This window comes from Rheinheimera nanhaiensis E407-8 (assembly GCF_000296695.1).
GTDB classification, from domain to species: domain Bacteria; phylum Pseudomonadota; class Gammaproteobacteria; order Enterobacterales; family Alteromonadaceae; genus Alishewanella; species Alishewanella nanhaiensis.
On sequence record NZ_BAFK01000013.1, the window covers coordinates 57,672 to 115,342 of the forward strand.

Below are 57,671 nucleotides of genomic sequence, written 5' to 3' on the forward strand. Positions count from 1 at the left end.
GCTATGAAAATACTACACAAGGTTATCTTGTTTGCCACTGTTGCCCTGCTGCTTGGCTGCACCGGCACGCCTGAGGGCGTGAAACCCGTTAGCCCATTTGAGCTTGAACGTTACTTAGGCCAGTGGCATGAAATTGCCCGGCTGGATCACCGCTTTGAGCGCGGTTTAACGCAAGTAACCGCTAACTACAGTATGCGTGAGGATGGCGGCGTAAAAGTGATTAACCGTGGTTTTAATGCTGAACAAAATGCATGGCGCGAGGCTGAAGGCAAAGCCTACTTTGTTGGCGACAGCAACACCGGTGCGCTTAAAGTGTCGTTTTTTGGCCCTTTTTACGGCAGCTATAATGTGGCGCGCTTAAGTGATGACTACAGTATGGCACTGGTAGTGGGCCCATCGCTGGATTACGCCTGGCTGCTGGCACGCAGTAAAACGCCGGCCAAAGCGCAGTGCGAGGCTTTTGCCCAAACCGCTACCGAGCTGGGTATTGACCCGGCAGACTGGATTTGGCTTGAACAGTGCAGCGGCTAAAAAGGTAATGTTTGCTGCAAAAGCACACTTATGCAGCTACACTGATAGCCTGATGCTAAGCCCAATCCAATCAATATGTTAGATTAAACATGATGAGCGACAAGATAATGCTGCTGTGGCAGCAATTGGTAAGTTTTTTACAACAACCGGCAATGTGGTACCAAATGGTTGCCGTAGTTGCCGCTTTAACTCTGGCCTGGGGGCTTAACCGGGTATTAGCTAAACGGTTGAATGACAGTGGCGGCAAGGGCTTGCGCCATGTGGCGCTGCACAGCTCGCAGCGTATTGTATTGCCCTTTAGCCTGGCCGCCTTGCTGGCACTGACGGCTGAAGCCTTTGCCAGCTCCCAGTTGCCGGCACAGTTATTACAGTTTTTAGTGCCTATTGCGCTGGCGCTGGGTGTTATACGGCTGCTGGTGTATATCCTGCGTAAAGCCTTTTTATCCAGCCCGATAGTAAAATCGGCCGAGCCGGTGATAGCCACTACTGTGTGGTTGCTGGTGGTATTGCATTTAGCCGGCTGGCTACAACCGCTGCTGCAGATGATGGATGCGCTGGCCTTTACCCTGGGCGACAGCAGGCTGTCGCTACTGAGTGTGGTTAAATTACTGCTGGTGATTATTCTGGCCTTTACGCTGGCGCTGTGGCTGGCCGAGCTGTTAAACCAACAACTGAGAAAAGCCAAACATATCAGCCCCAGTATGCAGGTAGGCTTTAGCAAAGTGGCCAAGGTGGCGCTTATCACCCTGGCATTTCTGGTGGCACTTAACGCTGTGGGCATTAACTTAAGCTCGCTGGCAGTTTTTGGCGGCGCTTTGGGGGTTGGCCTGGGGTTTGGTTTACAGCGTATAGCGTCAAATTTTATCAGCGGCTTTATTTTAGTGCTTGATCGCAGCGTCAAGCCCGGTGATGTTATTTCGGTAGGCGATAATTTTGGCTGGGTACATGAGTTAAAAGCCCGTTATGTGGTGGTACGTAACCGCGAAGGCGTTGACACGCTGATCCCGAGCGAAAACCTGATCACCTCAGAAGTGATTAACTGGAGTTATGAGGACCGCAATGTGCGGGTAAAAATTCTGGTGCAGGTAAGCTACGATGACGACCCGGAGCAGGCGATGGCATTGATGCTGCAAAGCGCTAACAGCTCTAAAAGGGTATTGAGCGAGCCTGCACCGACGGTAATGCTGAAGAGTTTTGCCGACAGCGGTATTGAGCTGGAACTGAGAGTATGGATAGCAGACCCGGAATACGGTGCAGACACCGTGCGCTCAGACATTAACGTGGCTATCTGGCGCGCCTTTAAACAGGCGGGTATTACCATTCCTTACCCGCAGCGTGATTTGCATATTAAATCTGGCTTACCGACACTGCCATCCTGACTGAGCCACCATAACACAGCGTGGGCGCCTGCCAGCAAAGCAGGCGCCCTTCACTCAGGCTGCGCCAATCATCCGGCGCAATACATAGTGTAAAATGCCGCCATGCTGGTAATACGCCAGTTCGGTCGCCGTATCAATGCGGCAATGCACATCTATCTCTTGCTTGCCGCCGTCGGCGTAACGGATCAACAGCTGCAGCTTTTGTTTTGCTGTCAGTTCGCTTAAACCGCGTAAAGTAAAACTCTCTTCGCCGGTCAGTTTCAGCGTTTTACGATCTGTCCCCGGCAAAAACTGCAGCGGTAACACGCCCATACCAATTAAGTTAGAACGGTGAATTCGCTCAAAAGACTCGGCCAGCACGGCCCGAACGCCTAACATCAGGGTGCCCTTGGCGGCCCAGTCACGGGAGGAGCCGGTACCGTATTCTTTACCGGCAATCACGATAAGGGGCAGTTCCTGTTGCTGATAACGCATAGCGGCAGCAAAAATCGGCAAGGTATCGCCCGAAGGATAATGCCGGGTAACACCACCTTCGCTACCCGGTAGCATTTCATTGCGGATCCGTACATTGGCAAAGGTACCGCGCACCATCACTTCATGATTACCGCGCCTGGAGCCGTACGAGTTAAAGTCTTCCGGTGCTATACCCAGCTGCTGCAAATATTCCCCGGCCGGGCTGCTCTGCTTAATATTACCGGCCGGCGAAATATGGTCAGTGGTCACCGAGTCACCGAGTATGGCTAATACTCTGGCATTGACAATATCGCGCACCGGCTTGGGCTTACGCGATAAGCCACGGAAAAAATCCGGCTGGCGAATATAACTGGAGTCAGGCCAGCTATAGGTTTTCGCTTTAGCCACTTCGATGGCCTGCCAGCTGGCATCACCGTCAAACACTTTGTCATATTCGGCAGAAAACATACTGCTTTGCACTGTTGCCACGGCGGCCGCTACCCTGTCATTGTCGGGCCAGATATCTTTCAGGTACACATCATTCCCCTGTGCGTCCTGTCCTATAGGCTCAGCGCTAAGATCGATATTCATCCGGCCGGCCAGCGCAAAGGCCACCACCAGCGGCGGCGACGCCAGCCAGTTTGATTTCACTAGTGGATGAATACGGCCTTCAAAGTTACGGTTACCTGACAACACCGCCGACACATTTAAATCGCCCTTGTTAATAGCCTCTGCAATGGGTTTGGCCAGCGGGCCGGAGTTGCCGATACAGGTGGTACAGCCATAGCCCACCAGATAAAAACCTACTTGCTCCAGCGCAGACATCAACCCCGCCTGTTGCAGATAACGGCTAACCACCTTAGAGCCAGGGGCCAAAGAGCATTTCACCCAGGGTTTTGCTTGCAGGCCCTTGGCCAGCGCATTTTTGGCCAGCAAACCGGCGGCCATCAACACGCTGGGGTTCGACGTATTGGTGCAGGATGTTATTGCCGCAATCACCACTGCATGTTCAGGCAATTTGATCCTACTGCCATTTAAATCAAAACTATTATCTGTGGTTGCCGCCTTGCTCTGGCCACCGCCTTCGCTAACCAGTTCAGCCTCGCGCGCTTGCGTTTTGCTATCCAGTGGTTTTGTATCATCACAATGTTGTTTTAGCTGTGTCAGCGTGACTTTATCTTGTGGCCGCTTAGGCCCGGCCAATGACGCTTCCACTGTGGCAAGGTCAAGATGCAACTTGTCGGTAAACCCCGGTTCATCGCTATCCTCCCGCCACAGCCCCTGCGCCTGGCAGTAAGCTTTTACTCTGCTAATTACAGCGCCGTCACGCCCGGTGAGTTTCAGGTAATCCAGCGTAATCTGATCGACAGGAAAAAAACCGCAGGTTGCACCATACTCTGGCGCCATATTGGCAATAGTCGCCCGATCTGCCAGCGACAACTGCGCCAGGCCAGCGCCAAAAAACTCGACAAATTTACCGACCACACCATGCTTACGCAGCAGCTGGGTTACGGTGAGCACCAAATCAGTTGCGGTAATACCGGCCGCCAACCTGCCGGTCAGCTCAACGCCCACGACTTGTGGAATCGTCATCGACACCGGTTGTCCCAGCATTGCCGCTTCGGCTTCAATGCCACCCACACCCCACCCTAAAATACCCAGGGCGTTAATCATCGTAGTATGAGAATCAGTACCCACCAGCGTATCCGGATAGGCCAGCTGGCAGTCTTCGGTATGTTCTGCCCACACAGTTTGCCCGAGGTATTCCAGATTCACCTGATGACAAATACCGGTACCCGGTGGCACCACACGAAAATTGGCAAAAGCCTTAGCCCCCCAGCGCAAAAAGGCATAGCGTTCATAGTTACGCTGCATTTCAATATTAACGTTTTCGCTAAAGGCATCGGCGCTGGCGTAGCGATCGACCATTACGGAGTGATCGATAACTAAATCGACCGGCGATAACGGATTAACCTTGTCAGGATCTTCTCCCAGCGCCGCTACGGCCGCCCGCATCGCGGCTAAATCGACTACAGCGGGCACACCGGTAAAATCCTGCATTAATACCCGCGCCGGCCGAAAGGCAATCTCACGCTCCGAGCTACCGGTTTTCTGCCAGTCGACCAGCGCCTGAATATCGGCGTCGGTTACGCTGTCACCATCGAGATGGCGTAACAGATTTTCCAGCAACACTTTTAATGAAAACGGCAAACGGCTGATATCGCCAAAACGCTCAGCCGCTTTGGACAGGCTATAAATACGGTATTGCTGCTGCGCCACGCTTAGGGTGTCGGTGTAAGGATTTGCTGAAGTCATAGTTGCCCCTCATTTATGGCTCTGATGACTTACAGTGTAGTTCATCAGAGCCACAGTTTGAGGTTTAAACGGCAGATAGCCGTGACAGGAGGAGGCGTAACATCAGCAAGATGTTACGCCAAAATGGCGATGGTTAAGCGCTACTGCAAGCTGATTTTGGCAAACTTGCGCTTACCCACCTGGTAAATCTCGCTGCTGCCTTTGGCGATTTCCAGTTTGGTGTCGTCAATTTTCTGCTCACCATTTAGCTTTACCGCGCCTTGTTTAATCATGCGGATGGCCTCTGAGGTGCTATCGACTAAACCGGCTTCTTTTAACAGGTTGGCAATGGGCATGCTGGCACCCTCGCAGCGGACAGTCAGCTCAGGGATATCATCCGGCAGCGCGTTTTTACTAAAACGCTGGATAAAGTCCTGATGCGCCGCCTCTGCTGCCGCCGCGTCATGGAAGCGGGCAATAATTTCTTTGGCCAGCAGAATTTTAATATCGCGCGGGTTAGCGCCCTCTGCCACCTGCTGTTTCAGGGCCGCCACTTCGTCCAGCGGACGGAAGCTTAGCAGGTCGTAGTAACGCCACATCAGCTCATCGGAAATTGACATAATTTTGCCAAACATCTCATTTGGCGCATCGGTAATGCCAACATAGTTACCCAGCGACTTGGACATTTTCTGCACGCCGTCCAGGCCTTCCAGCAGCGGTACCATCATCACGGTTTGCGGCCGCTGGCCTTCATCTTTTTGCAGTTCGCGGCCCATCAGCAAGTTAAAGCGCTGATCGGTACCGCCCATTTCAACATCGGCCTCAAGTGCCACTGAGTCCCAGCCCTGCACCAGTGGATAGAGAAACTCATGGATAGCGATAGACTGATTATTGGCATAACGCTTTTTAAAGTCGTCACGCTCCAGCATACGCGCGACGGTCTGGCGGGCCGCCAGTTTAATCATGCCGGCGGCGCCGAGTTTTTCCATCCACTCAGAGTTAAAGGCTACGCGGGTTTTTGCCGGATCAAGAATTTTAAATACCTGATCTTTGTACGTTTGCGCATTAGCTAAGACATCTTCGCGGCTAAGCGGTTTACGGGTTACGTTTTTGCCGGTCGGGTCGCCAATTAAACCGGTAAAGTCACCGATTAAAAAGATCACTTCGTGGCCTAACTGCTGAAAGGTACGCAGCTTATTAATGAGCACTGTATGGCCTAAGTGTAAATCAGGTGCTGTTGGGTCAAAGCCAGCCTTAATCTTTAATGGCTTGCCCTCTTTGAGTTTGGCAATTAGCTCTTCTTCCAGCAGAATTTCTTCGCAACCGCGTTTTAACTCAGCTAAAGCCTGCTCCCAATCCGCCATTCTGGCCTCCTGATTTTTCACCTGTTTACCCGTTGAAGCCGCATTCTATAGTATGTTTAGCCCAGGGGAAACGCACAAAAGTCTGGTGTCAGTGAAAAAAACGGTATATGCTCGGTTTTTGTGCGTTTGTTGAGCCAAGAACAGAATTATGCGTCAATTCGTCACTAAAATTCCAAAACAGCACCGGGTGCTCATTGCCGCAACCTCAGTGTTCTTATCGGTGGTATTACTGCTGCCGTCTGAGCAGGCAGCCGCCTCGAAGAGCAGTAAGGCCGACAGCCTGGAAATTGGTAAGCGTTACAGCTTAGCACTGCCGGAGCAAACGGATGTATTACTGCCCGAGCAAAGCGTATCGGCGCTGGCGCCGTTACCGGCAGAAGATTTATCGTTAAACTGGTCAGTATTACAGGTACGCAAAGGCGATGCCTTATCTGCACTGTTTAAACAAGCCAATGTCAGCCAGCAGGTCATGCTGGATATCCTGGCGCTGGGTAAACCAGTAAAAACCTTAACCCGGTTATTCCCCGGCGAGCAGCTGGAGTTTGGTGTTAATGCACAGGGCGAGCTGCAAGAGCTGCGTTATGCGCTGAACCACCTGAGCACCCTGCGTATTAGCCGCAACGGCGAAGGCCGCTTTGTGGCCGAAGAGCTGAAAAAAGAGGTTGAACTGCGCAACCAGTTTGCCAGCGCGGCAATTCGCAGCAACTTCTGGAGCGCCGGTATTGAAGCAGGCTTAAGCGAAGCGCAAATCATGAACCTGGCCGGTATTTTTGGCTGGGATATCGACTTTGGTTTAGATATCCGCGCCGGTGACAGCTTTAGCGTGCTGTATGAAACCCAGTATGTTGACGGTGAGTTTATCGGCAACGGCAATATTATTGCCGCGCAATTCTCCAACCAGGGCCATTTATACCAGGCCGTGCTGCACAGCGACGGTAACTACTACAAGCCAGACGGTGCCAGTATGCGTCAGGCGTTTTTACGCGCCCCGGTTAGCTTCCAGTACGTAAGCTCTAACTTTAACCCGCGCCGGTTACACCCGGTGTTAAAAACCGTGCGGCCACATAATGGTGTCGATTACGTTGCACCGGTAGGCACGCCTATTATGGCGGCCGGCGATGGCCGTGTGGTGGCCTCGGCCTACAACAATATAAATGGTCATTATGTCTTTATTCAGCATGCCAATAATATTGTCACCAAGTACCTGCACCTGTCTAAGCGCTTAGTGGCCAAAGGCGATAAAGTACGCCAGGGCGAGGCGATTGGCCGCTTAGGCGGTACCGGCCGCGTTACCGGCGCTCATTTGCACTATGAATTTGTGATAGATGGCGTACACCGTAACCCCAGAACAGTAAAACTGCCGCAAGCGACACCACTGCAGGGTAGCGATAAAGTACAGTTTACTGCCAAGGCGCAGCAGATATTAACCCAGCTACAAACCAAAGAGCGGGTATTGTTAGCTAAAGCTGACGAAGCGCTGCCTGCAGCTAGCGCCGCGCCTTAAACCGCTTGCCAAGATAGCAAAAGCCCGCGTTATATGACGCGGGCTTTTTTGTTGCTGCTTAGCCGCTCCTGCGCGCTAGCCGAGCATGCACGCTAGCCGACCAGCGCCAGCAAGATACCGGCAGCGACCGCTGAACCAATTACACCGGCAACGTTTGGCCCCATCGCATGCATCAGCAGGAAATTATGCGGGTTGGCTTCTAAGCCCACTTTATTCACCACCCGCGCGGCCATGGGTACGGCGGACACACCGGCAGCGCCAATCAGCGGGTTTATCGGCTGTTTGGAGAGCTTGCCCATCAGCTTGGCCATCAGCACGCCTGATGCAGTACCAATGGCAAAGGCCACCGCACCCAGCACTAAAATACCTAAGGTTTGCAGGGTGAGGAATTTATCAGCACTAAGGCGCGAGCCCACCGCCAGGCCCAAAAAGATGGTAACGATGTTAATCAGCTCGTTTTGCGAGGTTTTACTTAACCGCTCGACCACGCCGCATTCACGCATCAGATTACCCAGACAAAACATACCGATAAGCGGCGCGGCGCTTGGCAGCAGCAAAATGGTTAGCAGCAGTACGGCCAGCGGGAAGACAATTTTCTCTTTTTTGCTCACTGTTCTCAGCTGCACCATTTCAATATTGCGCTCTGCCTTGCTGGTCAGCGCCCGCATAATCGGTGGCTGAATAATCGGCACCAGCGCCATATAAGAGTAGGCCGCCACGGCAATGGCCCCCAGCAGATCCGGTGCCAGTTTCGAGGCCAGGAAAATGGCAGTCGGGCCATCGGCACCACCAATAATAGCAATGGCCGAAGCTTCTTTTAAGGTAAAACTTAACCCTGGCACTGCATTAAGGGCGATGGCACCGAGCAAGGTGGCAAAGATGCCAAACTGCGCGGCCGCGCCTAATAACAGCATGCGCGGGTTGGCAATTAAGGCGCCAAAGTCAGTCATGGCGCCGACGCCCATAAAAATCAGCAGCGGAAAAATACCGGTACCAATACCCACTTCGTAAATCATATACAGCAGGCCGCCCGGCTCGCCCATGCCGGCCAGCGGAATATTGGTCAGCACAGCGCCAAAGCCTATCGGCAATAACAGCAGCGGCTCAAAGCCACGTGCTATCGCCAGATACAGCAGGGTAAAACCGACCAGCATCATCACAGCCTGACCGGCGGTAAAATTCATCAAACCGGTCGAGGCAATTAAGGTTGTTACAGCATCCATTGATTATCCCCGGCGCCTAGTTAAAACTGATCAGCACATCGCCTGTGCTGACGGCATCACCGGCCGCGACATGGATATTGGCGACCTGGCCATCGGCCACGGCGCGCACTTCAGTTTCCATTTTCATCGCTTCCATAATAATCACCACATCGCCGCGTTTTACGCTGGCACCGACTTTGGTCACCACTTTCCAGATATTGCCGGCCAGCGGCGCGTTAAGGGTGGCCGCGCCGGTTACTGAGGCACTGGCCGGGATATTTTCTGACACCACAGGTTTTACTGAGCTAAGCTCGCCGCTGGGGGCAACCTCGACTTCATACACCTTGCCATCAACGCGCACGCTGTAACTGGCCGGGCCGCTTTGCGCCGCCTTAGCCGTGTTAGCCGCTGGCTTAGTCGCTGACGGCAGTGCTGCCGCTGCATCGGGGGCCGGCTCAAACGCCGCCGGATTGTCGCGGTTTTTCAAAAACTTCAGCCCGACTTGCGGGAATAAGGCATAAGTCAGCACATCATCAATTTGCTGCTCTGCCAAACGGATACTCTCGCTTTGTGCCAGGCTGCTTAGCTCCTGCTGCAGTTTGTCCAGCTCGGGCTCAAGTAAGTCAGCCGGCCGGCAGGTAATGGCTTTTTCGCCGGCTAACACCCGCTGTTGCAATTCGGTGTTCATCGGTGCAGGCGTAGCGCCGTATTCGCCTTTTAATACACCGGCCGTTTCTTTGGTAATGCTTTTGTAGCGCTCGCCGGTCAGCACATTCAGCACTGCCTGGGTACCGACAATTTGTGAGGTTGGCGTGACCAGTGGTAAATAGCCTAAATCCTGCCGCACCTGCGGAATTTCCTTTAATACCGCATCGAGCTTATCCAGTGCGCCCTGCTCTTTTAGCTGGCTTTCCATGTTGGTGAGCATGCCACCTGGCACCTGCGCCAATAAAATACGTGCATCGACGCCTTTTAATGAGCCTTCAAACTGGGCGTATTTTTTGCGGATATCGCGAAAATAAGCAGCAATCTCTGCCAGCAGTTCCATGTTAAGGCCGGTATCGCGCTCGGTGCCCTCGGTTATTGCCACCATGGTTTCAGTGGCACTGTGGCCATAAGTCATGCTCATTGAAGAAATGGCGGTGTCGAGCATATCAATACCGGCATCGATGGCTTTTTGGTAACTTGCCGTGCTAAGCCCGGTGGTGGCATGGCATTGCATCGCCAGCGGAATTTTGGTCGCTTCTTTAATGCGACTGACCAGCTCCTCACACTCGTAAGGTTTAAGCAGGCCAGCCATATCTTTAATACAAATAGAGTGACAGCCCATATCTTCGAGCTGACGCGCCATGTCTACCCACATGTCGATAGTGTGCACCGGGCTTACCGTGTAAGAAATAGTGCCCTGGGCATGGGCGCCGACCTTTATTGCGGCCTGCACTGCTGTTTGCAGGTTGCGGATATCGTTCATCGCATCGAAAATACGAAACACATCCACGCCGTTCTTATGGGCGCGTTCGACAAACTTAGTCACCACATCATCAGCATAATGGCGGTAACCGAGTAAATTCTGGCCGCGCAACAGCATTTGCTGTTTGGTGTTTGGCATGGCTTTTTTCAGCTCGCGGATCCGATGCCAGGGATCTTCGCCCAGATAGCGGATACAGGCATCAAAGGTGGCACCGCCCCAGGATTCCATCGACCAGTAACCGACCTTATCCAGCTTGGCGGCAATCGGCAGCATATCTTCCAGCCGCAGCCGCGTGGCTAATAATGACTGGTGGGCGTCACGTAGCACCAACTCTGTCAGTAATAATGGTTTGCTCATGCCTGAGTCCTCTTATTGTTGTTGCCGATACTGGTGTATCGCGGTTGAAATGGCGGCAATGACAGCAGCCGATGGCCCTGAGCTGCCTGGCGTGGTCACTACATTGCTGGCAGTGGCCTTAGCGGGAAAATAACGCTGCATAACACGACTTATCAGCTGCACGATAAACACCAACAGCAGTAAAAAGGCAAATACTGCCCCCATACCTATCAGCATCAGGCTGGCGGCTTCGAGTAATAATTCTGCAACCATAGCGGTGTGCTCCGTCTGTTTGGGTGCCGGCAGCGGCCGGCACCTTCAGCATAGTAGAATTGTCTCTGTCGGGCAGATTTTAGCCAGACGACCCGACATTATGCGCAGTAAGCCCCCGTCAGATAAATAACCTGGCGTGATAACTGCTATTTATGCTAACAATGTGCATAACGCAGCTACAGTACACGTAAAGACATTCAAATGTCTAGCCATCTGATTATAAAAGAACCAGATCACAGCGTCTGGGAAAGGTGAGGCCTCCTGTAACCACAGTGACCAACATGGTCTAGTGTGCTTAACCAGCAGGCTTTCGTGTTGGCAGTTGTTGCAACAAAAGTGTGTTAGGGCCTAAGCTGAGCGGCAATTTGCTGGCTAAGCTGCTGCACGCCCTGCCCCAGCGCGGTAACCAGCGCCGGATAACCATCATCCGCCAGTGGCACCCTGTAACTAAACGGCTGGCTTAACGGCTGGCCGCTTAACAAAAAATGCCCGCTTAACAGCGCATAGCCATCGGCGCTGCCATGAAAGCTATCCAGCTGCAGCCACAAACGGGTACTTTGCGCGCCCGGCTGCAACTGTACCGCATAACCCGACGCCAGCTGGCTTAAATGCTGGCGCAGTTGGCGCTGCAGCTGTTGGTCCAGCGCGTCGGCCCACAGGTGCTGTCGCGCCATCACCAGCTCTACCGCAGAGGTTTGCAGCACCAAACCACGGCCATTTAAATAAGGTGCTACCTTTACCGGTTCAATAAATAAGCTTTTGCCGGCACTGCTGTTATCTGCAGCATGGTTATTAGCGGCCATGCTGCTCTCTGGCTGGCTGTGTGATGGTGCCGGTAACTGGTAAAAATGCGTGGTGGCCGGGCTGCTGCAGGCCGTTAGCAACAGCAGCACAGCAGCGCTTAGTAAGGGCTTAGCAAGGCGTAATGTCATAGTGTGTATCTCCTTTACTGCCGGGCACGGCTTGGCTGTGGGTCGGCCGGCGCTTTGGCTTCAAACACCAGCGCATTACTTTGCTGGTTCAGGGTTTGCAATACCGGTTGCAGCTCGCGCAGCACCTGATCCAGCGTTTGCAAATTGCCACTTAACTTATCATAGGCCGCCGAGCCCGGGCTTAATCCGGCCAGCATTTGCTGCAGCTGCTGTAAGCTGCTTTGTAGCTGTGCCGGCAGTTGTTGCATCTTAGGGTCGCTTAGCAGTTTATCCAGCTGCGCCAGCATGGTATTGGCCGATTGCAGCATCTGATCAGCACTTTGCATCGTTTGCTCACTTTGCGTCAGCAGTTGCTCAACCGGCAGGTTGTTAATTTTATCCAGTGCCATCAACACTTTTTGCTCTATGTTGCTCAGGCCACTGCGGGTGGTTGGCAGCATCGGATAGCCGGCACTCTGGCTTAGCGCCAGCCGCTGCAATTGCAGCTCGGTTGGCTCTGGCAGCGCCGCATCAAGATTGACATCTAAATCGATATACAGCGCACCGGTTAGCAGGTTGCCGGTTTTCAGCGCCGCGTGCATGCCACGCGCCACGGCTTTATCCAATTCCTGCTTTAATTGCGCCAGGCTAAGATTTTCATACAGCCGGCCGGCTTCAATGCGGATAAGCACCGGTATGCCCTGCTGCAGCGACACTTCAAAGGGTTTATCGATAGAAAAGAAAAACGGCACGCTGGCCACAGTACCCACCCGTACCCCGCGATACTCTACCGGCGCACCGGCCTTTAAGCCGCGCACCGACTCGTCAAAAAACAGCAGGTATTCGACAAATTCGCTGTACAAGCCATCCTGAATGCTTTGCTGGTTCGGAAACAGCTGAAACTCAGTGCCATCACGAACTGCGGCACCCGGCGGCCAGCCCTGCATTAAATCAAAACTGACACCGCCGCTGAGTAAAGTCGTAGCTGAACCAACATCTACCTGCAGGCCTTCGGCAGATAAATCAAAGGAAAAGCCACTGCTTAGCCAAAACCGCACATTTTCGGTTACCAGCACATCAAAGGGCTCGCGAATATACAGCTGATAACGGGTACGCCGGCTGGCCAGTTCAAATTCGCTGTGCTCTACCGTGCCCACTTCATAACCGCGATACAGCACCGGATCGCCCACCGCTAAACCACCACTGTTGGCCGTAGTAAGACTAACCCGAATGCCCGGCGCATCAGCCGGCGCCACCGGTGGCGTGTCCAGCAGCTGATGTTGCAGTTGCTGCTCTGTCGACTCACCTGGCTGCAACTCAATATACACGCCGGATAACAGCGTATTTAAGCCGGTAATACCGCCACGGCCAATTTGTGGCTTTACCACCCAAAATTGCGAGTCAGCATTTAACAGCGGTGTCACCGCCGGCTTCATCCGCGCTTTAATAATTACCTGCTTTAAATCTTCACTTAATTCAACCGACACCACCTGGCCAACATCAACACTACGGCTTTTAATCTGGGTTTTGCCGGCAATAATGCCCTCTGCATCGCCAGTCAGTAAGGTAAGTAAAGCCCCCTGCTGCTGATAATGGTTATACAGCATCCACATACCTATCAGCACTGCCGCTATTGGCACCACCCAAATTGGTGACCACTGCTTGATCCGGCTAACTTTAGCGCTCTGTTGCTGCGTCAAAACGAACTCCCTTTTGTTGTTCGGGTAACGGGTCCCACAGTAATCTGGGGTCGAAACTCAGTGCGGCCAGCATGGTCAGGATCACCACCGCTGCAAACACTAAAGCCCCGACACCGGGGTAAACACTCATTAATAAATCAAACCGCACCAGCGCGGCCATAATGGCCACCACCAGTACATCCACCATTGACCAGCGCCCTACCCAGTCGACCAGGCGGTAAATTTGTGTCGAATAGCGTTGCCGCTGCGCCAGCGGTAAGCGGGTTAAATAGCATAACCAAAACATAATAATAATTTTCGCCACCGGCACCAGCACACTGGCAATCAGAATAATAATGGCCACCGGATAAGCGCCATCCTGCCACATTAATAGCAGGCCGCTGATAATAGTCGAATCTGTAGTTTCGCCAAAGGAGATAGTGCGCATTATCGGTAATAAATTAGCCGGTATATACAGCAGGGTTGCCGCCAGCAGCAGCGCCAGCGTATTTTGCACGCTGGCTTTGCGCCGCAGCGGCACCTTAGTATGGCAGCGGCTGCAATGAGTTTGCGTCACCGGCACCATGGCAGTACACACTTTACACAGCTTTACATTTTGTGCCAAACCGCTTTTACCGGCATGCGCTGCCAGCTGCGGTTTAGGGTTGGGTGCAATTTTCGACCACAACTCGCGCCGGTCTACCACCTGAAAAGCGCGCAAATGCAGCAGACAAAACAGACAAAACGCCCAAAAACTGGGCCCCAGCGAGATATCGGCATCGGCCACCAGCTTCACAAAGCTGATAATCAGCCCCATTAAAAAGATATCGACCATACTCCAGGGTTTTAGCATATACAGCACCCGCGCCACCCAGGTGCGTGCCGGCAGCCGGTATAGCATACCAAGCTTCAGATAAATAATCGCCAGCATACAGGCGGCCGGCACTGCCTGAATAAATAACCAGACTAAAATTGCCAGCCACTGCTGATGCTGCTGAAACAGCACAGAGGAGGTATCAAAGAAGTTCATTTCACTGCTGTTGCCGGCGGCAAACATACTGACAAAAGGAAACAGATTGGCCAGCAGCAACATAAACAGCGCCGAACCGGCATATAACATCGGCCGCATCACCGACTCAATATGGCAGGCATCCAAATGATGGCCACAGCGCACACAAGAGGCCTCCTCGCCTGGCTGTAACAATGGCAGGTGCTGCACCAGATCGCAATGCGGGCACAGTGCCAGTTCATCTTCCGCTGCGCTGTGTTGCTCTGCGTTATTCGCTGTGGTTGACAACAGCATGCCGGTATATCCGTAATAATGCCTTGACGGGCTTATAGCTGAGACTGGCTGAACAGTGCCTGAGCAAGTTGCCGGCAAACAGCCAGATAAAGATGCAATTTATAGCACAATCACAACTACTTAGCTTTACGCAGCCAATAAAAAACCCGCTTTGGTGTTAACCTTAGCGGGTTCTTCGTACATGCAATAAAAAACCCGCTTTGGTGTTAACCTTAGCGGGTTCTTCGTATATGGCGGACGCGGGAGGATTGCAGGCGGCTATCCTGCCGCCTGCCCTGCGGGCCAGCTAACGCTGTGCCAATTTGCTCCGGGCAAATTGGTCGAACCTGCGGAGCTTCTCACCCGCCCGCGCCTAAGCAGCTTTGTGTATGTAATAAAAAAACCCGCTTTGGTGTTAACCTTAGCGGGTTCTTTGTATATGGCGGACGCGGGAGGATTCGAACCTCCGACCGCTCGGTTCGTAGCCGAGTACTCTATCCAGCTGAGCTACGCGTCCTGAGTATTGCAAAATAGTAGCACTTTATCCGGCACTGTGCTGTGTGCTTTTTTCAGATGGCGGACGCGGGAGGATTCGAACCTCCGACCGCTCGGTTCGTAGCCGAGTACTCTATCCAGCTGAGCTACGCGTCCAATCTGAAAAAACTGGCGGAGATGGAGGGATTCGAACCCTCGATAGAGTTTCCCCTATACACCCTTAGCAGGGGTGCGCCTTCAGCCACTCGGCCACATCTCCGCGCTGTGTTGCGGCGTGTATATTAATGTCTCAGGAAAATAAGTCAAACAATTTTTGGAACTGAAAAGTGCGTTTGCCGACCTTTTAAGCAATTCGCCGGGATTAAGTCATAAAACGTACAAAAACGGCACAAATGGTCAGCAAGTCGCGGTAAAAACGTGGAAATTAGTCGTCTTCACCATAAGTTGAATCAGCAGAGCCTTTTTCGGCCTGGATGCGCATGTAGATCTCTTCACGATGCACCGATACCTCTTTAGGTGCATTCACCCCGATACGGACCTGGTTGCCTTTCACACCCAGCACCGTCACGGTAACTTCATCACCGATCATCAGTGTCTCACCAACACGACGAGTAAGAATTAGCATTCGTTTGCTCCTTTATCCTTCAATCCAGCGCCAGCGACACCGGTATACACTAAAGCGCCGTATCATAACTCAGCTGCTTGGCTGATTAAAAGTCAGGCGTTTAAATAAATGGCCGTTAATACCGGCAAATTTGCCGCAAAACGCTGCTAGTGTAGCATTCTGCTGCCTGTTGCCGGTAAATACGCGATATTCCACCCGCCCGGCACGGCAAAGTGCGCTGTAATGTTACGCCCCTGGCTTACAGAGCGATCAGCCAGCTGGCAGACAACGCCTGCCACACTGGCTGATATAAGCAGTTTAGCTTAGTTTACTGCTGATATGCGTTTTTGCTTCTGTTAACACCGCTGACAAGGCGGCAATATCAGTGCCTCCCGCCTGCGCCATATCTGGCCGGCCACCACCTTTACCGCCTAATTTACCGGCGGCCCAGCCAACTAACTGCCCCGCATGCACCTTAGCGGTCAGATCGTCGGTTACACCGGCAATAAGACTGATTTTGTCATCATTCACGGTGGCCAGCAGCACAACACCAGTGCTGAGTTTGTTTTTCAGCTCATCCAATGTGGTACGCAATGCTTTGGGTTCAGTGGCAGGCAACTGCGCCACCAATACGGTAGCACCGCCATGCTGCTCGGCTTGCTCCAGTAAGGAGGCACCGGCCTGACTGGCCAGCTTGGCTTTTAACTGCTCAATGTCTTTTTCCAGCTGCTTGCTGCGCTCCAGCGCCTGCTGCACCCGCTCAGCGATGCTCATTACATCGCCTTTCAGTGCGGCGGCGACGCTTTGCGCCTGCTGCTCCAGTTGCTGGATAAAACTGATGGCACCGGCGCCGCTAACCGCTTCAATACGGCGTACCCCCGAGGCGATACCGCCTTCAGAGACAATTTTAAACAGGCCGATATCGCCGGTGCGGCTCACATGGGTGCCGCCACACAGTTCGATGGAGAAATCACCCATCGACAGTACCCGTACTTCGTCATCGTACTTTTCACCAAACAGCGCCATAGCACCGGCCGCTTTGGCTTGCTCAATTGGCATCAAACGGGTGTCTAAGACGTTGTTTTGCTGAATTTGCTCGTTAACCAGCAGCTCTATCTGGCGCAGCTGGTCAGCTTTTACCGCCTCAAAATGGCTAAAGTCAAAACGCAGCCGCTCCGGCCCAACCAAAGAGCCTTTTTGCGTCACATGCTCGCCCAGCACCTTGCGCAGTGCCGCATGCAACAAATGGGTAGCAGAGTGGTTTTGCTTAATGGCTGCGCGGCGGGCGCTGTCGATCTGCGCATCCACTTTATCGCCCAGCTTAAGCGTGCCTTGCAGGCGGCCTTTGTGGGCAAAGGCTTTGCCCAGCTTAATAGTGTCTTCAACCACAAACACAGCACCACTGGCCAGTGTTAAGCTGCCGGTATCGCCGACCTGACCGCCAGACTCGGCATAAAACGGCGTTTTATCTAAAATCAGCAGCGCTTCTGCCCCATCGTCAAGCGTTGTCACGGCCTGGCCCTGCTGCAGAATTTCGACCACAGTGGCATTACCAAATTCATGCTGGTAACCGGTAAACTCGGTGTGCTGGCTTGAGCTTAACTGGGCGTTGTAGTCGGTGCCAAAGTTAGACGCCTGCTGCGCTCTTTTACGCTGCTCGGCCATGGCAGCATCAAAGCCGGCCTGGTCAATACTCAGGTTACGCTCGCGCGCCACGTCGTTGGTTAAATCAACCGGGAAGCCATAGGTGTCATACAGCTTAAATACCAGCTCGCCGGGCAGTACAGTGCCGTCTAAAACCGCCAGCGCCTCTTCTAAAATCGTCAGGCCACGCTCCAGCGTTTTGCCAAACTGCTCTTCTTCCAGTTTCAGGATTTTTTCCACTACCGCCTGCTTGGCAGCCAGCTCTGGGTACGCCTCGCCCATTTGCGCCACTAAGGCCGGCACCAACTTGTAGAAGAAGGCGCCCCTGGCACCCAGTTTGTTACCATGGCGCACCGCACGGCGCACTATACGGCGCAGCACATAGCCACGGCCTTCGTTCGACGGTTGCACGCCATCGACAATTAAAAAGGCACAGCTGCGGATATGATCGGCGACCACGCGCAGCGATTTATCGGTTAAATCGGTCGCGCCGGTGGCGTCAGCCGCGGCTTTGATCAGTGCAACAAAGGTATCAATTTCGTAGTTGCTGTGTACATGCTGCAAAATGGCGGCAATACGCTCCAGCCCCATGCCGGTGTCGACGCTGGGTTTGGGCAGTTTTTCCATCCGGCCATCACTGTGGCGGTTAAACTGCATAAACACGATGTTCCAAATCTCGATGTAGCGATCGCCATCTTCTTCCGCTGAGCCCGGTGGGCCGCCCCAGATATGCGCGCCGTGATCATAGAAAATCTCGGTGCAAGGACCACAAGGGCCAGTGTCGCCCATCGCCCAGAAGTTGTCCGACGCATAAGGCGCGCCTTTGTTATCACCAATGCGGATAATACGCTCGGCCGGCACCCCTATGCTGTCTTTCCAGATGTGGTAGGCTTCATCATCAGTTTGGTACACTGTTACCCAGAGTTTTTCTTTGGGTAGCTTGACGACTTCGGTTAAAAACTCCCAGGCATAGGCGATAGCGTGTTGCTTAAAGTAATCGCCAAAGCTGAAGTTACCCAGCATTTCAAAGAAGGTGTGGTGACGCGCAGTGTAGCCGACGTTTTCCAAATCGTTATGCTTACCACCGGCCCGCACACAGCGCTGGGCTGACACAGCCCGGTTGTAGCTGCGTGGGTCCTGGCCTAAAAATACGTCTTTAAACTGCACCATGCCGGCATTGGTGAATAACAAGGTGGCATCGTTACCCGGAATGAGCGAACTGCTGGGCACCACCTGATGCTGCTTACTGGCAAAAAAGTCTAAAAAAGCACGCCTGATACTGGCCGATGTCATAGTCATGAAGAAATCCTGTCCGCTTGGGTGTTACTCAGTTTGATTAATGGCAAATTCGATCTGTTCACTGCTAAAGCCACGGCGCTGTAAATAGGCCATCCGCTTTACCTTGTCTTTATAGTCTGTCACGGCGCTTAAACCGTATTTTTTCAGGTATTGCTGGCGCGCTAACGCAAACCAGTCCAGCTCCAGTTCGCTGGCGCAGTCCAGCACCTGCTGGCGGCTAATTTGCTGCTGCCGGCATTCCTGAATAATGTATGCCAGGCCGTAGCCTTTATTGGCGCGGCTGCGCAGCAGCATTTGCACAAAACGCTGCTGGTTTAAATAATTCTGCGCTTTACACCAGTCAAGCACCTGTTGTACCGGCGCCGGTTCGCCGCCAATACGCTGCAGCCGGGTTTTCAGCTGCGCCTCGCTATAGTCGCGCCGGCTTAACCAGTTTAAGGCCGCTTGCTTTAGTGTGCTGATGTCAGGCGCAGTCACACTCACACTTCCAGCACACCGTCATCGGTGCTTTTTACCTGCAGGGCAAAAAACTCATTAAAGGATAAAAAGAACGCGATGTGCAGTAATGGTAATACCACGATTAAGCCGATAAACAAGGTTGGCATGGTAAGCATAATCAGCCCCAGACTCAAGAGGCTGTATAATGCCAGCGGCGTTATATTGCGCCAGCAGGCCACCAGACTGGCCTGCATCACCACCAACACACTATGTTGTTGCAGAAAGTACGCCACCGCTATGGTGTAGGCAAACGCCATCTTGCTGACAGTAAACCAGACCGCAAACATCAGCGCCAGTGACATACTGAAATCGCCGGCCTCAGCCTGCTCTGTCATCGCGGCGTACATAAACACCAGTGGTAAAGAAGCCACCAGCTCGGCCAAGGCTAAGCGGATAAACACCACCCGATACTGCGGCTCTTTAAACACCTGATACAGGCCAGTCACGCTGATTTGTTTACCCTGCTGCAGTGTCACCACCGTTTTGTATATGCCAGCGGTAAGAAAAGGCATCAGCAAGGCAACAATAAAACTGCTAATCGGTGGCAGCAGCATACTCAGCAGCAGGAAGCCAAGCATATGCAGATAGATAAATAACCAGACAAGAGGCGCCTGCATAAAAATAGCCCAGGCTTGTTTTAGCCAGCCCAAGGCGGCCTGCGCTGGTGCCCGGCGGATAATCAGTTTTAACTTAAACGCTTTATTCACAACCACTCCGGCTAAAATAACGACAACAGACCAGGGCCTGCTCTTTTGCGCCGCTATGATACTGCAAAAGCGTTGAAATTAAGAGAGCGTCTGTTAACGCCTTATTGTGCTGTGGCAGCAGTATGCTCAAGCTCGGTCAAAATGGCCGTTTGGCCGACCTGCTTTAGCTGCCAGCGGATAAAGCGCGCATCTACCTGCACGGTGCGGCCGGTTTGCGCCTGATACTGCCAGCCTGACAACAGGTTGGCCGGCACCGCGCCGAACATCACACCCACCAGCTCGCCCTGCTGATTAAAGCTAATGCCTGAGGGGTTACTATGACAGCTGTCGTTACTGGCTAAAAAGTTAACCGCGATGGCTGGCGTTGCTTCAGTGACCTGCGCCTGGCCCTGACGGCGTTGCCAGGCCGCCAAGCTACTAAAAGGCTGATACCAGACCGCATCGGCCGGGGCAAAACCGCTGATCCGGCCCAGGCTAATGCGCAAACTGCCGTTAGCATCGGCATAGCTGGCAATATTGTGTGCTTCGTTATAGGCCAGCACCACTTCCATCGCGGCGGCTCTGGCCTGCTCCAGTTGCAACGCCAGCTGTTGGCGCTGTGCGGCCAGTTGCTCAAGTGCCGGCGCCAGCGCAACGGTGAAACTGAGCAGCGGATCCTGGCTTTGCACAAAATCACTGGCTGGCCGGCCCAGCCAATACTGGCGCATCTGGGCGCGGGTTAAACCGGTGCCGCGATAGATGGCGGATAATTTGTGTTTAACAATTTCACGGTTAAAGCCATCGTTTAAGGCAAAGTACTGATCCAGCGCTGCCACGCGCAGCGCCGAGGGTAAGCTGGCGTACTGGCCAAGAAAATGCAGCGCCAGCTCCATGTCGACTCTGGCATCAAATTGCTGCTCAAAGGCAGCAAGCCTTGGCGAAAACTGGCTGGCCGCTTGTGCCCGTTCGTTATCCGGCAGCTGTGCCAGCTGATATAACTCACGTGCCAACGCCGGTAAACGGGCGTACTGCAAATAGTCCAGCACCAGATCTCTGAGCGCCAGTTGCTGCTGTTGCCCCAGCAGCGATTCCAGCTGTTGCAGCGCAGGCCCGTACAGCTGCTGACGCACCGGGCTGCTGCTTATCCACTGTGCTAAAGCCTGCTGTGCTGCCTGTTTATCGTTATACAGAGTACTGCGATGGTACTGCTGCAGCCGCGCCTGCTGTCGCTCAAATTGATGTTGCACCTGCGTAAGCAAAGCGCCGTAACGCAGCGAACGCTCTGAGCCTGCGGGCACCAGTTCACGTAGTAGCTGTAGCATTTGCTGCTGATACGTAAGCGCCTGCGGGTACCAGCTGTCAAACTGAAATTTCAGCTCACTGGCCGGGCGGTAACGCCGGGTTTGGCCGACAAACAAGGCTGTCAGTATTAACTGTTGCTCACTCAACGCGGTGTCACTTAACCGGGCAAAACGGCTTTGCAGCGGCTGATGCGCCGCGTTATAGGCCAAACTTTGGCCCTGGTCATCGGCATAGACCCGCAGCAAGACATAATTAGCCGCATAACGCGGCCAGCCACTGCTGTTGTCGTCAGTCGCTGCCGGTGGCAGATAGACTAAGCGGACATCCGCCAGCCGCCGGTATTGCTCTAAGCGGTACTGCAAGCCATGATGCTCTGCCACCAGCTGGCAGCGGATATCAGCAGCGCTCTCGCAGTCGCTCAAAAGGGTGGTTTTAAGCTGCGCCAGCCGCGCGGCTTTATCCTCTGCATCGGTTGCCACGCCAAGCGCGCGCTGCACCTGGCTGCTAACATCGCGGCTTTGCAGTAGCAGCTTGGCCGTTAGCCCTGTTAGCGGCTGCTCAGCGGCGCGGTTGCTGTTATTTAGCCCGGCTGCAGCGTCTTGCGGTAAATAATCCGCCACACAATCGGCGCTGGTGAGCAGCAGGCCGCTGGCCGAGACAAAAGCGCCACTGCAACGCCCCAGCCGCACCACCGTCTGATTAAGTTGTGGCAGTGGTAAGCCATTGGCGCGCTCCTGCGCGGTCAGGTTTAACTGCGCCAGCAGCGGGCTGTTGGCATCTAACTGCTGGGGTAACCAAAAACCTTCATCAGCCTGGCTGTGGGCACTGCCCAGCAGCGCTATGCCCAGGGCGTAACCGGCAATTTTGTTCATAACATTCGGTAGTTTTACACATTGCGCCGAGGCTAACACAATGCCCGGGCGCTTTGGCAAACGTTGCGGCAAAGTGCAAATATATGCGGTAACTCTCAGCGCTAAGCAAGCCGCTGCGATAAAAACGCTGGTCAGATCTTGATATCTGGCAGTGACGCCGCATAATACTGCCTCGGCTGTTATGGGGTGACTATGGAAAACTTTATTGAAAAACTGATGTATGCGTCGCGCTGGATCATGGCGCCGATTTATCTGGGCCTGAGCCTGGCGTTACTGGCGCTGGGGGTAAAATTTTTTCAGGAAGTGTTCCATATCATGCCGGTGATTTTCAGCATGAAAGAGGTGGAGCTTATTCTGGTGGTGCTGTCACTGATTGATATCGCGCTGGTCGGCGGCTTAATCGTGATGGTAATGTTCTCCGGCTATGAAAACTTTGTCTCACGGCTGGATTTAGAGGGTAACGATGACAAACTGAGCTGGCTGGGCAAACTGGACTCCGGTTCGCTGAAAAACAAGGTTGCTGCCTCTATCGTCGCCATCTCTTCTATTCACCTGTTAAAGGTGTTTATGAACACCGAAATCATCGCCAACGACAAAATTATGTGGTATTTGCTTATCCACATCACCTTTGTGCTGTCGGCCTTTGCTATGGGCTACCTTGATAAGGTACTGCGCAAATAATTTTCTTCCGGCCAGGCTACTGCGCCAGTCGCAGCCTGTGCCGGTACAACTGTGCCAACAGGAGGTTAGCATAGTGAATACGTTACTGCTCCGCCTTGCTGTGCTCTGGCTTATCTGCCTGTGCGCCCCTGTTTTAGCACTGGGCCAACACGGCACCCCCCTGCTGGCTAACTTTAAACCGAAAGATTATAACGGCGGCACCCAGAACTGGGCTGTGGTGCAAGACCAGCGTGGCCTGCTGTATGTTGGCAATAACGTCGGTGTGCTGGAATATGACGGTGCCAGCTGGCGCATGATCCCCACCCGCAATAAAGCCGTGGTGCGCTCCCTGGCACCGGCGGCTGACGGGCGCATTTATGTTGGCTCAAAAGGTGAAATTGGTTATCTGGACACCAGCAGCAGTACCGGCAGCCAGTATGTTTCCTTATTGGCACGCATTCCCGAGCATTACCGCCAGTTTCAGGATGTACGGCAAACCTTTGCTACCGACCGTGGCGTGTATTTTATCAGCCGTGATTATATCTTCTGGTTAACCGGGGATGATGTACAGGTCTGGACCACTAACAGCGCCTTTCATAAAGCGTTTTGGCTAAATAACCGGCTAATAGTGCGCGAAGAAGGTACTGGCCTGCTGGAACTGACGGCCGGCAGTTTTACCCTGCTGCCGGGCTCTGAGCTTTTTGCCAGCACCAGTGTCTTTATGCTGGAGCAATATGACAGCGATACCTTATTGGCGGGCAGCCGTGAAGGCCAGCTGTTTTTGCTTACCGCTGAGGGGGCAACGCGCTGGCATACCAATATTGACGCGCAATTGGCGCAGGCAACCCTGTATACCGGCCTCAGACTGCAAAACGGTGACTTTGCCCTGGGCACCAGCCAGGATGGTCTGTTTATCCTACAGCCGGATGGCAAATTAAAAAGCCATATTAACAGCCAGTACGGCCTGGTCGATCAGAATGTGCGCGCGCTGTACCAGGACCACCAGCAAGGCATCTGGCTGGCGCTGGATCATGGTTTAAGCCGTATCGATCTGGCCTCTGCCCTTACTTACTACAATAGCGCTAATGGCTTGCAGGGCAATGTGCTGGCGCTGTATCAACATCAGGGCCAACTCTACGCTGGCACCAGCCTGGGGCTCTTTGTGAAAAATGCCGCTAACCGTTTTGATGCTGTGACAGCCGTGCAAAAACAAACCTGGGATTTTATGCAGTTTGACGAGCAGTTACTGCTGGCAAACAGCAATGGTGTCTACCAGCTGCAACAAGGGCAGCTGAATCTGGTGCGCCCATCGATGCTGGCCAGTAAGGTATTATATCGCTCAAGGCTAACACCAGAGCGGGTTTATATTGGCCTGCAGGATGGCCTGGCCAGCATGCGCTGGGCCGACGGCCACTGGCTGGACGAAGGCCGGGTGCCCGGTGTTAGTGGTAACCTCAACAGCATTTTAGAAACTGACCAGGGCGAGCTGTGGTTAGGCACCCTGGCGCACGGGGTTTACCGTTTGCAACTGCCGGCAAACTGGCCCGGCGGTGACACCCTGCCGCTACCGGTACAGCGCTTTGCGAAAGCCGAGGGCTTACCCAGCAATAACCGCAATACGGTGCACTGGCACAATGGCCAGTTGCTGTTGGCCACCGTGGCTGGTTTTTACCGGTTTAACGCTGCAGACGAAGTATTCTACCCCGATGCTGCCATGGCGCAGGCGTTCGGCCCCAGCCAGCCCTGGGTGCGTTATCCGCAAGCCGACGCCGACAATAACCTGTGGTTACTGACCTGGGATAACGACAACGGCAGCCGCCGCGCCGGTGTGTTGTATGTCGACCAAAGCGGCCTGTACCGCTGGCATGCCGCAGCGCTGGCGCCCCTGCAGGATATTCCGCTGGATACGGTACTGATTGACGAGCAACAGGTGATCTGGTTTGGTGGCGCCGAAGGGATTTTTCGTTTTGCCCCCGCTGAACACCGCCAGCTGGCCCCGAAACCGCCGTTGCTGCGCCAGCTCAGAGCCCTGGATGGCCGGCTGTTTTATCAGGGTGGTGCCCTGCCATCACGCCTGACCCTGCCTGCAGCCGACAACAGCCTGCGCTTTGACTATGCCAGCGCCAACTTCAGCCATGTCTTCGGTATGCAGTTTCAGGTAAAGCTGATTGGCTACGACACCCAGTGGTCTGCCTGGAGCAACGAGCTGTACCGCGACTACACTAATCTGGCGGCCGGCGATTATCAGTTTATGGTGCGAAGCCGCGACCAACAGGGTAACGAGCAACTGTCAACACCGCTGAATATCCATATTGCCCATGCCTGGTATGCCAGCCCGCTGGCCTATCTGGCCTATCTGCTGGCACTTTGCGCCCTGTTGTACCTGCTACTTAAATGGCGCACCCGCCAGTTATTAGCCGAAAAGCAGTTATTAACCGCACAGGTACAACAACGCACCGCGCACCTGCAGCACACCATGCAACAGCTGCAACACGCCAAGCAGGCGGCCGAGTCGGCCACTGCGGCTAAAAGTGAGTTTCTGGCCAATATGAGCCATGAACTGCGCACACCGCTTAATGCTGTGCTGGGCTTTGCCGAGCTGGCACAGCGCAGCAACGACTATGCCAGCCAGCAAAGTTATTTAGCGAAGATCCGCGCGGCGGGTAAAATTTTGCTGAGTGTAATCAATGACATTTTAGATTTCTCCAAGATAGAAGCCGGCAAACTGGTACTGGATGTGGCGCCATTTTCGCCACAAGAGATGCTGACTCAGGTAACAGATATGTTCAGTGCCCAGTTAGAGCAAAAAGGCCTGGCTTTTACCCTGCAAGTTGATGGCGAGCTGCCCGCACAGCTGACTGGCGATGCGCTGCGTTTATCGCAGGTACTGATTAACCTGTTAGGCAATGCGGTTAAGTTTACCGAAAAAGGCCGTGTCGGGCTTCGGCTGCAGGCACAAAGCCGCAACGGCGTATGCCAGCTTAGTTTTGCCATCAGTGACACCGGCATTGGCATCAGTGCAGCACAGCAGCAGCAACTTTTTGTTGCCTTTAGCCAGGCCGACAGCTCTATCAGCCGCAAATACGGCGGCACTGGGCTGGGGCTGGCCATTTGTCAGCGCTTGTTACAGCTGATGCACAGTGAGCTGAGTGTACAAAGCCAGCCCGGAGTCGGCACCGTGTTCAGCTTTAGCCTGCAACTGCCATTGGCAACGCCGGCACCGCATCAGGATGAGGTGAAGCCCAGCCCATATTTAACCAGCAGCACTGAAACAACCAGTACTGCCAGCAGCTGCATTTTGCTGGTAGAAGATAACTACTTTAACCAGACGCTGGCGGTGATTTTACTGAAAAAACTAGGCTATCAGGTACTGACCGCAGACAGTGCTGAGCAAGCCCTTGACCTGTTAGCAACACAGCCGGTTGCGCTGGTACTGTTGGATATTGAACTGCCCGGCATGGATGGTTATGCCTGCTGTCGGGCGATAAGGCAGCAGAGCGCGCTGGCAACACTGCCGGTCATCGCCATGACAGCACATCAGACAGACACAGTGCGCCAGCAGTGCGAGGATGCCGGCATTAATGACTTAGTCACCAAGCCAATAGATACGCAGCTGCTGGCCGACAAACTGGTATTGTGGTTAAAGCACGGCTGAACCGGCCGCGCTAAGGTGTGTTAGCCGGCTCTGGCGTCTGCTCGGGGCAATAAAAGCGGTTCGGTAGCTGTTGGTTAACCTGCAAAAAGTGCGTTAACTGTAGCTGCTGATACCAGTTGTCCAGCAACACGCTAAGCAGGGCTTTATCAAAACTGCGCTGCAATACCGGATCGCGAAATGCTGCCCGGTACAAGGTAGAGCCAAACAGCGGGTGAATACTCACTTCAACCGGCTCTGCCGCATTTTTCATATGATAGGTAAAGATATTACGGTCCAGCACAACCACCTGGGTGCGGCCAAACAACAGCATATCCACCTGGGCGCGCTGATCGACTGTTTCATGATATGCCGGGTTTTGCGCCATAGTGTCGCGGTAATCTGGCCCCAATACCTTAGTGGCGCCCTGAAAGGCAATAACAGTCTTACCCGCCAGATCGGCCGGGTGCTGCAGCGTCAGCTCATCACGCCGGCGGCTGACCGCAATGTTCTGATAACGGATATAAGGCTGGGAGAAAAACAAGCCGGGCTCATCCGGTTCATTCGGCTGCAAGGTGGCAATATCGCCATTGCCGCTTTCCAGTAAACCACGGATCCGTGAATTAGGCACAAACACAAACACCGCTTCATGCCCCATGCGACGCACCACTTCGCGTAGCAGCTCTATCTCATAGCCACTGACATTTTCCAGCCGGATATAGGGCGGTTTATTTTGCCCCACCAGCACATTAAGCGGTGCCGCCAGCGCCTGCAGCGCCAATGCCAGCGTCAACACTGGCCCCAACACGAAGAAAACCCACCTGACCATCACACGCTCCGGCACCCGCTTATTGCATTAAGTGTAGATGGTTTTACCTGAGTACAGCGCTATAATACAAGCGTTTTGCTATAGCAGGAACACAAATCTTTACACTATAACAATCACTTAGCCAAACAGTGCCATCAATTAGCCAATTAGCTTAAGTTCGGCGCCAGCCAGCTTTCAGCCTCGGCTTGGCTCCAGCCTTTTTTCGCTGCGTAGTCGCTTAGCTGATCCTCACCTATTTTGCTGACGGCAAAATACTTGCTGTCCGGGTGAGCAAAGTACCAACCACTTACCGCTGCGCCCGGCCACATGGCGTAGCTTTCGGTAAGCTTAATGCCGGTTTTTGCCTCCACATCCAGCAGCTGCCACAAGGTGCCTTTTTCAGTGTGCTCCGGGCAGGCCGGATAGCCCGGTGCCGGCCGGATGCCCTGATACAGCTCACGAATAAGCTGCTCGTTATCCAGGCTTTCATCGGCGGCATAGCCCCAGTATTCACGCCGCACTTTTAAATGCAGGTATTCGGCTAAGGCTTCGGCTAAGCGGTCGGCCAGCGCTTTTACCATAATGCTGTTGTAGTCATCATGCTCGGCGGCAAATTTGGCGGCAAATTCATCAGCGCCAAAGCCGGTACTCACGGCAAAGCCGCCGATATAGTCTTTAACGCCGCTGTCCACCGGCGCAATAAAATCGGCCAGACTACAATTGGGCGCGTTGTTTCTCAGTTGCAGCTGCTGACGCAGGTTATACAGCCGGGCTTTTTCCTGTGTCCGCGCGTCGTCGCTGTAAACAATAATATCTTCCCCCAAGCTGTTGGCCGGGAATAAACCAAACACCGCCTTGCCTTTGACATGGCCACCGTTAATCATGGTATCCAGCATCGCATTGGCATCTTTAAACAGCTTACGTGCCTCTATGCCCACTTCAGCGTGGTTTAATATCGCCGGATATTTGCCGGATAATTGCCAGGTTAAAAAGAACGGCGTCCAGTCGATATAATCGCGCAAAATATTGAGATCAACGTCCTGCCACAGCTGCACGCCGGGCTGTTTTGGTGCCGGCGCCACTTTGCTTAAATCAAGCTGGAATTTATTCGCTTTGGCCTCAGTAAAACTAAGCAGCTTTTCACCGGGGCGGCTACGCGCATGTTGCTCACGCGCCACCACATATTCCTGCTTAATGCGGGCTAAGTAGCCGGCTTTGCTGTCTTTACCAATTAACGCCTGCACCACCGACACACTGCGCGAGGCATTGGGTACATAGACCACACCATGCTGATAATGCGGCTCAATTTTTACCGCCGTATGGGCTTTAGAAGTGGTGGCACCGCCTATCAGCAGCGGCTGGGTAAAGCCTAAGCGGGTCATTTCTTTCGCCACATGCACCATTTCATCCAGTGACGGCGTGATCAGGCCGGATAAACCGATAACATCGACATTCTGCTCTTTGGCAACGCGCAAAAGCTCAGCACAGGGCACCATGACGCCCAGGTCAATCACTTCAAAGTTATTACACTGCAGCACCACGCCGACAATGTTTTTGCCGATATCGTGCACATCGCCCTTTACCGTGGCCAACAGCACCTTGCCCTGCGCCTGACCGCCTTCTTTTTCCTGCTCGATAAAAGGCTGCAAATAGGCGACCGCCTTTTTCATTACCCGGGCTGATTTTACTACCTGTGGCAAAAACATCTTACCTTCGCCGAACAAGTCGCCGACCACATTCATGCCGTCCATCAGCGGGCCTTCAATCACATGCAGCGGTTTTTCCGCCTGCTGCCGCGCTTCTTCGGTGTCGATATCAATAAAGTCGGTAATGCCTTTAACCAGGGCATGCTCTAAGCGTTTATTCACCGGCAGGCTGCGCCAGGCATCGTCCTGCTTTTCCGCCACACTGCCATCGCCTTTAAACTGGGCAGCAATCTCCAGCAAACGCTCGGTCGCATCGTCCCGCCGGTTTAAAATCACATCTTCGACCCGCTCGCGCAGCAAGTCAGGAATATCGTCATATACGGTAAGCTGGCCGGCATTAACAATGCCCATATCCATGCCGGCGGCAATGGCATGGTATAAAAATACTGAGTGAATGGCTTCGCGCACCGCATCATTGCCGCGAAACGAGAATGACACATTAGAGACACCGCCGGAGATTTTCGCATGCGGGCACAGCCGCTTTATCTCGCGGGTAGCTTCAATAAAATCGACCGCGTAGTTGTTGTGCTGTTCAATACCGGTGGCCACCGCAAAGATATTCGGGTCAAAAATAATATCTTCAGGCGGAAAACCAACTTGCTCTGTCAGTAACTTATAAGCACGCACGCAAATTTCGACTTTACGCGCCTTGGTATCGGCCTGGCCCTGCTCGTCAAACGCCATCACCACCACAGCTGCGCCATAACGGCGCAGTAAGCGGGCTTGTTGTAAAAACGGCGCTTCGCCCTCTTTTAGCGAGATAGAATTGACCACCGCCTTGCCCTGAATGCACTTAAGCGCGGCTTCAATCACCTCCCATTTCGACGAGTCGACCATAATTGGCACCCGCGAAATATCCGGCTCGGACGCTAATAACTGCAAATAACGCACCATGGCGGCTTTGCTGTCCAGCATCGCCTCGTCCATATTGATGTCGATAATTTGCGCGCCGTTTTCGACCTGCTGGCGCGCCACATCAAGCGCGGCTTCAAAATCGCCGTTTAAGATCAGCTTTTTAAATCTGGCCGAGCCGGTAACGTTAGTCCGCTCGCCAACATTGATAAATCGGGCCTGTTGCTGCATTACCACTCCAGAGAAAAGGCTTCAAGGCCGGCTAAATGAAAACTATGGCTGGGCGCTTTCGGCTGGCGTGGCGGCGCATCTTTTACCGCATCAAAGATGGCTTTAATATGCTCTGGCGTGGTGCCGCAGCAGCCGCCGACAATATTTAAAAAGCCCTGCCTGGCCCAATCGCTAATCTCTGAGGCCATCTCGGTGGCGCCTAAATCATATTCGCCAAATTCATTCGGCAGGCCGGCATTAGGATGCACCGACACATAGGCTTCTGACACACCGGATAATGTTTCAACATAAGGTCGCAGCAAATCCGGGCCCAACGCGCAGTTCAGGCCAAAACACACCGGCTCTACATGGGCCAGGCTATGATAAAAGGCTTCAGTAGTCTGGCCCGACAAGGTACGGCCGGAGGCGTCGGTAATGGTGCCGGAGATCATCACCGGCAGCTTAAAACCCACCTCATCAAATACCTGCAGCACAGCAAAAGCGGCGGCTTTGGCGTTTAGCGTATCAAAGATGGTTTCCAGCATAATAATGTCAGCACCGCCGTCAATTAAGGCACGGGTCGACTCGGTATAGGCTGCGACCAGCTCATCAAAGCTGACATTACGAAAGCCAGGGTCATTCACATCCGGCGATATCGACGCAGTGCGGTTGGTGGGCCCGAGCACGCCGGCAACAAAGCGTGGTTTGTGCGGCTCAAGTTTGGTTACTTCATCACAGACTTTACGCGCCAGCGCCGCCGCTTCACGGTTAATCCGTGCCGACAAGCCTTCCATCTGGTAATCGGCCATCGCTATAGTGGTGGCATTAAAGCTGTTGGTTTCAACAATATCAGCGCCAGCCAGCAAATACTGGCGGTGAATATCAGCAATTAAATCCGGCTGGGTCAGTACCAGCAAATCGTTATTGCCTTTGACATCACAGGGCCAGTTGGCAAATTCACTGCCGCGATAATCGGCTTCTTCCAGCCGGTGCTGCTGGATCATGGTGCCCATGGCGCCATCAAGAATAAAAATGCGCTCAGATAACAACTTACGAAAATGGTCCGGCGTCAGTCTTGCAGTCATAAAATGCTCTTTAGGTTGCCCAAGGGTTTAGGCGCTTTGGCCAATCTGGCTCAGTTCAAACGGCGTGGCCTGATACACATAGTAGTTCAGCCAGTTACTAAATAATAAAAACGCATGGCTTTGCCACAGTTTTTGCGGCCCCTGCAGCGGGTCGTTATTACGGTAATAGTTTTCCGGCAGTTTGGGGTTCAGCCCGGCAGCAAGATCGCGCTGATATTCCTCATCTAAGGTCGTTAAATCATACTCCGGGTGGCCGGTGACAAACACCCGGCTGCCGCTGCTGTTTTGCAGCAGATAAGCGCCGGTGACATCGGCCTCGGCCAGGATATGTAAATCATCATGCTGCTGGTATTTTTGCTTTGGCACCTGGGCATAGCGCGAGTGCGGCACGAGAAATTCATCATCAAAGCCGCGCACCAGCGGGCATAAAGGCTGGGTTACCTGCTGCCAATACACGCCGGACAGTTTCTCACCGCGGATCTCACGCTGCAAGCCATAATACTGATACAGCGCCGCATGCGCGGCCCAGCATAAAAACAAGGTCGAGGTCACGTTATGATCGGCCCAGCGCAAAATATCACCAAACTGCGCCCAGTAAGTCACATCTTCATAATCTACCAGCCCCAGCGGCGCGCCGGTAATAATCAGGCCATCATACTTTTGCTGCTGCACTTCAGAGAAATAGCGGTAAAAGCAGTTTAAATGGCTCGGCGGCGTGTTTTTACTGACATGATCGTCAATGCGCAGCAAATCGACATCGACCTGCAGCGGGCTATTGGCCAGCAAACGCAGCAGCTGAATTTCAGTGGCGATTTTATTTGGCATTAAATTTAAAATAGCGATTTTCAGCGGCCGGATATCCTGCGACTGCGCCCGGCTTTCGGTCATCACAAACACATTTTCCGCCGACAGCGCTTCTACCGCCGGCAACTGATCGATCACTTTAATAGGCATAGCCATATCCGGTTAACGTACATAGCGGCTACTTTGCGCAAAACCACCATCAAAGTCAACTTCTATACGTTTAGATGGCCAAATAAAGCGGTATGACTGTCAGCCTGGCCGTACAGCTGCACTGGCAATTTTACGCTAAGCAGCTAGGCTTATCGGGCCGCTAATTCACTCAATCATGTTGATATGCCAGAAAAAACCAGCTCCCGCCTGATACAGAATTTCCGTTTTTACCTGCTGCTCAGCCTGTTTAGTACCTTATTCGGTATCCTGGCCCTGGCCTTTATGTGGTATCAGGCCGATAAAGCCTTTGTGCCTACTGAGCATCAGCTGTTAAACATGGACATGGCGCGGGAGAACTTAAAAGCCAAATTAGCGCTGGCCGGTAAAGAGCAGATCCCAGCCTGTGCCCAGGTGGCAACCGGCGTCTATTTGCAGTCGCTGAACTTTCATTCGGCCAATGATGTGCATATCAGTGGTTATATCTGGCAAAAAGTGCCGATAGCACCCGACTGCCCGGTGCAGGCCAAAGCCGGCTTTTACTTTCCTGAAGCGGTAGAAGGCGCCAATGAGCTGCGCAAAAAGTACGAATATGTACAGGGCAACGAAACCCTGCACGGCTGGATTTTCGAAACCACCGTGCGCCAGCCGTTTGATTACAGTAAGTACCCGCTGGATCATCAAACCGTGTGGCTGCGCATTTTATCCAATGACTTTGATGGCTACAGCACATTAGTCCCCGACCTTGATGCCTACCCCGACACCGGCATTAAAAGCTATTTTGGCCTGGATACCGATATCGTGCTCGGCGACTGGCTGATAGACGAGACCTTTTTCGATTATAAAACCGCCACCTATCACACTAACTTTGGCTACCAGACGCCGACGACAGAGCATAACCCCGAGCTGCATTTTAACGTGGTGCTTAAACGCAAATTTATTAATGCCTTTGTGGTAAACCTGATCCCGATGTTTACCGTCGCCGCGCTGCTGTTTGCCGTGCTGATGACGATAAGCCGCAAACGCAGCACCCTGGCCTTTAATGGTTTTTCTATTATGGCGGTGGTAGGCACTATATCGGCGCTGTTTTTTGTGGTGATTTTATCGCACGTCACTACCCGCACTAAGTTTCCGGCGCAGAGTATTGTCTATATCGAGTATTTCTACCTGCTGCTGTATATCGCGATGATCTTAGTGGTGCTGTGCAGCTTTATCTTTAACGCGCCGGTAAATGTGCAGCGCAAACTGGTAATGCACGATTTTATGCTACCCAAGCTAATCTACTGGCCCAGCCTGCTACTGGCGATGGTAGCTATCAGCTACTGGGCGCTGTTTTGATGCCGACTAAATAACTGCCCATGCTGTGTTAGACGGGTTAACCCGTATTTGTCCCATGCTTAAGTTATAGCTGTACCTATAAGTTGTTGTATGTTTTAAAGAAGCGGTGTAGTGTTTTGTACATTAAATTTACAAAGGTTGGTTGCCCTGTGTTTAACTGCGGGTCGACCCGCCGAATAAGCGTTAAGTGACAAGGAGATATTATGGATAGTTCAATAGCGTTTTCTGTAAATGACGGAGCATTTTGGCTCTCCATCATAGTCGGAATATTCGGAGTCATAATAGTCGCAGGGGTAATCTGGTTTGGCCGAGAAATATTCACCAAATCACTCTGGGATCATTATCGTCATATCGACCACCTTTTACATGAGCTGATCCATCGAAGCTCTAATCACAATGCTGCCAACGAATTAAAAGCGGTAGTTGATTCTTATGCCGATCATAGAGAACGTAGAAACGAGTTTTGGAGCCTCTATGGGCAAATAGTATTAGCAATATTCATAGTGGTAATACTGGCAATATTATTGATTACCAAAACCATCAGTGCAGAAGCGGGGTTGCCTATACTATCTGCTGTTTCTGGGTTTGCAATTGCAAAGGGTATTAATTCTGGCAAAGGATCCGGCTCTACTATTGATCCAAATAACAACGAGCCACGCGGCTAATGTCACTTAACACATATAAGCCTTCCCGGAGTCAATAGGTACGGCTCTTCTGGCCGCGTTAGCGGCCAGGCTGTCGTCCATCAGCAAGATAGACTGCTTCATCTGTCATTATGGGGCTAATCAGCTACTGGGCGTTGTTTTAACAACTAAAGCAATGCCAGCCAAGCATTACTAATAAAAATGCGATACTTGCAGCGATGATAAAACCTGCAATATCGGCTCCGGTTCTACTCATCTTGCCCGTTATAAAAAAGAAGTTTTTCGACTCAAACCTCATACGTTTTTGCTCCTAAGAATAATTACGTGTAATGCAACAGCTTTGGGTTGTACTTTTGGCTTCGCATTGCTCTTTGATTAGAAGTCACTATTTTTCAGCAGATGTTGGCCAAGGGTGAATTAAAGTATTTTGCTAAAATCATGGCTTTTGCTTGCACGGCTACATCCGCTACATACTTGGACGTGTTGCTACAACATTACCGTTCTTTTAATACGCGCATACGCGAAAAAGCCGGGCAGTTGCTCCGGCTTTTATCCACAGTTATCTGTAAGTAGACGATTGCAATGCTAAACAGCGCGGTATAACAGCCTGTCAAATCCACAGTGTCAAAATCCTGCGATTAGTTTCTTCTTTTAACCGACCTTCACAACACCAAAATAAATTCGAGCCACCTTCAGGGCATAATTTAAACCTAAAAATATAAAGCTTCTTGTTCATTGCGCAAAAAAATGTCAAATTATTAATTATTTTTTTACAATTAAGCGGGCAACATTAGAGGCAAAACATGCATACACCAATCGAGTTTTATGTAAAATTACCAGCAGATCTATTTCGTGGTGGCACACCGACAAAGCACAAGTTTGATTACCTTAGAACTATGCCACCAAGAAAAGAAGATCAAACTTATGACGTGAAAATTAACCCGGCAAGTGGAATGATTGACCATACCACTGGTGGGTTAAGTATGTTTAATGCGCCAAACTATGGCTTCGGTCAAGACTGGTGGGTTATCCCGGCAGGTACCAAACTGCCACCTGAGTTCACGCTGTCTAAAGACCTGACCGACGGCAAATTCAGAGGCCATTACACAATTAGAGCCCTTGTCGATATGCACGAATCTACTTGGAAGAAAAAGCTGTCTGAGTGGGCAGACAAACATGCAGTGCATATTAATCAATTTAAAAAGGTAGTAAACAATGTTTAGCGTAATGGAACTCAGGCTTATCAGAACCTCCGTCAAAAAAACTATGGCTGATTTGCTTAAACGTAAGGCTATCCTTGATCCAGAGTCCGACGACGCAGTCGAAATAGCGAATGATTTGATGGTGTATCAAAATGTACTGGAGAAAATTAATGATCGGGAAGATGTTTAGTTTTATTGCCCGATAGCGGACTCCGGGAGGCCAATGGGTGACATCTTTTCTCTCAAGGCTTTCTCCGTCCCTGAGGCGAGCTAAATTCGTGGGCTCCCTCAGCCGCCGTCCCCTTTGCTGGTTTTACTCTGATTCCATCGGTCCTTTCATAAAGAGATCAGCTTTATGATTCATACCTACTGGAAATGAGGTTCTTGAAATCCAATAGTCTGACTGTAGTTCTTCGAGAGGTGCTGCCGACAAATTTTTACTGAAAATCTCAATCCCTTTTTCGATGATTTTATTTTCTATGTCTATTTTAGAATTGCTAAATAATTCCACTCCCTGCTGCGGGATATTTAAAAGCAATATTTGAGTTTTTTCATTTTCCTTCTGAATATCCAGGACTTTAAACAGTGATCCTGATTGAATCACTGCGTGCCCCAATTCCGAATCAGGGTTTAACCTGGAAAGGTCTCGCCAATTCGATGAAGCGATTAAGTATCTACAGTTTTTAACCATTCCACCTATTTTATAGCTCACATCAGTAAAAGCCTTCTCCTCCAGAATTTGACCAGCCTGATATTGAGAAATATATTTTTCGTCTAAGTCTAAGTCCCGGCAGAAAAAAACCAGATTGCCAAAGGTGGCATTCATAATCGGTTGTATTTCTTCGCTTTTCATAATCACTTCTTCCTGTATACGTTGCCATCCTTATCGAAATCCAACTCAATTTGTTTGACGTCACCTGAGCCTACGACAGTCAAGTGATAAACAGTAACTGTCCAATCATGCCAATGTATTTGGTATTTTTCCGAAATGTGGGTATGCATTTCCGGTGGGAGAATATGCTCGTGTTCTGTAGGGAAATATTTAGTACTCGGATACAAGAATTTAGATGTTCCTTGAAATACCAACAAGGCTAATTTGGTAACTTTACCAAATGTACCACTTTCAATGTCTCCCCACATAGCATTCACCCCTTTTAACTCCGGGTGAGTACTGGTAAAAGCTCTGAACGTAAGCGCATCTCCGGTTTTAGTAGCCACTTTATCAATCCATTCTGCCTGCAGTTCCATGCGGAATTTAGGTAGCAGTGCTGCGCCGGGAGTAGCATTAAATGCTCTTTGGAGGAAAGCGTGCGTGATATCTACCAGTCTTTGTACTACAGCAGACTCAAACTTTACTTCAGGGCTTCGTAAGTATTTGTTTAAGGGACCATAGAAATAGGTCGTGTACAAATATGTTGCGGTTTCTTCAGCGCTTAGATTTTTACAATCGCTAAGACATTTCTTCAGTTGATCCGCTGGCGTGATGATCTTGCCATGTGCCCATGTTTCATCAGTTGACATTACAGCATTGAGCTCGTCTACTGCATCCGAAGCAGCAACTATAGCCTGATCCATCATCAGTTTTAATTGAGCTTTTTCTGTTGAATGTACTACATCATCCGTGGTTTGAATCACATCTATTTCATTAAAATATACTCTGTATAAAACACCTTTCTCATTATCAAATTCAACGACCATACAATTAGGTTTAGAATTTGACTGCCTGATAACACGACCAATATCCCCTGCATCATTGGATGAAGTATTAACGACAAGTATTTTTGTTCCCGGCGGAGCCTCACTTTCATGTTTAATTGCCAATTGTACTACTTTTGAATTTCGTTGATCTGGGTTCTTTTGAAATTGCTTGAGCTGTGATGCCTCGCCTGTTTCATCATCCTTTTCTCTGACTCTTTTTCGTTGTTTTGTTGGCTCTTCAACTCTTTGAATTGAAGGTACGGAGGACGAAAAAAACATCGTCGTTATTTCTGTGCTATTCACCTGACCATCGTTTCCTCCTTTAGATATGGGATCAGGCCTTGTATCTTGACTTTCCGACGCCCTTTGCAGCGCCTTAGCCCCCATCACATCCGCTTCATGCTCTAACCCCGGATTGTCATTAATCGCTTCGCCCTTAAGCTGAGTAGTCGCCCTTACCCTGCCCTGCTTTTGCTGCACTACATGCCAGGCTTCGTGCGGCAGGTGCTTCTCCTGCCCCGGTGCCAGGTGAATATCCGTGCCCTGCGCATAGGCATGAGCCTGCATTTGTGCCGGTTTGGCCGAGTTGTAATGCACCTTTACATCGTCCATGGCATAACCAGACAGGCTCTCGATACCGCTTTTGAGCTGATCAGGCATACCGGTGTTATTGCTATTGCTGCTCTCTTCTGCCTGACGTTGGCTGACAGCCGCTGGCTCAAACTTGCCCTGCAGCGGTTCTTCCTCTTCCAGGCTTATTTGCTGGCTTACGTCAGTAAGCTGTTTGCGCTGTAGCAGCTGCTGTGCGCCCTGGCGCAGCGCCAGTAACTGGGCGGCTTGCTGTTGCATTAACGGGCTTTGTTGCAAGGCCGCGCTGGCGGCACCAGAGCTTGCGGTGTGCTGGGGTTCCTGAACAGATTGAGTACGGCCTTTAGCAAATTTCATCTTTAGTAACCTTTTGCTTTGCCAGAACTGCGGCATAAAGTCAATGACACTGCCCGTATTCACTCGAAAACGAGCTTGTCAGCTACAACATCACAAATCAGCTTAAAGACGTTATTTTGAACCTCGCGACTGGGCCGTCAGTAATTAGCATTTATGTAATCAACGCAAGCCTGATAATTCGTACCAGCTGTACTGAGCCCATATCTTGCGACCGCATCCGCCAATTTATCTAAAATTTGCTGGGCGTTCCGGCCGGCAAAATCTACCCTGGACTTTTGGTTACTGCCAAATTTCACATGATCTTTATGAACATGCCAATCAGCCCCCTCTCCGGCCTCAAACCTGATTAACTGGGTAACATGTCGTTGTTTAACCTTGCGCTGCAGCGCCCTCGCCCCCATTACATCCGCTTCATGCTCCAGCCCCGGATCATCATTAATCGCTTCGCCCTTAAGCTGGGTGGTGGCCTTTACCCTGCCCTGCTTTTGCTGCACTACATGCCAGGCTTCGTGCGGTAAATGCTGCTCCTGCCCCGGTGCCAGGTGAATATCCGTACCCTGGGCATAAGCATGGGCTTGCATTTGTGCCGGCTTAGCCGAGTTGTAATGCACCTTTACATCGTCCATCGCGTAGCCGGACAAAGATTCAATGCCGCTTTTTAGCTGATCCGGCATACCGGTATTATTGCTGGCCCCGGCCTGGCGCTGACTGACAGCGGCTGGCTCAAACTTGCCTTGCAGCGGCTCTTCTTCCTCTAACGCCGCTTGTTGCACTACAGCAAACTTGCCCTGTAGCGGCTCTTCTTCCTCCAAGGCCGCTTGCTGCGCCACGTCAAACTTGCCCTGCATCGGCTCTTCTTCCTCCAGGCTTAGTTGCTGGCTTACGTCAGTGGACTGTTGGCGCTGTAGCAGCTGCTGTGCGCCCTGGCGGATAGCCATTAACTGCGCCGCCTGCTGGCGTAATAACGGGCTTTGTTGCAGCGCCGCGCTGGCGGCACCGGAGGTTGATGCAGGCTGCGGCTTTACAGCAGCTTGGGTACGGCCTTTGGCAAATTTCATCTTGAGTATCCTTTTGCTGTGCCAGAACTGCGGCAGGTTAAACGTGTTAAGTGTAGACGCTTCTACCCGTAGTTAAGGGTAATGTTGCCGCCGCTGCTGCATGCGGCGGTATAACATAAACCCCAACAGCACCAGTGCCAGTACCGCCAGTAAAATAAGCGACTGAAACTGGTGCCAGTAAGGGTCACAAGACAAAATCAGCAGCAAGCCGATAGCAAACACCAAAGGCGCACCGTACAGCAGCAGCGGATGCTCCAGATAGCGCTGCAGCGGGTAATACAACAAGGTGGCCAGCAGATACAGGCTGACTACGGCGATTAACAGCGATGCCAGTACCAACCGCCAGAACCAGCGTTTTGGGCACACGCGGTCGCAAACTTGTTGCACCAGCTGCTGATACTGATAGGCCGGCGCTACAGTAAACGCTTTACTAACCACCTGATATTGGCCGGCGCTTAGCGGTAACGCCCAAAACGCCGCGCCACTGAAGTTCCAGTTGGCGTACGTCAGATCATTGGCTAAATCCTGCAAGCTAAGCTGGCCGCTTTGCTCCAGTGGCAGTATCTCAAACAGCGGCAGAATTTTTTCCAGCAGCATGGTCGCAGCGTCGGCGCTGGGCATGGTATCAATAGCGGTTTTTAGTGACTTCATTTGCCGGCGAAACGGATAAGCAGACTGCGCCTTATCCGGCGCGGCTAACTGCGGTGCCAGCTGCTGAGCGCTCTGCTGTGCTGCCATCACGTCAGCGTCAAACCGTACCAGCAGTAAATTGACCAGCGGCGCCAGGGTGACCAGCTTGTCCGGTGCGTAAATAGTGTCACTGCGGTATTTTTCGGCCTGCATGGCCTGATAAGCCGGCAACGCCGCTGTTAACACCGCACTGGCCGGCACTTTTACATTAATAAAGTACTTGTCGGTGTTGGCGGCCTCGGCGGCCAGGTTAAGGTCGGCCCTTAACTGGCGTAAAAAGCTGATAAAGTTAAGCTGTTCAGCCTGGGTCAGGTTGGCTAAATTCAAATCGAACGTCACACCATCGGCCAGCGTACGTCTGGCGCTCAGGCCAAAGCTAAGCCAGGGTTGCAGGGTATTTAGCGCAAAACCCTCCAGCGGTGTGGTCAGCTGTGTAACCAGTTCGTGGCGTAAATTATCCAGCGCCAGCGGCTGATAACTGATGCTGTCAAAACCACTTACCACCAGATCCAGGTAGGTATTATGCGCCTGTGCCAGATTAATAAAGCCATTAAAGTGACGGCTGTTTTGCCAGTTTGGCGGCGCCAGCAGCTTATTGTCTTTACCCAGCACAAAACCAAACAGGCCAATACGGTTAAAGCTGGCAAAGGCAATTTGCGTGGTTTGTGTTTGCCAGTACGGCACCAGGCCATAGCTGAAATTGGTAAAGCGCTCTTGCTTAACGATTTGCGCTGCACAGCCGCACTCAGCGCTGGCCTGCCATTGCAGCGGCTGCGCCGACCCGGGCTGCCACTTTCCGGCTTTAAAGCCATTATCGAACACCAGTTGGCGTAAACGGCTTTGCTCTGCCGCTGTTACAGGCACCTCTGCCGTTGCGCCGGCAAAGCCGATACTATCAAGCGCCACGCCAAACATCGCCTCAGTATGAAAGATCTGCCCGGCTAACGGTGCCAACTGTAGCAACTGCGCCTCGGGCAAGCTGGCCACTTCGGGCAGTTGCTGCCACTGCGCCAGCCCGCTGTCGCTGATGCCATACATAATGGCTGGCGATGCAGTAACAGCGCTGTGCTCTGTTTGAGTTTGAGTTTGGGTTTGGGTTTGGGTATCGCCCTCTGCTATGTCAGAGGGCGCCGGCTGGGCACTGATTAATAACGCCAGATAATCGGCTGATGGCCGTTTTATTGGCCGCAGTAACGGCTGCAGTGTATTAATCAGCTGATAGCGTTCAGTGAAGAGCTGGCCTTGCAGCGCGGCTACCGCATCAATAATGGCCTGGCGCTGTGCCAGCGTCGCCAGATCGGCCTCTGTCAGCTGATAATAGCCGCTTACCGTAACGCGGTCTGGCGCTGGCGCCGCAGCAGCGGCTGGCAATAACAGCAGCATCACACTGATAACGCGCAGCCAGCGGCCGGTAAATGCTGTCATACCATCATTCCTTCTTTGCGCCGCTCGCGGCTGATGCCCTGTAGCAGATCATCCTGTCGCAGCGCGTTATCGCCACGTAATAAGGTCGCGATAGCGGCATAACGCACCACATTGGTCATAGCACCGCCTGACAGTTCAAACTCATGCGCCAGATACACCAGATCAACATCGGCTGCCAGCGCCACGCCACTGCCTAAAATGCGCTGCCACAGCTGCAAGCGCTCTGATACGTCGGGCAGCGGAAAGTACAGCATGGCCTGAAAACGCCGGGCAAAGGCTTCATCTATATTGGCTTTCAGATTTGACGCCAACAGCACCACGCCGGGGAAGTCTTCAATGCGCTGTAGCAGGTAGGACACCTGCTGGTTGGCGTAGCGATCGTTACTGTTACTGGTTTGGCTGCGTTTTCCAAATAAAGCATCGGCTTCGTCGAAAAATAAAATCCAGTGCCGCGCCTGTGCCTGGTCGAACACCGCCGCCAGGTTTTTTTCGGTTTCGCCAATGTATTTGGACACCACCGCCGACAGATCTATGCGATAGACATCGGCACCGGTTTGCTGGCCAATTAAGGTGGCGGTCAGGGTTTTGCCGGTGCCGGGCGGGCCGTAAAACAGCGCCCGGTAACCGGGTTTAATGCTGCGGCTTAGTTGCCACTGCTGCATCAGCGTGTGCTGGTGCTCAAGCCAGCCGGTGATATGGGCAATTTCTGCCATTAACGCCCCCGGCAGCACTAAATCCTGCCAGCCCAGCGGCGTGGTTAACAGCCGCGCCGGAAAATAACTGTTGTAGTCCGGCTTTTGCCGGGTGCCGCTGATAAACAGCTGCAAATACTCGGCACTGACGCACAGCCTGGCGCTTAAAAACGGCTCATCGGCACTGTCGTGCTGCAGCTGAATAATGTTGTCGCGCCGCAGCGGCTGCTCTGGCTGTAGCAACTGCATTACGTCTAAGCGCAGTGCCAGATCGGCCCCCGCCAGCAAAAAGGCCGCCGTTTCAGCACTGGGTAAAAAGCCACTGTGCTGCTTGGTTAGCGCGCCGCCAAACTCGGTAAAGCTGCGGCCCAGATTGTCATTGCGGACAAAAAAACTGTCCAGCAGCTGTGGCTGCAGATGCGGTGCCAGCGCCAGCAGCAGCAGTAAGCGCTCATTAGCACTAAGCTGGCGTTGGCAGACAAAACTGGCATAGCTGCCTTGCGACGGTTGCAGCGCCGGCGGCGGTGCCTGGCGCAGTAGATCCAGCGCTTGTTGCTGAAAATAGCTGTGTAGCCGCAATTCAATACATTGTGCCAGCCAGTTCAGCTCGCGCTGTAAGCACTGGGCGTTGCTCTGTGTGGTTGCTGCCGTAAGCTTAGCCGCGCCAGTGAACATACAGCTCTCCTTGCATCCAGTGATAGCGGATCAGTGAAAACGACCAGGGCAGGCCATCCAGTAACATGTCATAGGGCCCGCTTTGCAGCTGTAGCTGCCAGCCGGTGCCATTACCCAGCTGACACAGGCTGCCACTGCGCTGTAAGAAGCACTCGCGTAGTGTACTGACCGAGCTGCTCGCCAGTTTGGGCCACTGCGCAATAATACCGCAGAGTAAACTGTCGGCCAGTTCACAAGCGCTATCGCGTAATTGCAGATCCAAACCGCCTGGGCAGGGTGGCTCACAGCCATTTAGTAGCATCGACAGGCGCCACTGCTGCCAATAATCCTGTGGCGCAGCAGCTGTGTCACCGCTGGCCATATAGTGCAGCAGCGCACAGGCCTGCCAGGCCTGTTGCACGCTGGCAAAACGCTGTCCCTGCAGATAGCCAAGCCGCTGCCATAACAGCGGTAAGTAAGGTGCCGCCAGCACCAGGCCAGCGTTAATCACCGGCTGCCAGCTTAGCGCGCTGTCTGTGTCTTGCTGTGTCGCCTGTGCCTGTTCAGGCTGCGCTGCCGCCTGGCGGGCCAGCAGCGGATTTGGCTGTTGCGCCGCCTTTGCCTCTGCCGTCACCGCAGTACCGCTGTGCTGCTCTGCCTTAGCCACAGGAGTTAAGGGTTGTGGTACTAAAACAGAACTGTGGCAGGGTACGGCGGCCTGCCCGGCTGCTGCGTTGGCGCCGGCCAACTGCAATAACTGGCGCAGTTGGCGCAGCAGCACCTGACGGGCTAACAGCGGTGGCTGTTTTGCCAGTTGGCATTGCAATGTGCGGTAAAATGCGATGCGGCTATCCGGCGCCAGCGCCTGTGCCAGTTGCTGCAATAACGCGCTGGCCAGCAAGCTGGCGCCAGCGTTGCCAGCCGATAGCGGCTCAGCATTTGCTGCGCCCTCGCCCTGTGGCTCTGCTGCAGTTGGCACGCTTTCAGCCAGCGGCGGGCGCGCCGCGCCGGTTTTCGCTGCTGATGCTGAGCCGGGCACTGGCAAGCTATAGCGCTCACACAGCTGCTGGCAAATTGCCTGCGCCCGGCTGTGCGCCTGCGGCGGCAGTGCCGCCAGTAACAGCGGTATCATCTGTAATAGCAGCGGCTGCGTCTGCTTAACCGGCAAGTGTTGCTGTGGCCTTTTGCTCAGTAGCGACACGTTGTGCACCGCCGCCAGCGGCCGCTGCTGTAGCGGCAACGGCTGTATTGGGCTGGTCCAGGGCGAGCTGACCGCCAGTTGCCAGTGTATTTGCTGCCACAACCGCGCCAGCGGGCCGGCCTGGCCTTGCTGTCGCGCCGCTGCAGACGCAGCGCTGGTGCTATCACCCTGTAACTGCAAGGCCAGCTGCTGCAAAATGCGCCGTGCCGCTAAAGCGCCGCTTTTTGCCCTTAGCCACAGATGCAACTGCTGAAGTAAAATCTCCAGCGTCAGCGGCTGACGCTGCAGCGCCGCCTGCAGCAAAGGCTGCCAGCAGGCCCGGTGTAACAGCGGTAACGGTAAGCTGATGGCCGACAAGGCATGCTGCAGCAGGCTGATATAAGGCGTCATTGCCGCGACACTGGCCGCCTGCAACTGCTGAAACAAACGCTGCAGCAATTGCGGCTGGGTGTAATCCACCAGCACCGGCAATAAGCCGTCACGCTGCAGCTGCAGCCGCATACTGTCCAGCCACAGGCTGGAGTTTTGCTGCAACAGCAGTTGCAACTGCACATTCAGCTGGCGCTGCTGTGCCACACTCAGCCGCTGCTGGCGCAGCAGCGCCAGCAACTGTTGCCAGTAACGCGCCGGGCCCGGCACAACGTGCTGCAGCTTAGTGCTGCGACCCAGCGGGCCTTGCCAGGTGGTAACCGTCGCCGCTGCGCGCTGGCGCGCTACCGGCGGTAGTTGCGACAGCGGCAAGGCTAAGCGCTGACAGGCATAAGCCGGCGCTGGCCCCCTGTGCTGTGCTGTCGCGGGCTGCCGCTGCTGTGGCGTACTGTCCGGTAGCAATGGCAGCAACAACGCTGTTAGTTGCAATAATAATGGGCTTTGCGCGGCAAAATAACGCTGGCTGTCGGCCAGGGTTTGCAGCATATGCTGCACTAACTGCTGCAAGGAGATATTGTCGTGTGCCGCCATGCGCTGTAGCAAATAATGCAGATAACTTTGCCGGTTAAAGCGGCTGCCACGGTCAACCAGCAGGTAACTGAGGCTTAACTGCCACAAATGCCGTTGGCGCTGGCGCAGTGCCGGCGCCGCTAACAGGCGTTCACTGTGCCGCAGCTGTGGCGAAATAGGCACCGCTGCGGTAAATAGCTGTGGCTGCGCCATCAGTTGCAGGATAAAACGCTGCTCGCCAGGTGCCAGCAATTGCACCAGCTGTGCCAGCATCTGGCTGCTTAAACCAAAGGCCAGCTGGCTGCACAGATCGCCCTGCGCCGCCAGCTGACGTAAGATGGCTACCAATTCAGCGGCATACTTCAGGTACAGCGGCCACTGCGCCAGCAAGGCCTGACTGTCGGCGGCAGTTAACGCGCGGATAAGCTCGTGGTGCATACTAGCGCTTAACCCCGGCGCCTGCCGGCTGTCTGCTGCTGCACCGGGTAGCAGCAACCACAACTGAGTGCGTAGCGCCTGGCGAAAACTCTGCTGCAGCAGGTAGCGATCGGCCGGCAGACACAGCGGCGGCAATTGCAGACTGATCTCGGCCAGCTGTACCTGCTGTGGCAGATCAAACTCGTCCAATACCTGCTGTGCCACCGGCAGCAGCTCATGCTGTAACAAGTGCTCGGCGCTGGCATTAAACCACTGTGCCCGGTTAAGGGTGCTGCAGTTAAAATCCAGTTCAATTTCAGTCAGCCGGTGCATCGCCGCCCTCCAGCCCGGCTGCTTTGCGCAGCGCATACAGGTACTGCACCAGCGCAGTGGCACTGTCTTGCAGTGGCTGCCCGGCTTTTACCGCACTGCGCCAGTACTTAAACAGCCGTTCAAAGCGGTGCATGCGCTCAAAGCTGATAAACAGCACCTGACAGTTTAAATGCGCCGGACAATTTAGCTGCACGCTTTCTGCCACCAGCCGCTGAAAGCCGGGATCGGCAAAGCGGGCGGTCCAGTTTGGACACAGTACCGTCAGTTGGCCATTATAAAATGCCTCCGGCACCCTGGCCCGGCTTTTTGCCGCCAGCAATAACAGATGCTCAATCACATGCAGCCCCTCGGACTGATAACTGAGCTGGCATAAAAACCGGCTTAAACAATTGGCCAGAATAACGGCCCCGCGGTATTGGCGAAAACTGCCACATAGCCACCATTCATCGTGCTGACTGTGCGCCACCTTAAGCAATAGCTGGTAATCCTGCCCCTGTTGGCTGATGCGGTAATGGCTGAGGTTAATACCGCTTTGCAGCAGTTGCTGCGGCACGATGTCGCCCTGCAAACAGACCGCAGCGGCCAGCCGGCGCCGTGCACGGCGGCTGTCTGGCGCAAAAGGTAAACGAATGGCCGGTACCGGCTGCAGCAGCCCGTCGGCGCGGGTTTCGTCCAGGTACAGGCTTTGCAACTGCCGTTTACTGCTAAGCCGCAGTTTATAGCGCAACACGGCGGTGGTCAGCGACTGGGCGGTCTGGCCTAAATCCAGCAGCAGCGCCTGCTTTTGCACAAAGCCGCCAATGGCATCGCGCCACAGCGAGGCATAATGATCCGGTGCCGCCACCCTGTCGCGTGTCATCACCACTATCTGCTTCAGGTAGCGCACTTTTTGCTGCAACCGGCGTACCGCGCCGCTGTGCGCACTGTGATAATAGTCATAATGCTGCAGGCTGTGCTGGTTCAGGCTTTCACCATAAAGTGCCAGCAGGTAGTCCAGCAGCCGGTGTTTACGCGCCAGCACATTGTCAAACTGCTGATAAACCGCCGTTAGCTGCGCGGCCATATCTTCAGCATAAAGCCGGTTGATGCCGCTGAGCTGGCTGTCGTTAAGTAGCTGAAAGTAATAACTCTGGTTAAGATTATCTGGCGAGTACAGCGCCGGTAACTGCTGTAACTGGGCCAGAAAATTGGCCAGCAGTTGTTCAAACAGTAACAAATAGCCTTTTAGCTGCCACTGCGCATTGTGTAACTGGGCCGGATTTTGCTGTAGCCCATAGTTAACCGGTAATAGCTGCTGCAAAGTGTGATATTGCGCCAGGGGCCGGTAACGCCCCTGTGGTAGCGGACAGAGCCGGTCGGGCTCCAGCTGCCAGCGGCTGTGCTGATGAAAGATCTTTTGCTGATAGCGCTGCGCCACTGCCGCTGGCTCGACACTGACCTGTTTATCGCCCAGATACAGGCTTATCGCGTTGCCACTGCCAGACTCTGGCAGCACCAGGCGGTACAGTGCCAACCCCTGCTGTAATGGCAGGCTGTCGTAATACAGCTGATTATCGCAGCGCAGCGCAAATTGCAGCAGCTGCTCAACGCCGTCAATACGTTGTAGCGGTTGAAAAAACGCCTCCAGCTGCACGCTGATTTGCGGTGCACAGTGCACCAATACGCCGCCCGGTGTCAGCGGGCCGGTAAATAGCTGCTCGTAACTTAGCCCCTGCGCTAACAGCGCGGCATAACTTTGCCGCTCGCTGCTTTGCTGCAATAGCTGCCGGCAGCGGTAGTACAGCTCGGCAACCACCTCGACCGGATCGGCAGCGGCGTGGATCTGCAGTTTCGCTTCGGGCTGGCACGCCAGTGGCTGTAGCAGCTCAATCTCGCCCAGCTGCTCGCCTAGATTACGCCGGGCGCTGTAACAGCGCCGGATAGCGGCCTTAAGCTGCTCTGGCGTCTGGCTGCTGTCTGCGGCAACCGCCACCGCCCGGTACAGCCCGGTCAGCTTATCGGTTAATAAATGAATATCCGCCAGCTGGGGCAGGCAATCGAGCAGGTAGCGGCGATAATCCTCCGCGGTGGTCGGCCGGCAGCTGAGAATATGCTGCGGTGCCACCAGGCCTAAGGCCTGATAATCAATTTCGCCATGCGCCGGGGTTAATAAATCCTCAATGTTAAAATCACAGCGGTACTCCAGCTCAGTTAAGCTAAAACACAGCTGCTCTAACAGCGTAATGCCCGGATCATGCAGGTTATAGTCGGTCCAGCGCTTAGCGGCCAGCTGCACTATGTCGGCCAGCGCCTGTTGTTTTAACTGATTAAAGCGGTCGGGCTGCCCGCTTTGGCGCCGCGCCAGCGCCGGCCCGGTGCTGTCAGCGCTCATTGTCGCCACCTTCGTTGCCATTGCCGCCTGTGGCGCCGCCAGCGCTGAGATCCAGCGCCTGCCAGCACTGGCTCATGCGTTCATCAAACCAAAGCCGGGTTAAAAAGTAGCTGATGCGGATATCGCTGCCTAAATCGGTGCGCGAGCGCAGTTGCAGGCAGTAGCTGTCATCGGCCAGCGCCTGCCAGCGCAACTGCAATTTGCTACGCCGGTTTAAATAGTACGCCTGCTGCACCCGGATGCGTTTTTTCAGGTTGAGAAAATTAAACCACCAGCCGCGCGGGTTAAAGGTGTTCAGTGCGCTGGCTTTAAGCAGCGCATAGTTACCGCTGCCTTTGTTGCCGGTGCCGGCCATTACATCAAAGGCCTGACAGCCCTGCAGCGGGCCGCTGATATCATGCCACTGGCCATCGGCAGGAATTTGCGCTTTGCCATTTGGCTGATAACCCCGCTGCCCCTGCAGCGTCAGTACGCCGGCAACATCCAGCGTACTTTGCGGCTCGGTGGTGGCAATACCCACCCGTTGCTGTGGCGTAATGGTCAGGGTGGCTGCGCCGCTAAGCGGTTTAAACTGCAGTGCATTGCTGTGCTGATCAAAGCGCAGCTGCCACAATGGCTGTTCGCTCAGGTTGTCACGGAAGAAACTTAACAGCTCGGTATGTTTACCCAGCACGGTGATTTCAAAACCATTGCCGGCCGATTTATCAAAACCGTCCTCCAGCGTATTTAATGACGAGTCAATCAGATCAGCAAACTCACGCGCCGAAGGCATAGCGCCGTCACGAAAGAAATTTTTCAGCGTATCACGGTTACGTTTAGCCATCGCCTGCTTCCTGCGAAATGATAAAAGTCTGGCCTATTTCCAGCTCGCCAATGCCGGTCGGCTGAGCCACCACCGCTTCGCGTTGACTAAGCAGGGTGAGCGCATGGCTGCTGGCCGGTTGCAGCAAATGCCAGGGTTTTACCGGCGTCAGCACCAGCTGCTCGGCGGCACTAAAACAGGCACTGTCCTGCATGCCATAGCGCCGGCTGCCCAGATCACTGATATGCAGCAGCGAAAAGTCGGTGACAAATTCAACATAAGGCCGCTGCCGGATAAAGGATTGCACCAATTGAGGCCTGAGCTCCCAGCCAAAACGGGCCAGCGGGCTGTCGGCTGTCCAGGGGCACAAGTAATCGGCCAGCTCACGTTGTAATAACTGGATGCCATCGCCCTGCCGCGCAGCACTGTTAAGCTTGACCGCACAACGTACCTGTAGCTGTTCAAACCCCGGGTTAGCCACTTCAATATGGGCAAAAGGCGACGCCAGGGCGCTGACATAGTGTTTAATCTGCCGCAGCAGCTCACCACTGACCAGATGCTTATTGCAGGGATCATGCGCACAGCAAGGTTTAGCCGCCAACACCACCAGCAACAGCCGCCCGGCGCCGGCCTGGCCGGGCTGGGTACTGGCGTTGGCAAAACACTTTACTTTGCCAAGCTGCGGAAAGGCCTGCAGCACCAGACGCTCAAAGTCGTGCGCGGTACAGGCGCGCTGCTTATGGCTTAAGCGCTGGGCAATGCGCTGTAATCTGTCCTGCTGGGTCTCGCTGCCTTGCGCTGCCTGCCAGGGGATCACCGCGTTGATGGCATCAAGGCCGGCTATTTTTTGCTGACATTGCCACTGCAGCTGTGCTGTAGCAGCCAGATGCGCCTCTGTGAGCTGATGCGCACTGTCAAGCGCTTCTACCGCCACGGCGTTGGTCAGCACCCGCCGCAAGCGGCCATAGCTGCGGCTATGCGCCGGGCAGCATGCCCGCAGCCAGACCATACCGCCTGGCATTAACTGATGGTTGGTCTGCAGTGGCTGCGGTAACTGTAACACCAGCATACCGCTGCAGGTCAGGCCATAACTGCTGTCCGACACCAGTGCCTGGCGGGGTAAATCCTGCCAGCTGTCGTTATGCAGGTACTGCCAGTGCAGTGCATCCTGCGCCACCGTATCGCTGCTGCCGCGCGCCGCTTCAATATCAAATAACAGGCTTAGCCGGCCGTCCTGCGCTATGCCGGTCAGACCAAAGCAAACATAGGCCTGATGGGCAAAATACGGCAATAACGACACGGCACTGCGCTGGGCCGACGGGTAGCTCTGACGCTGACCAAAAGGGTACAGCTGCAACAGCAGATCGCGCTTGCCCGGCGCCGGATCCTGGCGGGTATAAATATCGGTGCTGGCGCAGTAATTCAGGCTCAGGCTGGCGAGCTGTGGCACATAAGGTGGCTGCGGCAGCGGTTTGGGCTTTTTATGCCGGGCGTTATACAGCATGGTGTCACTTAAAGCGCCGGCATAACGGCTGTGGCCAAATGCCATCGCCGGCGCACTAAGGCGCAAACGGAAGAAACCGCAGCTGGCACTGCTGTGATAGGCCGCCCCGGCCTGCGGTGTATCCAAGTGAAAAGCGCGCACATCATCAAAGCTTAACTGCTGCTGGCTGAGTAAACGCCCGCTGTCCGGCGCTGATGCAAACAGCGGCCAGCCCGCCGCCGAGCCAGGCGCTACAGTTAACGGCTGCCACTGGCCATCGTCAAGCACATCCAGTTGCGCTAAAAAGCTCTGGTTAGCCGGCGGTTGCTGCCCGTCGCTGACATAGCCGGCATAATGGCCGGCAAAGCCGCTACTGTGCTGTGGCAACTCCGCCCAGTGCAGCTGCAGTTGCAGTTGTTGCAATTGCTTGTGCTGCCACTCGGCATGATTAAACAACAGGTAGCTGCCGCGCGCCGGCACCGGGCCAAAAGGCCAGAACGGTTTACTGCTGTCAAGCGGCCCCAGCTGATTTGCCAGATTAAGCTGGCGGGCGCCCGTTACGGCAACCTCTACTTTGCAGTGCAGCAGATCAAACTGGCTACAAAGCGTGTAACCACAGAGTTTCGCCGCCGGATTCAGCAGAATTTGTAGTGTTGCCCGGCCCTGCTCATCGCCCGTCACGGCAGCAAAACTGCTGGCTAACTGACAGCGTAATTGCAGGGCCGGCTGCTGTGCCGGTAGCGGCTGCAAACTGTACTCGCTAATAGCGCTAAAGCCATCGGCAGTGGAGATCTTAAGTAAAAACAAATTACTGCAGTAACGGTAAAACAGCGTCATCCGATCGTCCTGCAGCAATTGGCTAATACATTGCAGGCTCTGGCTGGCAGATGCCGATGTACAAAGCGCTGCGGCCTTAGCCAGCAATTGGGCTTTATACTCTGCGGTTAACCAGTGCTCAGGGCCAAACAGATAATAGCTAAACAGCTGGCCGAACAATGGGAAAAAGTCCTGCAGCCGCTGGCACTGCAGCAGGCTGTCAAATTCTGCGGCCAAACTCTGCTTTAACGCCAGCTGCAGTTGTATATTAATGCTGCGCTCGCCTTCGGTCAGTAACAGCACCGGCGACACTATGGCAAAGCCTGGTAAACGCGGGCAGCTATCGTCGGCGGTAAAAAGCGCCTGTGGTTTATCCGGGCTGACCTGATGCACACTGCTGTACATACGGCTGACAAACGCCAGTTCATGCTCGGGTGAAATACGCTGGCTGCTGAGTAAGCTGACGCTGCAAATTTGCTGCAGTTGAACGTTACTCAGCCACAGCGGCTGGCTGTTACGAAACAGTATCGGCGTGGCGCTACTGTCATTACCGGCGCTAAAGCGGCTGTCTGCCTCCAGCAGCACCGGCCGGGCCCGGGTGCTTAACGACAGGCTGAGCCACAGCTGTTGCCGCGCCGGTGCCTGCGCCGGCATCTGCAGGCAGTCATCATAGTAAAACAACAGATGGCGCTGACTAACGCGGTTCAGCCGCTGTTGTGACTGCTGATACAGCTTTAAGAAACTGAGCAATAACGCCAGCGCCGGCTCAGTGTCACCGTCCTGCCATAGCGCCTGCAGCCGCGGCGCCGACTGCTGCTGCAGATAACGCAGCAGCTGCAGCGCGGCACTGCAACAGGACGCCAGCGATACCGCAGCCGTTTTAGCATCGGCCTGTGACAGCTTAAACAAGCTGTGCACCGCCGTTGTCTGGCCTGCCCCCACCAGTAGCGCTGGCAGCGTTGCCAGATGTTGCTGCCAGTTGGTGCTGAGTTGGTCGGCCAGCAAAGCCGCAGGGGCGGAGCCGGCTTGCAGTAACTGCCGGTACCAGTTGTCGAGCTGCTGCAGCAGCTGCTGCACAAAACTGCGCTGGGCGCGCTGCCCCTGCTGCGCCAGGGCCTGCCAGTTTTGCTGCAACAGGGTGCAGTCCTGCGCGGCTATCTGCGCCAGGGTCACCAGTTCACTGTTGTCGAACAACGGCTGCCAGTTGGCCTGGTTGTGCACGGCGGCATCGCCGGAGTCGGCACTATCACCTACATAGCGGATCTGCGCGGCCAGGGCCGACATCAGGCTGATCAGCTGATTGATATTCAGCTCATCCGGCTGAAAATAACCGGCTTGCAGCGCCTTTGCCTGCACCGTCTGGCGGCTTAAGCCATCGCGGTAATACGCTGCAGGCCAGTGCCGGCGATAAGGCGCAAACTGGCTCACAATGACACCTCACTGCCTTCCAGCAGATAAAACGGGTAAACCATATTATGCCGGCTGTTACTGCTGCGGATCTGATAACTAAGTTGCAGCAGCAAGACACCGTCATACAGTTGTGTCAGATCCGGCGCAACATCCAGCAAGCGGATGCGCGGCTCATAAAACAGCACCGCATGTTCAATGGCGGCAATAATATTGGCCAGTACATGGTCATCCAGCGCGCTAAACACATAGCGTTGCAAGGCACAGCCGTATTCCGGCTGCATTACCCGCTCGCCGGGCCGGGTGGAAAGCAGAATATGCAGGCTTTGCTCAATATCCTGCTCGTCACTGACCATCCCGGCCTGACGCTGACGGACGCCAAAGCGGGGCGGAAAGGCCCAGCCCAGGCCGATAAAGGCGGTATCCGGCTGGTCGCGCTTCATTTAGCCTCCTATCATCACCGTTGCCGCGCCCATTACCACAGTGCCACCGTGGGCACAGTTGTCGCCCAGCCGCGCGGCCGGTTTGCCGCCGATCATTACCGTGGCCGAGCCTTTAATAATACTGTCCGGTGGCCCGACACAGACACAGTTATCGCCCAGCACCGCCGCCGGCAGCTTTTCAATCAGTACCGTGGGCACACCAGGCCCCACCACCGGGCCACCAACATGCGGAATGGGCGGTAACCCCGGCGTTTGCATCGGGCACTGGTGCATATCGGTTAAACGGGCTGCAGGTGGCATAAGCGCTCCTTAATGAGGTTGCAGGTTAATTAATCATCACCATGGCACCTTTTACCGTGGTCTGGCCGCTGGCCGACAGTTCGGCACTGGCATTGCCTTTGGCGCTAAACCCGACCTTGGCTTCCTGTGAAATATTCAGCGCTTGAGCGCTAAAATCGGCCTGGGCCGCCAGCTCGATATTACCGACCGCCTGTAAACTGATTTTGCCTTTTGCACTGAGGCTAATGTCTTTCGGGCTATCCAGGCTGATACCGGCTTCTGACAGCTCAACCTTGTTGCCGTTTTGGTCCTGTAGCAGGATGCTTTTGCTGTCATCATCCAGCACCACCTGGTTACCTGCCGGCGTCAGAAGGCTGATCTTTTTCTTCTCTTCGTCAAATTCCAGCGTCAGTTTGCTGCGACTGACAAAGGCTTTGAGATTGTTTTCGGCGCTATGCTGATAGGCCGGCGCCCGCTTACTGCTGTAAACGCTGCCGAGGATCACCGGATGGCAGGGGTCGCTGTTCAGATAGCCTAAAATCACTTCATCGCCGATTTCAGGCACACAGTACTGGCCAAAGCCATCCGAGGCATAAAAGCTCAGTAAGCGCGCCCAAACGCCTTCGGTTTGCGCTTGCAGCAGCGGCACCTTGACCTGAATACGCTGCTCACCGGCCGGATCGGCATCCAGCTTTAGTACCACACCAATTTGCAGGCCATCGACCGCCGGCAGCACACCGGCCGCCGCCGGCGCACTGATATCGCTGCTTTGGGCAAACCACTGCGCCGACATGCCAAAGCTGACCTGGCTTACCCAATCGCCGTTGGTTACGCTGTGCCGCACCTGGCTGACAAACACCTTGCCGTTAAAGCGCTCGCCAACCCCCTCTACCTCAACTAACACGCCGGGCTTTAATAAGGCCGAACCCTGACAGCGTAGCTCGCCGCGAATACGGCTTAACGCCGCCTTCAGTTGCTGCGCCTTGGCCCAGCTGGTTAAGCTGTCGCTGCTAAGCGGGGCATTAGATTGCAACAGCTGCTGCTTCAGGTTGGCCACGCTGGCCAGATTAGCGGCGCTGACATTACCCTGGCCGCTGAACGCGTCGGGTGTGGCGCTTTGCTGCTGCACCTGCTGGCTGGCCGGATCCCAGCTGACGGCGTTAACCGTATTAAACTGCTGGCTGGCATCAAGGCTGGCGTTAAAGCTAAGTAAATCATCGCCATAGGTCACTTTTAATACCGGTTCGCTACTGACATCCGGCGGCGCTATGCTCAGACTGCCGTCATCGGCATTAAGCAGCATGCCGTTCACCTCGGCCCTTAACAGCATAAAATCCCAGTCGCTGCAGTAATACTGCACCAGCTCGGCGTGCTGCTCGGTGGTGGCCGTGGCGCTGCAACTAACGCCATAGTTCGCCGCCAGCTGCTGCCAGATATCACTGTCTTTCATATCGACAAAGTTGGCATTATTGCGGCTTAGGCTGGCGGCAAAAATCAGATCGCGGCATTCCACTATCAGCTCGGCCTGGTTATTCCCGCGCACACTCAGGCTGTGCTTTACCACAACGCCGCTAAATACCTGTTGCTCGTCGTCGCCATAGCCCAGCTTCACCACCAGCCTGGCGCCCGGTATTAACTGAGCCTGGTTAGATAACGGAAAGTCTTTATTCGGCATATCGCCATCGCTAAAGGTCAGCAGCGCCACCGGTATACGGTTTAATGCCTTGGTGATATCAATACTGACCACGCTGATGCTGTCAGCGAGCGCCGCGCCATCACTGCTTATCGTTAGTCTTACCGGGCCTTCAGCCCCTGTCAGCACAGAATTGACCATCTGCTACCTCAGCGGCGGAAAATACAATACCGTGCCGGGTTTAAGTGCACTGATACTGTCTAGCTGATTAAAGGCCGCCACGGCCAGGTAGTAACTGCTGTCGCGGTACTGACGGTAACACAGCAATGGCAGGGTATCGCCGGCTTTCACCCGCACCTGATGGGTTAGATCCGGCGATTGCCGGTCGGCTTTTAGCGCCTCCTGCTTGTTTGACATATAGCTGCCAAAGTTCAGTTTAATCTTCGCCCTTAGCGGGTCACCACCGGGTTTAAATAAGGTGTAGTCCAGCGTCATACTGCTTAAGCGGCCAATAAAGCTGAAGCTCTGGCCCCACTGCAGTTTGACAATGCTGGGTTCGTGCTTCTCACCCACATAGTGATACACCACGTTTTTCAGCTGTTTCACCTGCTGGCTGACTTCGGTAGGTGCACTGGCCGGCACCACACCGGTGCCATCGAGCACCAGTTCAAAACTGAGTTTTTCCTGCTGGTACTGGCTCAGTTTGCTTTCCACCGCCGACTTGCCTATCGGTAAATGGCTGCTGCTGTCGCTGTTATAACTGATGCCCAGCTGATGGTTCAGGCTGGCGGGGTTAATCAGCGCCTGAAACTGACCTTCGCCGGTTGGCTGGCCATTATGGTCACAGCAACTGATGCTGAGCAGGGTTTTACTGCCACTCATCAGCGCGGTCTCTGCTCAAAGCGGGCCTGCTCTACCAGGCGCTGGCATTCCTGCAAAATCTCTTCTTTTAACTGGCGCAAGCTTTCGCCTTGCAGCGGCGGCGCCGCCACCGGCGGCTCTGCCGGTTCCAGCAGTGTGGCTTTGACAATCAGCCGGCTGACTTCAATAGGCATAGTTTAGCTCTCCCTCGACATATACTGATAACTGAATTCGAGTTTCTCTATTGCAACTTCATTTTTGCTGGCGCTGAAGGCTTCCACCTGCCAGCTGACCGGCCAGGCATTGACAAAAGACCAGCTGCGCGCCGGCTGGCCATTACTGTCCAGCAGGTCAACCATAATAGTCATCGGCGCTATACCGCTGTCTAAGCCATGGGCAAATACCTTAAGGCACCACTTCACCAGCTCAGAGTTAATGTCGGCAATGCCGCGTTTCAGTACCAGGTTGCTGTATTTCACCGCCTTGGGTAAGCGGTGCACAAAGCGGTTTTCGCCACCTTCGGTGATCTCTTCCGTGTCTATCTGGCCACCAATGCCCGACACCTCCTGAAAGGCGGTGTCGGCACTGTCGCCGGTAGTGGCAAACTTCACCCGAAAGTAAAACGCCGGTAACGGATAAGCGGCTTGCTCGGTCATTGGGCTTTACCTGTCAGGGGTTATCAATAGTGATGCCCTCGTGCACTATTTCGATGGTTTCGATGGCCACCTCGTTGCCGTCTGACTTCAGATCGGTGCCGGTGATCTTAGTCGGCCAGGCATTGGTCAGGGTCCATACCATAGTGGTGCCGCCAGCCTCATCCAGCAGGCTGATGGTGACCGGCAAACGCTTAATGGTGTTCATCTTGATCTGGCTAAACCAGGCCCAGAATTTGTTGTCCGATTTATACACGCCTTTTTTCATCGTCACATTGCCGGACTTTTTCAGCCCCGGCATCTTAGTGGCAGAAAATACCGGGTTGTCGCCGGCGCGGTATTCAATGATCTGGGCTTCCACATCCAGCCCGGACACTTCCTGGAACGACATCACTTCTGAGTCCCATTTCACCTGAAAATAAAACTTCGGTAAGGGCCATACCGAGGTTGATTGGGTTGAACCGTCATCAGCCATTTTTAAGCTCCTTTCGCTGCAAAATTAGTAATCTGCAAAATTAGTATCTGTTGCTGGAATGATCAGGACTTCTGCATCTGCTGCTGGAAGGTGATCTCGATAAACTCGGCCGGCCGGATCAGTGCCACCAGCACCGTGACCCGTAAAATGCCCTCGAGAATATCTTCCGATGTCATGGTTTCCCCCAGGCCAACGCTGACACTGAACGCATCTTCCGGGGTTGCTCCAGCCAACCCGCCGCGCTTCCAGATGCCGGTAAGAAAATTGCGGATCATGCTTTTAATGGTGACCCAGGTGCTGGCGGTATTGTTTTCAAAGACGTAAGCCTTGGTGCCCAGGCGGATGGACTCTTCCAGCATAATCATAGTGCGGCGTACACTGATATAGCGCCAGTCGAGGCTGTTGCCATCCAGTGTGCGGGCGCCCCAGACCAGGGTGCCTTCACCAATAAAGGTGCGGATGGCATTGATCGATTTACCCTGGGTGCTGACGTTTAAATCTTCCTGCTCGTCATGGGTAATATTTACCGCCGGTGACACTACCGCGCTTAAACTGACATTGGCCGGCGCTTTCCACACGCCTTTGGTGTTGTCGACCATGGTGTAAATCCCGGCCATGGCGGCGGCCGGCGGCAGTAAATTCAGCATGGCGCGCATCTGGCTAATCAGCTGGCTGTACAACGGGCTGATGGCTTTTAAACTTTTGTGCAGTAACATCTGCTTGGCCATGCGCTCGGCCTGCTCCAGCTGGCTCCAGTCGGCGCTGATATCGGCTATGGCATCCAGTTGCTGCTGCAGTTTTAACTGGGCAGATTTATCTGCGGCACTGGCATTGTCGGCCAGCTTGGGCAACTCGTCAGGCAGGTTGCGCTCCTGTTTTACCAGCTGCTGTAACAGCGCGGCCGGCGTCAGGTTCTGATAACTGAGATCGCGCTCCTGCACTATGCTGGTATTAAGCCAGGGGTAGTAGGCAGTGGCAAAATCCAGATAGTTAATGCCCAGTTTGCCGCGGAAATTTTCAATGCAGTCGCCCTCCGGATGCTGGCGTGCTTTATAGCCCTGCCAGACGTCCAAAATAGCTACCCGGTTGCGCATTTTGCCGCCACAATGCGCCAGTGCGGCTTGTTGCACCGCGATGCAATCATCCTCTGACAGCAACACCGCTTCGGGGATCACCAGCATGGTGGGTTCCTGCTCTTTGACCAACTGCTCAATACCGGCCATTAACTT

The 57,671-nt window shown here is 53.8% G+C and carries 42 protein-coding genes and 3 tRNA genes (1 of these 45 only partly in view); 8 read left to right on the plus strand and 37 right to left on the minus strand.

Annotated elements, in window-relative coordinates; all coding sequences use genetic code 11:
- The first annotated feature begins 3 nt into the window (after nt 1-3).
- Complete coding sequence (locus RNAN_RS11820; RefSeq protein ID WP_008222044.1) at nt 4-531, plus strand: lipocalin family protein; 528 nt, start codon at nt 4-6, stop codon at nt 529-531.
- Nucleotides 532-620: 89 nt separating this feature from the next.
- The gene (locus tag RNAN_RS11825) at nt 621-1,910 is read left to right on the plus strand and encodes a mechanosensitive ion channel family protein (RefSeq protein WP_237739917.1); all 1,290 of its coding nucleotides are present in this window, start codon (nt 621-623) and stop codon (nt 1,908-1,910) included.
- 54 nt (nt 1,911-1,964) lie between these two features.
- Here the strand turns inward: RNAN_RS11825 and acnA are convergent, their stop codons facing one another.
- Complete coding sequence (gene acnA, locus RNAN_RS11830) at nt 1,965-4,679, minus strand: aconitate hydratase AcnA (protein ID WP_008222048.1); 2,715 nt, start codon at nt 4,677-4,679, stop codon at nt 1,965-1,967.
- A 140-nt stretch (nt 4,680-4,819) separates the two neighbouring features.
- Entirely contained in the window at nt 4,820-6,022 is a 1,203-nt protein-coding gene (gene tyrS, locus RNAN_RS11835; protein ID WP_008222050.1) for a tyrosine--tRNA ligase, read from the minus strand.
- Between the two features lie 148 nt (nt 6,023-6,170).
- Here tyrS and RNAN_RS11840 point away from each other — a divergent pair, with 148 nt between their 5' ends.
- On the plus strand, nt 6,171-7,526 hold the full coding sequence (locus tag RNAN_RS11840) for a peptidoglycan DD-metalloendopeptidase family protein (protein WP_008222051.1): 1,356 nt from the start codon (nt 6,171-6,173) through the stop codon (nt 7,524-7,526).
- A 92-nt stretch (nt 7,527-7,618) separates the two neighbouring features.
- On the opposite strand, the gene RNAN_RS11845 is transcribed toward RNAN_RS11840, so the two are convergent.
- The 14 genes from RNAN_RS11845 to RNAN_RS11910 form a co-directional block, all read right to left on the minus strand.
- Nucleotides 7,619-8,749, minus strand: coding sequence for a sodium ion-translocating decarboxylase subunit beta (locus RNAN_RS11845; RefSeq protein ID WP_008222052.1), 1,131 nt, complete (start codon nt 8,747-8,749; stop codon nt 7,619-7,621).
- Between the two features lie 16 nt (nt 8,750-8,765).
- Nucleotides 8,766-10,556, minus strand: a complete 1,791-nt coding sequence (oadA, locus tag RNAN_RS11850; protein ID WP_008222054.1) for a sodium-extruding oxaloacetate decarboxylase subunit alpha — start codon at nt 10,554-10,556, stop codon at nt 8,766-8,768.
- Nucleotides 10,557-10,568: 12 nt separating this feature from the next.
- A complete protein-coding gene (locus tag RNAN_RS11855) occupies nt 10,569-10,808 on the minus strand; it encodes an OadG family protein (RefSeq protein ID WP_008222056.1) in 240 nt (79 codons plus the stop codon).
- A gap of 341 nt (nt 10,809-11,149) precedes the next feature.
- Complete coding sequence (locus RNAN_RS11860) at nt 11,150-11,740, minus strand: PqiC family protein (RefSeq protein ID WP_008222058.1); 591 nt, start codon at nt 11,738-11,740, stop codon at nt 11,150-11,152.
- Between the two features lie 14 nt (nt 11,741-11,754).
- Nucleotides 11,755-13,419: an intermembrane transport protein PqiB gene (pqiB, locus tag RNAN_RS11865; RefSeq protein ID WP_008222060.1), complete on the minus strand. Its 1,665-nt coding sequence runs from the start codon at nt 13,417-13,419 to the stop codon at nt 11,755-11,757.
- On the minus strand, nt 13,397-14,701 hold the full coding sequence (locus RNAN_RS11870) for a PqiA/YebS family transporter subunit (RefSeq protein ID WP_008222062.1): 1,305 nt from the start codon (nt 14,699-14,701) through the stop codon (nt 13,397-13,399). Before RNAN_RS11870 ends, pqiB begins: the two co-directional genes overlap by 23 nt.
- Before the next feature lie 419 nt (nt 14,702-15,120).
- A tRNA-Arg gene (locus RNAN_RS11875) sits at nt 15,121-15,197 on the minus strand.
- A 57-nt stretch (nt 15,198-15,254) separates the two neighbouring features.
- Nucleotides 15,255-15,331, minus strand: a tRNA-Arg gene (locus RNAN_RS11880).
- 13 nt (nt 15,332-15,344) lie between these two features.
- Nucleotides 15,345-15,434 (minus strand) — tRNA-Ser (locus RNAN_RS11885).
- 165 nt (nt 15,435-15,599) lie between these two features.
- Nucleotides 15,600-15,800: a carbon storage regulator CsrA gene (csrA, locus tag RNAN_RS11890; protein WP_008222063.1), complete on the minus strand. Its 201-nt coding sequence runs from the start codon at nt 15,798-15,800 to the stop codon at nt 15,600-15,602.
- Between the two features lie 297 nt (nt 15,801-16,097).
- Nucleotides 16,098-18,716, minus strand: a complete 2,619-nt coding sequence (gene alaS, locus RNAN_RS11895) for an alanine--tRNA ligase (protein ID WP_439645781.1) — start codon at nt 18,714-18,716, stop codon at nt 16,098-16,100.
- 30 nt (nt 18,717-18,746) lie between these two features.
- Nucleotides 18,747-19,199: a regulatory protein RecX gene (locus RNAN_RS11900; RefSeq protein WP_148275724.1), complete on the minus strand. Its 453-nt coding sequence runs from the start codon at nt 19,197-19,199 to the stop codon at nt 18,747-18,749.
- Nucleotides 19,200-19,201: 2 nt separating this feature from the next.
- Nucleotides 19,202-19,927 carry a DUF2189 domain-containing protein gene (locus RNAN_RS11905; RefSeq protein WP_008222073.1) on the minus strand — a complete coding sequence of 242 codons (726 nt, stop codon included), beginning with the start codon at nt 19,925-19,927 and terminating at the stop codon, nt 19,202-19,204.
- Nucleotides 19,928-20,028: 101 nt separating this feature from the next.
- On the minus strand, nt 20,029-22,080 hold the full coding sequence (locus RNAN_RS11910; RefSeq protein WP_148275725.1) for a S46 family peptidase: 2,052 nt from the start codon (nt 22,078-22,080) through the stop codon (nt 20,029-20,031).
- Between the two features lie 192 nt (nt 22,081-22,272).
- On the opposite strand from RNAN_RS11910, the gene RNAN_RS11915 reads away from it, so the two are divergent.
- Both RNAN_RS11915 and RNAN_RS11920 read left to right on the plus strand, forming a co-directional pair.
- Nucleotides 22,273-22,761: a TIGR00645 family protein gene (locus RNAN_RS11915; protein ID WP_008222077.1), complete on the plus strand. Its 489-nt coding sequence runs from the start codon at nt 22,273-22,275 to the stop codon at nt 22,759-22,761.
- A 73-nt stretch (nt 22,762-22,834) separates the two neighbouring features.
- Entirely contained in the window at nt 22,835-26,395 is a 3,561-nt protein-coding gene (locus RNAN_RS11920) for a hybrid sensor histidine kinase/response regulator (protein ID WP_008222079.1), read from the plus strand.
- Nucleotides 26,396-26,405: 10 nt separating this feature from the next.
- Here the strand turns inward: RNAN_RS11920 and RNAN_RS11925 are convergent, their stop codons facing one another.
- The 4 genes from RNAN_RS11925 to metA all read right to left on the minus strand — a co-directional run bounded on the left by RNAN_RS11925 (nt 26,406) and on the right by metA (nt 31,986).
- Nucleotides 26,406-27,200 (minus strand): substrate-binding periplasmic protein, encoded by a 795-nt coding sequence (locus tag RNAN_RS11925; RefSeq protein ID WP_148275726.1) that lies wholly within the window; start codon nt 27,198-27,200, stop codon nt 26,406-26,408.
- Between the two features lie 146 nt (nt 27,201-27,346).
- Nucleotides 27,347-29,968: a methionine synthase gene (gene metH, locus RNAN_RS11930; protein ID WP_008222081.1), complete on the minus strand. Its 2,622-nt coding sequence runs from the start codon at nt 29,966-29,968 to the stop codon at nt 27,347-27,349.
- A complete protein-coding gene (locus tag RNAN_RS19575) occupies nt 29,968-31,032 on the minus strand; it encodes a homocysteine S-methyltransferase family protein (RefSeq protein WP_008222082.1) in 1,065 nt (354 codons plus the stop codon). Before RNAN_RS19575 ends, metH begins: the two co-directional genes overlap by 1 nt.
- A 27-nt stretch (nt 31,033-31,059) precedes the next feature.
- Nucleotides 31,060-31,986 carry a homoserine O-acetyltransferase MetA gene (metA, locus tag RNAN_RS11940; RefSeq protein ID WP_008222083.1) on the minus strand — a complete coding sequence of 309 codons (927 nt, stop codon included), beginning with the start codon at nt 31,984-31,986 and terminating at the stop codon, nt 31,060-31,062.
- A gap of 183 nt (nt 31,987-32,169) precedes the next feature.
- Between metA and RNAN_RS11945 the strand changes: the two genes are divergently transcribed.
- From RNAN_RS11945 to RNAN_RS11955, 3 genes are all read left to right on the plus strand, one after another.
- Complete coding sequence (locus tag RNAN_RS11945; protein ID WP_008222084.1) at nt 32,170-33,321, plus strand: ligand-gated ion channel; 1,152 nt, start codon at nt 32,170-32,172, stop codon at nt 33,319-33,321.
- A 203-nt stretch (nt 33,322-33,524) separates the two neighbouring features.
- Complete coding sequence (locus RNAN_RS11950; RefSeq protein ID WP_040552064.1) at nt 33,525-33,986, plus strand: hypothetical protein; 462 nt, start codon at nt 33,525-33,527, stop codon at nt 33,984-33,986.
- A 782-nt stretch (nt 33,987-34,768) separates the two neighbouring features.
- Complete coding sequence (locus tag RNAN_RS11955; protein WP_008222089.1) at nt 34,769-35,188, plus strand: Tse2 family ADP-ribosyltransferase toxin; 420 nt, start codon at nt 34,769-34,771, stop codon at nt 35,186-35,188.
- 292 nt (nt 35,189-35,480) lie between these two features.
- Here RNAN_RS11955 and RNAN_RS11960 read toward each other — a convergent pair whose 3' ends face one another.
- From RNAN_RS11960 to RNAN_RS12035, 17 genes are all read right to left on the minus strand, one after another.
- The gene (locus tag RNAN_RS11960) at nt 35,481-36,020 is read right to left on the minus strand and encodes a hypothetical protein (protein WP_040552065.1); all 540 of its coding nucleotides are present in this window, start codon (nt 36,018-36,020) and stop codon (nt 35,481-35,483) included.
- Between the two features lie 2 nt (nt 36,021-36,022).
- Nucleotides 36,023-37,810, minus strand: a complete 1,788-nt coding sequence (locus tag RNAN_RS18945) for an eCIS core domain-containing protein (protein ID WP_202802298.1) — start codon at nt 37,808-37,810, stop codon at nt 36,023-36,025.
- Between the two features lie 137 nt (nt 37,811-37,947).
- Entirely contained in the window at nt 37,948-38,868 is a 921-nt protein-coding gene (locus RNAN_RS11970; RefSeq protein WP_008222096.1) for an eCIS core domain-containing protein, read from the minus strand.
- 72 nt (nt 38,869-38,940) lie between these two features.
- The gene (locus RNAN_RS11975) at nt 38,941-40,983 is read right to left on the minus strand and encodes a hypothetical protein (protein WP_008222099.1); all 2,043 of its coding nucleotides are present in this window, start codon (nt 40,981-40,983) and stop codon (nt 38,941-38,943) included.
- Complete coding sequence (locus RNAN_RS11980) at nt 40,980-42,350, minus strand: ATP-binding protein (protein WP_008222100.1); 1,371 nt, start codon at nt 42,348-42,350, stop codon at nt 40,980-40,982. The genes RNAN_RS11975 and RNAN_RS11980 overlap by 4 nt, the downstream gene beginning before the upstream one ends.
- Nucleotides 42,331-45,219 (minus strand): contractile injection system tape measure protein, encoded by a 2,889-nt coding sequence (locus tag RNAN_RS11985; RefSeq protein ID WP_008222102.1) that lies wholly within the window; start codon nt 45,217-45,219, stop codon nt 42,331-42,333. The genes RNAN_RS11980 and RNAN_RS11985 overlap by 20 nt, the downstream gene beginning before the upstream one ends.
- Complete coding sequence (locus RNAN_RS11990) at nt 45,203-47,590, minus strand: hypothetical protein (RefSeq protein ID WP_008222105.1); 2,388 nt, start codon at nt 47,588-47,590, stop codon at nt 45,203-45,205. Before RNAN_RS11990 ends, RNAN_RS11985 begins: the two co-directional genes overlap by 17 nt.
- A complete protein-coding gene (locus RNAN_RS11995; RefSeq protein ID WP_008222108.1) occupies nt 47,580-48,413 on the minus strand; it encodes a hypothetical protein in 834 nt (277 codons plus the stop codon). Before RNAN_RS11995 ends, RNAN_RS11990 begins: the two co-directional genes overlap by 11 nt.
- Nucleotides 48,406-52,119, minus strand: coding sequence for a baseplate J/gp47 family protein (locus RNAN_RS12000; protein WP_008222111.1), 3,714 nt, complete (start codon nt 52,117-52,119; stop codon nt 48,406-48,408). The genes RNAN_RS11995 and RNAN_RS12000 overlap by 8 nt, the downstream gene beginning before the upstream one ends.
- On the minus strand, nt 52,116-52,541 hold the full coding sequence (locus RNAN_RS12005) for a GPW/gp25 family protein (protein WP_008222113.1): 426 nt from the start codon (nt 52,539-52,541) through the stop codon (nt 52,116-52,118). Before RNAN_RS12005 ends, RNAN_RS12000 begins: the two co-directional genes overlap by 4 nt.
- Entirely contained in the window at nt 52,542-52,841 is a 300-nt protein-coding gene (locus tag RNAN_RS12010; RefSeq protein WP_008222115.1) for a PAAR domain-containing protein, read from the minus strand.
- 25 nt (nt 52,842-52,866) lie between these two features.
- Entirely contained in the window at nt 52,867-54,654 is a 1,788-nt protein-coding gene (gene vgrG / locus RNAN_RS12015) for a type VI secretion system tip protein VgrG (RefSeq protein ID WP_008222118.1), read from the minus strand.
- A gap of 3 nt (nt 54,655-54,657) precedes the next feature.
- Nucleotides 54,658-55,335 (minus strand): LysM peptidoglycan-binding domain-containing protein, encoded by a 678-nt coding sequence (locus RNAN_RS12020; protein ID WP_008222120.1) that lies wholly within the window; start codon nt 55,333-55,335, stop codon nt 54,658-54,660.
- Nucleotides 55,335-55,508, minus strand: a complete 174-nt coding sequence (locus RNAN_RS19240) for a DUF5908 family protein (RefSeq protein WP_008222123.1) — start codon at nt 55,506-55,508, stop codon at nt 55,335-55,337. Before RNAN_RS19240 ends, RNAN_RS12020 begins: the two co-directional genes overlap by 1 nt.
- A gap of 3 nt (nt 55,509-55,511) precedes the next feature.
- Entirely contained in the window at nt 55,512-55,970 is a 459-nt protein-coding gene (locus RNAN_RS12025) for a phage tail protein (RefSeq protein WP_008222126.1), read from the minus strand.
- A gap of 13 nt (nt 55,971-55,983) precedes the next feature.
- Nucleotides 55,984-56,442 carry a phage tail protein gene (locus tag RNAN_RS12030; protein ID WP_008222127.1) on the minus strand — a complete coding sequence of 153 codons (459 nt, stop codon included), beginning with the start codon at nt 56,440-56,442 and terminating at the stop codon, nt 55,984-55,986.
- A gap of 62 nt (nt 56,443-56,504) precedes the next feature.
- A protein-coding gene (locus RNAN_RS12035; protein ID WP_008222129.1) for a phage tail sheath C-terminal domain-containing protein crosses the window boundary here: on the minus strand, nt 56,505-57,671 show its 3' portion. It continues 393 nt past the right edge of the window; only the last 1,167 of its 1,560 coding nucleotides appear in the window; its start codon lies beyond the right edge, outside the window; its stop codon occupies nt 56,505-56,507.

What these genes read in the sequence shown, in the direction of transcription:
- metH (WP_008222081.1), bottom strand. Translation starts at nt 29,968, where the DNA reads ATGCAGCAACAGGCCCGATTTATCAATGTTGGCGAGCGGACTAACGTT.
- RNAN_RS11985 (WP_008222102.1), bottom strand. Translation starts at nt 45,219, where the DNA reads ATGCACCGGCTGACTGAAATTGAACTGGATTTTAACTGCAGCACCCTT.
- RNAN_RS12020 (WP_008222120.1), bottom strand. Translation starts at nt 55,335, where the DNA reads ATGAGTGGCAGTAAAACCCTGCTCAGCATCAGTTGCTGTGACCATAAT.
- RNAN_RS18945 (WP_202802298.1), bottom strand. Translation starts at nt 37,810, where the DNA reads ATGAAATTTGCTAAAGGCCGTACTCAATCTGTTCAGGAACCCCAGCAC.
- RNAN_RS11975 (WP_008222099.1), bottom strand. Translation starts at nt 40,983, where the DNA reads ATGACAGCATTTACCGGCCGCTGGCTGCGCGTTATCAGTGTGATGCTG.
- RNAN_RS11855 (WP_008222056.1), bottom strand. Translation starts at nt 10,808, where the DNA reads ATGGTTGCAGAATTATTACTCGAAGCCGCCAGCCTGATGCTGATAGGT.
- RNAN_RS11915 (WP_008222077.1), top strand. Translation starts at nt 22,273, where the DNA reads ATGGAAAACTTTATTGAAAAACTGATGTATGCGTCGCGCTGGATCATG.
- acnA (WP_008222048.1), bottom strand. Translation starts at nt 4,679, where the DNA reads ATGACTTCAGCAAATCCTTACACCGACACCCTAAGCGTGGCGCAGCAG.
- RNAN_RS12010 (WP_008222115.1), bottom strand. Translation starts at nt 52,841, where the DNA reads ATGCCACCTGCAGCCCGTTTAACCGATATGCACCAGTGCCCGATGCAA.
- RNAN_RS11945 (WP_008222084.1), top strand. Translation starts at nt 32,170, where the DNA reads ATGCCAGAAAAAACCAGCTCCCGCCTGATACAGAATTTCCGTTTTTAC.
- RNAN_RS11950 (WP_040552064.1), top strand. Translation starts at nt 33,525, where the DNA reads ATGGATAGTTCAATAGCGTTTTCTGTAAATGACGGAGCATTTTGGCTC.
- RNAN_RS11980 (WP_008222100.1), bottom strand. Translation starts at nt 42,350, where the DNA reads ATGTTCACTGGCGCGGCTAAGCTTACGGCAGCAACCACACAGAGCAAC.
- oadA (WP_008222054.1), bottom strand. Translation starts at nt 10,556, where the DNA reads ATGAGCAAACCATTATTACTGACAGAGTTGGTGCTACGTGACGCCCAC.
- RNAN_RS11960 (WP_040552065.1), bottom strand. Translation starts at nt 36,020, where the DNA reads ATGAAAAGCGAAGAAATACAACCGATTATGAATGCCACCTTTGGCAAT.
- RNAN_RS12030 (WP_008222127.1), bottom strand. Translation starts at nt 56,442, where the DNA reads ATGGCTGATGACGGTTCAACCCAATCAACCTCGGTATGGCCCTTACCG.
- RNAN_RS11970 (WP_008222096.1), bottom strand. Translation starts at nt 38,868, where the DNA reads ATGAAATTTGCCAAAGGCCGTACCCAAGCTGCTGTAAAGCCGCAGCCT.
- tyrS (WP_008222050.1), bottom strand. Translation starts at nt 6,022, where the DNA reads ATGGCGGATTGGGAGCAGGCTTTAGCTGAGTTAAAACGCGGTTGCGAA.
- RNAN_RS11860 (WP_008222058.1), bottom strand. Translation starts at nt 11,740, where the DNA reads ATGACATTACGCCTTGCTAAGCCCTTACTAAGCGCTGCTGTGCTGCTG.
- vgrG (WP_008222118.1), bottom strand. Translation starts at nt 54,654, where the DNA reads ATGGTCAATTCTGTGCTGACAGGGGCTGAAGGCCCGGTAAGACTAACG.
- RNAN_RS12005 (WP_008222113.1), bottom strand. Translation starts at nt 52,541, where the DNA reads ATGAAGCGCGACCAGCCGGATACCGCCTTTATCGGCCTGGGCTGGGCC.
- RNAN_RS11995 (WP_008222108.1), bottom strand. Translation starts at nt 48,413, where the DNA reads ATGGCTAAACGTAACCGTGATACGCTGAAAAATTTCTTTCGTGACGGC.
- RNAN_RS11845 (WP_008222052.1), bottom strand. Translation starts at nt 8,749, where the DNA reads ATGGATGCTGTAACAACCTTAATTGCCTCGACCGGTTTGATGAATTTT.
- RNAN_RS11955 (WP_008222089.1), top strand. Translation starts at nt 34,769, where the DNA reads ATGCATACACCAATCGAGTTTTATGTAAAATTACCAGCAGATCTATTT.
- RNAN_RS11820 (WP_008222044.1), top strand. Translation starts at nt 4, where the DNA reads ATGAAAATACTACACAAGGTTATCTTGTTTGCCACTGTTGCCCTGCTG.
- csrA (WP_008222063.1), bottom strand. Translation starts at nt 15,800, where the DNA reads ATGCTAATTCTTACTCGTCGTGTTGGTGAGACACTGATGATCGGTGAT.
- RNAN_RS11840 (WP_008222051.1), top strand. Translation starts at nt 6,171, where the DNA reads ATGCGTCAATTCGTCACTAAAATTCCAAAACAGCACCGGGTGCTCATT.
- RNAN_RS12025 (WP_008222126.1), bottom strand. Translation starts at nt 55,970, where the DNA reads ATGACCGAGCAAGCCGCTTATCCGTTACCGGCGTTTTACTTTCGGGTG.
- RNAN_RS11825 (WP_237739917.1), top strand. Translation starts at nt 621, where the DNA reads ATGATGAGCGACAAGATAATGCTGCTGTGGCAGCAATTGGTAAGTTTT.
- RNAN_RS11925 (WP_148275726.1), bottom strand. Translation starts at nt 27,200, where the DNA reads ATGGTCAGGTGGGTTTTCTTCGTGTTGGGGCCAGTGTTGACGCTGGCA.
- RNAN_RS11910 (WP_148275725.1), bottom strand. Translation starts at nt 22,080, where the DNA reads ATGAACAAAATTGCCGGTTACGCCCTGGGCATAGCGCTGCTGGGCAGT.
- alaS (WP_439645781.1), bottom strand. Translation starts at nt 18,716, where the DNA reads ATGACATCGGCCAGTATCAGGCGTGCTTTTTTAGACTTTTTTGCCAGT.
- RNAN_RS19575 (WP_008222082.1), bottom strand. Translation starts at nt 31,032, where the DNA reads ATGACTGCAAGACTGACGCCGGACCATTTTCGTAAGTTGTTATCTGAG.
- RNAN_RS11990 (WP_008222105.1), bottom strand. Translation starts at nt 47,590, where the DNA reads ATGAGCGCTGACAGCACCGGGCCGGCGCTGGCGCGGCGCCAAAGCGGG.
- metA (WP_008222083.1), bottom strand. Translation starts at nt 31,986, where the DNA reads ATGCCTATTAAAGTGATCGATCAGTTGCCGGCGGTAGAAGCGCTGTCG.
- RNAN_RS19240 (WP_008222123.1), bottom strand. Translation starts at nt 55,508, where the DNA reads ATGCCTATTGAAGTCAGCCGGCTGATTGTCAAAGCCACACTGCTGGAA.
- RNAN_RS11870 (WP_008222062.1), bottom strand. Translation starts at nt 14,701, where the DNA reads ATGCTGTTGTCAACCACAGCGAATAACGCAGAGCAACACAGCGCAGCG.